This window comes from Curtobacterium sp. MCPF17_047 (assembly GCF_003234045.1).
Taxonomy (GTDB): domain Bacteria; phylum Actinomycetota; class Actinomycetes; order Actinomycetales; family Microbacteriaceae; genus Curtobacterium.
Genome location: NZ_QKSF01000002.1, coordinates 112,881 through 170,551 on the forward strand (window position 1 = coordinate 112,881; position 57,671 = coordinate 170,551).

The 57,671-nt window shown below is 71.0% G+C and carries 47 protein-coding genes and 1 tRNA gene (2 of these 48 cut by a window edge); 5 read left to right on the forward strand and 43 right to left on the reverse strand.

Translation table 11 applies throughout. From position 1 onward, the window contains the following. From tpiA to uvrB, 9 genes are all read right to left on the reverse strand, one after another. Positions 1-226, reverse strand: partial view of a triose-phosphate isomerase gene (gene tpiA, locus DEJ33_RS02955; protein ID WP_111077199.1) — the beginning only. It extends 554 nt beyond the left edge of the window; only the first 226 of its 780 coding nucleotides appear in the window; the start codon lies at positions 224-226; its stop codon lies beyond the left edge, outside the window. Positions 227-269: 43 nt separating this feature from the next. After that, positions 270-1,487 carry a phosphoglycerate kinase gene (locus DEJ33_RS02960; protein WP_111077200.1) on the reverse strand — a complete coding sequence of 406 codons (1,218 nt, stop codon included), beginning with the start codon at positions 1,485-1,487 and terminating at the stop codon, positions 270-272. Positions 1,488-1,491: 4 nt separating this feature from the next. Further along, positions 1,492-2,496, reverse strand: coding sequence for a type I glyceraldehyde-3-phosphate dehydrogenase (gap, locus tag DEJ33_RS02965; RefSeq protein WP_110902224.1), 1,005 nt, complete (start codon positions 2,494-2,496; stop codon positions 1,492-1,494). A 237-nt stretch (positions 2,497-2,733) separates the two neighbouring features. Beyond that, positions 2,734-3,714, reverse strand: coding sequence for a DNA-binding protein WhiA (whiA, locus tag DEJ33_RS02970; protein ID WP_110902223.1), 981 nt, complete (start codon positions 3,712-3,714; stop codon positions 2,734-2,736). 78 nt (positions 3,715-3,792) lie between these two features. Next, the gene (gene rapZ, locus DEJ33_RS02975) at positions 3,793-4,683 is read right to left on the reverse strand and encodes an RNase adapter RapZ (protein WP_111077201.1); all 891 of its coding nucleotides are present in this window, start codon (positions 4,681-4,683) and stop codon (positions 3,793-3,795) included. A 149-nt stretch (positions 4,684-4,832) separates the two neighbouring features. Continuing rightward, on the reverse strand, positions 4,833-7,007 hold the full coding sequence (gene uvrC, locus DEJ33_RS02980; protein ID WP_111077202.1) for an excinuclease ABC subunit UvrC: 2,175 nt from the start codon (positions 7,005-7,007) through the stop codon (positions 4,833-4,835). After that, positions 7,008-10,016: an excinuclease ABC subunit UvrA gene (gene uvrA / locus DEJ33_RS02985; protein ID WP_258374531.1), complete on the reverse strand. Its 3,009-nt coding sequence runs from the start codon at positions 10,014-10,016 to the stop codon at positions 7,008-7,010. 48 nt (positions 10,017-10,064) lie between these two features. Next, positions 10,065-11,003: an SDR family NAD(P)-dependent oxidoreductase gene (locus DEJ33_RS02990; protein WP_111077203.1), complete on the reverse strand. Its 939-nt coding sequence runs from the start codon at positions 11,001-11,003 to the stop codon at positions 10,065-10,067. Beyond that, entirely contained in the window at positions 10,993-13,083 is a 2,091-nt protein-coding gene (gene uvrB / locus DEJ33_RS02995; protein WP_181432806.1) for an excinuclease ABC subunit UvrB, read from the reverse strand. The genes DEJ33_RS02990 and uvrB overlap by 11 nt, the downstream gene beginning before the upstream one ends. Before the next feature lie 143 nt (positions 13,084-13,226). On the opposite strand from uvrB, the gene DEJ33_RS03000 reads away from it, so the two are divergent. Next, positions 13,227-14,558, forward strand: coding sequence for an MFS transporter (locus tag DEJ33_RS03000; protein WP_111077204.1), 1,332 nt, complete (start codon positions 13,227-13,229; stop codon positions 14,556-14,558). 113 nt (positions 14,559-14,671) lie between these two features. Here the strand turns inward: DEJ33_RS03000 and DEJ33_RS03005 are convergent, their stop codons facing one another. From DEJ33_RS03005 to polA, 7 genes are all read right to left on the reverse strand, one after another. After that, entirely contained in the window at positions 14,672-15,832 is a 1,161-nt protein-coding gene (locus tag DEJ33_RS03005; RefSeq protein ID WP_111077205.1) for an acyltransferase, read from the reverse strand. Then, positions 15,829-17,418, reverse strand: coding sequence for a class I adenylate-forming enzyme family protein (locus DEJ33_RS03010; RefSeq protein WP_146242508.1), 1,590 nt, complete (start codon positions 17,416-17,418; stop codon positions 15,829-15,831). Before DEJ33_RS03010 ends, DEJ33_RS03005 begins: the two co-directional genes overlap by 4 nt. A gap of 22 nt (positions 17,419-17,440) precedes the next feature. Beyond that, positions 17,441-18,517, reverse strand: a complete 1,077-nt coding sequence (locus DEJ33_RS16820) for a hypothetical protein (RefSeq protein ID WP_146242509.1) — start codon at positions 18,515-18,517, stop codon at positions 17,441-17,443. Continuing rightward, positions 18,514-19,116, reverse strand: coding sequence for a dephospho-CoA kinase (coaE, locus tag DEJ33_RS03015; protein ID WP_111077207.1), 603 nt, complete (start codon positions 19,114-19,116; stop codon positions 18,514-18,516). The genes DEJ33_RS16820 and coaE overlap by 4 nt, the downstream gene beginning before the upstream one ends. A 163-nt stretch (positions 19,117-19,279) precedes the next feature. Next, complete coding sequence (gene rpsA / locus DEJ33_RS03020; RefSeq protein WP_110902487.1) at positions 19,280-20,731, reverse strand: 30S ribosomal protein S1; 1,452 nt, start codon at positions 20,729-20,731, stop codon at positions 19,280-19,282. A gap of 175 nt (positions 20,732-20,906) precedes the next feature. After that, positions 20,907-22,586: a DUF885 domain-containing protein gene (locus DEJ33_RS03025; protein WP_111077208.1), complete on the reverse strand. Its 1,680-nt coding sequence runs from the start codon at positions 22,584-22,586 to the stop codon at positions 20,907-20,909. Between the two features lie 149 nt (positions 22,587-22,735). After that, positions 22,736-25,408, reverse strand: a complete 2,673-nt coding sequence (polA, locus tag DEJ33_RS03030; protein WP_111077209.1) for a DNA polymerase I — start codon at positions 25,406-25,408, stop codon at positions 22,736-22,738. 162 nt (positions 25,409-25,570) lie between these two features. Between polA and DEJ33_RS03035 the strand changes: the two genes are divergently transcribed. Continuing rightward, positions 25,571-25,918 carry a PaaI family thioesterase gene (locus DEJ33_RS03035; protein ID WP_111077356.1) on the forward strand — a complete coding sequence of 116 codons (348 nt, stop codon included), beginning with the start codon at positions 25,571-25,573 and terminating at the stop codon, positions 25,916-25,918. A 56-nt stretch (positions 25,919-25,974) separates the two neighbouring features. Here the strand turns inward: DEJ33_RS03035 and DEJ33_RS03040 are convergent, their stop codons facing one another. From DEJ33_RS03040 to DEJ33_RS03050, 3 genes are all read right to left on the reverse strand, one after another. Further along, positions 25,975-26,445, reverse strand: coding sequence for a GNAT family N-acetyltransferase (locus DEJ33_RS03040; RefSeq protein WP_111077210.1), 471 nt, complete (start codon positions 26,443-26,445; stop codon positions 25,975-25,977). 51 nt (positions 26,446-26,496) lie between these two features. Then, positions 26,497-27,102: an ANTAR domain-containing response regulator gene (locus DEJ33_RS03045; RefSeq protein WP_110902212.1), complete on the reverse strand. Its 606-nt coding sequence runs from the start codon at positions 27,100-27,102 to the stop codon at positions 26,497-26,499. A gap of 81 nt (positions 27,103-27,183) precedes the next feature. Beyond that, positions 27,184-27,263, reverse strand: a tRNA-Leu gene (locus DEJ33_RS03050). A 126-nt stretch (positions 27,264-27,389) separates the two neighbouring features. Here DEJ33_RS03050 and DEJ33_RS03055 point away from each other — a divergent pair. Next, complete coding sequence (locus DEJ33_RS03055) at positions 27,390-27,929, forward strand: HdeD family acid-resistance protein (RefSeq protein ID WP_111077211.1); 540 nt, start codon at positions 27,390-27,392, stop codon at positions 27,927-27,929. 28 nt (positions 27,930-27,957) lie between these two features. Here DEJ33_RS03055 and DEJ33_RS03060 read toward each other — a convergent pair whose 3' ends face one another. The 18 genes from DEJ33_RS03060 to DEJ33_RS03145 form a co-directional block, all read right to left on the reverse strand. Beyond that, positions 27,958-29,127 carry a VIT1/CCC1 transporter family protein gene (locus DEJ33_RS03060; protein WP_111077212.1) on the reverse strand — a complete coding sequence of 390 codons (1,170 nt, stop codon included), beginning with the start codon at positions 29,125-29,127 and terminating at the stop codon, positions 27,958-27,960. A gap of 165 nt (positions 29,128-29,292) precedes the next feature. Then, on the reverse strand, positions 29,293-30,738 hold the full coding sequence (gene pyk, locus DEJ33_RS03065; RefSeq protein WP_110902209.1) for a pyruvate kinase: 1,446 nt from the start codon (positions 30,736-30,738) through the stop codon (positions 29,293-29,295). Positions 30,739-30,835: 97 nt separating this feature from the next. Then, on the reverse strand, positions 30,836-32,293 hold the full coding sequence (locus DEJ33_RS03070; protein ID WP_111077213.1) for a glutamate synthase subunit beta: 1,458 nt from the start codon (positions 32,291-32,293) through the stop codon (positions 30,836-30,838). A 77-nt stretch (positions 32,294-32,370) separates the two neighbouring features. Further along, entirely contained in the window at positions 32,371-36,888 is a 4,518-nt protein-coding gene (gene gltB, locus DEJ33_RS03075; protein WP_111194295.1) for a glutamate synthase large subunit, read from the reverse strand. Between the two features lie 305 nt (positions 36,889-37,193). After that, entirely contained in the window at positions 37,194-38,183 is a 990-nt protein-coding gene (lgt, locus tag DEJ33_RS03080) for a prolipoprotein diacylglyceryl transferase (protein ID WP_111077214.1), read from the reverse strand. A gap of 94 nt (positions 38,184-38,277) precedes the next feature. Continuing rightward, positions 38,278-39,072 carry a tryptophan synthase subunit alpha gene (gene trpA, locus DEJ33_RS03085; protein ID WP_111077215.1) on the reverse strand — a complete coding sequence of 265 codons (795 nt, stop codon included), beginning with the start codon at positions 39,070-39,072 and terminating at the stop codon, positions 38,278-38,280. Then, a complete protein-coding gene (trpB, locus tag DEJ33_RS03090; RefSeq protein WP_111194251.1) occupies positions 39,069-40,283 on the reverse strand; it encodes a tryptophan synthase subunit beta in 1,215 nt (404 codons plus the stop codon). Before trpB ends, trpA begins: the two co-directional genes overlap by 4 nt. Positions 40,284-40,323: 40 nt before the next feature. Continuing rightward, positions 40,324-41,097, reverse strand: a complete 774-nt coding sequence (gene trpC, locus DEJ33_RS03095) for an indole-3-glycerol phosphate synthase TrpC (protein ID WP_111194296.1) — start codon at positions 41,095-41,097, stop codon at positions 40,324-40,326. 46 nt (positions 41,098-41,143) lie between these two features. Then, positions 41,144-41,383, reverse strand: a complete 240-nt coding sequence (locus DEJ33_RS03100) for a DUF6704 family protein (RefSeq protein WP_110902204.1) — start codon at positions 41,381-41,383, stop codon at positions 41,144-41,146. Further along, entirely contained in the window at positions 41,370-42,113 is a 744-nt protein-coding gene (locus DEJ33_RS03105; protein ID WP_111194252.1) for a Trp biosynthesis-associated membrane protein, read from the reverse strand. The genes DEJ33_RS03100 and DEJ33_RS03105 overlap by 14 nt, the downstream gene beginning before the upstream one ends. After that, positions 42,110-43,642 (reverse strand): anthranilate synthase component I, encoded by a 1,533-nt coding sequence (locus tag DEJ33_RS03110; protein WP_111194253.1) that lies wholly within the window; start codon positions 43,640-43,642, stop codon positions 42,110-42,112. The genes DEJ33_RS03105 and DEJ33_RS03110 overlap by 4 nt, the downstream gene beginning before the upstream one ends. Beyond that, the gene (hisI, locus tag DEJ33_RS03115; RefSeq protein ID WP_111194254.1) at positions 43,639-44,040 is read right to left on the reverse strand and encodes a phosphoribosyl-AMP cyclohydrolase; all 402 of its coding nucleotides are present in this window, start codon (positions 44,038-44,040) and stop codon (positions 43,639-43,641) included. Before hisI ends, DEJ33_RS03110 begins: the two co-directional genes overlap by 4 nt. A gap of 87 nt (positions 44,041-44,127) precedes the next feature. Beyond that, the gene (hisF, locus tag DEJ33_RS03120; RefSeq protein WP_111194255.1) at positions 44,128-44,931 is read right to left on the reverse strand and encodes an imidazole glycerol phosphate synthase subunit HisF; all 804 of its coding nucleotides are present in this window, start codon (positions 44,929-44,931) and stop codon (positions 44,128-44,130) included. Then, positions 44,928-45,767, reverse strand: a complete 840-nt coding sequence (hisG, locus tag DEJ33_RS03125) for an ATP phosphoribosyltransferase (RefSeq protein WP_111077221.1) — start codon at positions 45,765-45,767, stop codon at positions 44,928-44,930. The genes hisF and hisG overlap by 4 nt, the downstream gene beginning before the upstream one ends. 63 nt (positions 45,768-45,830) lie before the next feature. Beyond that, positions 45,831-46,094 carry a phosphoribosyl-ATP diphosphatase gene (locus DEJ33_RS03130; RefSeq protein WP_110902198.1) on the reverse strand — a complete coding sequence of 88 codons (264 nt, stop codon included), beginning with the start codon at positions 46,092-46,094 and terminating at the stop codon, positions 45,831-45,833. Positions 46,095-46,103: 9 nt separating this feature from the next. Next, positions 46,104-46,769: a ribulose-phosphate 3-epimerase gene (gene rpe / locus DEJ33_RS03135; protein WP_111077222.1), complete on the reverse strand. Its 666-nt coding sequence runs from the start codon at positions 46,767-46,769 to the stop codon at positions 46,104-46,106. A 50-nt stretch (positions 46,770-46,819) separates the two neighbouring features. After that, positions 46,820-48,421, reverse strand: a complete 1,602-nt coding sequence (locus DEJ33_RS03140) for an RsmB/NOP family class I SAM-dependent RNA methyltransferase (protein WP_111077223.1) — start codon at positions 48,419-48,421, stop codon at positions 46,820-46,822. Beyond that, positions 48,418-49,371, reverse strand: a complete 954-nt coding sequence (locus tag DEJ33_RS03145; RefSeq protein ID WP_111077224.1) for a methionyl-tRNA formyltransferase — start codon at positions 49,369-49,371, stop codon at positions 48,418-48,420. The genes DEJ33_RS03140 and DEJ33_RS03145 overlap by 4 nt, the downstream gene beginning before the upstream one ends. Before the next feature lie 117 nt (positions 49,372-49,488). Between DEJ33_RS03145 and DEJ33_RS03150 the strand changes: the two genes are divergently transcribed. Beyond that, a complete protein-coding gene (locus DEJ33_RS03150; protein ID WP_110902194.1) occupies positions 49,489-49,818 on the forward strand; it encodes a hypothetical protein in 330 nt (109 codons plus the stop codon). 109 nt (positions 49,819-49,927) lie between these two features. Further along, positions 49,928-50,404 carry a DUF4383 domain-containing protein gene (locus DEJ33_RS03155; RefSeq protein ID WP_111077225.1) on the forward strand — a complete coding sequence of 159 codons (477 nt, stop codon included), beginning with the start codon at positions 49,928-49,930 and terminating at the stop codon, positions 50,402-50,404. 125 nt (positions 50,405-50,529) lie between these two features. On the opposite strand, the gene DEJ33_RS03160 is transcribed toward DEJ33_RS03155, so the two are convergent. The 6 genes in view from DEJ33_RS03160 to carB are tightly spaced (at most 53 nt apart) and all read right to left on the reverse strand, a layout consistent with a single transcriptional unit that may run on beyond the window. Beyond that, positions 50,530-52,560: a primosomal protein N' gene (locus DEJ33_RS03160; protein ID WP_111194256.1), complete on the reverse strand. Its 2,031-nt coding sequence runs from the start codon at positions 52,558-52,560 to the stop codon at positions 50,530-50,532. A 7-nt stretch (positions 52,561-52,567) separates the two neighbouring features. Continuing rightward, positions 52,568-53,776, reverse strand: coding sequence for a methionine adenosyltransferase (metK, locus tag DEJ33_RS03165; protein ID WP_111194257.1), 1,209 nt, complete (start codon positions 53,774-53,776; stop codon positions 52,568-52,570). A gap of 5 nt (positions 53,777-53,781) precedes the next feature. Continuing rightward, positions 53,782-54,045 (reverse strand): DNA-directed RNA polymerase subunit omega, encoded by a 264-nt coding sequence (gene rpoZ / locus DEJ33_RS03170; protein WP_110902190.1) that lies wholly within the window; start codon positions 54,043-54,045, stop codon positions 53,782-53,784. 29 nt (positions 54,046-54,074) lie between these two features. Beyond that, on the reverse strand, positions 54,075-54,983 hold the full coding sequence (gmk, locus tag DEJ33_RS03175) for a guanylate kinase (RefSeq protein WP_111194297.1): 909 nt from the start codon (positions 54,981-54,983) through the stop codon (positions 54,075-54,077). 53 nt (positions 54,984-55,036) lie between these two features. Beyond that, the gene (pyrF, locus tag DEJ33_RS03180; RefSeq protein ID WP_258378074.1) at positions 55,037-55,921 is read right to left on the reverse strand and encodes an orotidine-5'-phosphate decarboxylase; all 885 of its coding nucleotides are present in this window, start codon (positions 55,919-55,921) and stop codon (positions 55,037-55,039) included. After that, positions 55,918-57,671, reverse strand: the 3' portion of a protein-coding gene (gene carB / locus DEJ33_RS03185) for a carbamoyl-phosphate synthase large subunit (protein ID WP_111194258.1). The gene runs 1,525 nt beyond the window's last position; the window shows 1,754 of its 3,279 coding nt (coding positions 1,526-3,279); its start codon lies beyond the right edge, outside the window — the gene reads right to left on this strand; its stop codon occupies positions 55,918-55,920. The genes pyrF and carB overlap by 4 nt, the downstream gene beginning before the upstream one ends.

Consider the following 57,671-nt stretch of genomic DNA (forward strand, 5'->3'; position numbering starts at 1 on the left):
ACTGCGAGAGGTCCTGGGCACCGAACGCCAGCGGCAGCTTGTCCGCCGAGATCAGCGTCTGCACGCTTCGCAGGTCGGTGAACGGCGGGAACACCGCGACCTCGACGTCCGCGTGGTCGTGGCGCGCGTCCTTCAGGGTCCACGCGAGCTTCTGGACGGTCGCGATGGCCTGGAGATGATCGAGGTTCATCTTCCAGTTGCCCGCGATCAAGGGGGTGCGGTTCATGCTGCGTCCTCCCGAGCGTTCCCGGCGATCAGCGGCGTGCAGCTCATGCGGACCAGCCCAGTGCTTCGAGACCCGGCAGCGACTTGCCCTCGAGGAACTCGAGGCTCGCTCCACCACCGGTGGAGATGTGGCCGAACTGGTCGTCCGTGAACCCGAGCGCCCGGACCGCGGCGGCGGAGTCGCCACCGCCGACCACGCCGAGACCGTCGACCTCGGTCAGCGCCTGGGCGACCGTCTTCGTGCCTGCGGCGAAGGCCGGGAACTCGAACACGCCCATCGGGCCGTTCCAGAAGACCGTCTTCGACGCGGAGACCGCTGCCGCGAACCGCTCCGCCGTCTCCGGTCCGATGTCCAGGCCGATGCCGTCCGTGCCGAACGACGACGACTCGATGGCGTCCGCGGCGACCGTCACGTGCTCGGCGTCCGCGGCGAACCCGGAGGCCACCACGACGTCGGTCGGCAGGTCGATGGTCACGCCGAGCTCGGTCGCCCGCGAGAGGTACTCGCGGACCGTGTCGAGCTGGTCCTGCTCGAGCAGCGACTTCGCCACGCCGTGGCCCTGGGCCGCGAGGAAGGTGAAGAGCATCCCGCCACCGATGCAGATCGTGTCGACCCGAGGCAGGAGGTGGTCGATGACACCGAGCTTGTCGCTGACCTTCGAACCACCGAGCACGACGGTGTACGGCCGCTCCGGGTCCTTCGTCAGCCGCTCGAGCACGGTCAGTTCCTGCTCGATGAGCTGACCGGCAGCGCTGGGGAGCGCCGATGCCAGCTCGTAGACGGAGGCCTGCTTGCGGTGCACGACACCGAAGCCGTCGGAGACGAAGGCGTCCCCGAGTGCAGCGATGCGCTCCGCGAAGGCGGTCCGCTCGGCGGCGTCCTTCGAGGTCTCCTCCGGGTTGAAGCGGAGGTTCTCGAGCAGCAGGACGTCACCGTCCTCGAGGGCCTCGGCAGCCGCGGTCGCGTCGTCGCCGACCGTCTCGTCGACGAAGGCGACCGGCTTGCCGAGCAGCTCGGACAGGCGCTGGGCGACGGGCGCGAGAGAGTACTCGGGCTTCCGTTCGCCGTCGGGCCGACCGAGGTGGGACACCACGACCACGCGCGCACCGGCGGCGATCAGGGTGTTCAGGGTGGTGAGCGACGCCCGCACGCGGCCGTCGTCCGTGATCGTGCCGTCCTTGAGCGGGACGTTCAGGTCACAGCGGACGACGACACGCTTGCCGGCGAGGTCGCCGAGGTCCTCGAGGGTGCGGAGAGCCATCAGGTCAGAGCTTCTCGCCCACGAACTCGGTCAGGTCGACCAGGCGGTTCGAGTAGCCCCACTCGTTGTCGTACCACGAGGTGATCTTGACGAGGTTGCCCATGACCTTGGTCAGGCCGGAGTCGTAGATCGAGGAGTGCGGGTCCGTGGTGATGTCGGTCGACACCAGCGGGTCCTCGCTGTAGAGCAGGATGCCCTTCAGCGGACCCTCGGCGGCGGCCTTGTACGCGGCGTTGATCTCGTCGACGGTGACGTCGGCCTTGGTCTCGAGCGTGAGGTCCGTGATCGATCCGGTCGGGACCGGGACGCGGAGCGCGAAGCCGTCGAGCTTGCCGGCGAGCTCCGGCAGGACCAGGCCGATGGCCTTCGCTGCACCGGTGGAGGTCGGGACGATGTTCAGCGCCGCCGCACGGGCACGACGCGGGTCCTTGTGCGGGCCGTCCTGCAGGTTCTGGTCCGCGGTGTACGCGTGCACGGTGGTCATGAGACCACGCTCGATGCCGAACGCGTCGTGGAACACCTTGGCGAGCGGCGCGAGGCTGTTCGTGGTGCACGAGGCGTTCGAGATGATGTGGTGGTTCGCGGCGTCGTAGGTGTCCTCGTTCACGCCGAGGACGATCGTGACGTCGTCACCGGTCGCCGGAGCGGAGATGATGACCTTCTTGGCACCGGCGTCGATGTGCTTCTGCGCATCGGCGGCCTTCGTGAAGAAGCCGGTCGACTCGATGACGATGTCGACACCCAGCTCGCCCCAGGGCAGGTTGGCGGGGTCGCGCTCGGCGAGGACCTTGATGGCCTTGCCGTCGACGACGATGTTGTCGCCGTCGAGCTCGACGGAGACGCCGAGCTTGCCGGTGATCGAGTCGTACTTGAGCAGGTTCGCGAGGGACGCGTTGTCGGTGAGGTCGTTCACCGCCACGATCTCGAGGTCGCTGCCCTTGGCCAGAGCGGCGCGGAAGAAGTTACGGCCGATCCGGCCGAAGCCGTTGATGCCGATCTTGACGGTCAATGGATCTCCTGTTGGGTGTGGAGCGCCTCGGGAGACGCTGCTTTTTCGGAGTGTGGAGGCGTCGTCGTGGACGACGGCCGACCCACGCACGGGACGATGGGCCCCGTGACGTCGCCGTACCGACCCTAGCAGTCGGACCCCCGCGGACCGCCTGCATGACGCCGTCCTGGGGACGGGTCGGGTGCGGCGGCCACGGGGGTCCGACGGTGGGTCAGATGACTGCCCGGCGGGCTGCGGTCAGGCGCCCTCGAGCTCTTCCGGGACGCTCGCCTCGGTGCCCGGGATGCCGAGGTCGCTGGCACGCTTGTCAGCCATCGCGAGCAGTCGGCGGATGCGCCCGGCGATGGCGTCCTTCGTCATGGGCGGGTCCGCGTGCTGGCCGAGCTCGTCGAGCGAGGCGTCGCGGTGTTCGAGGCGCAGGGCGCCCGCGTACTGCAGGTGGTCGGGCACCTCGTCGCCGAGGATCTCCAACGCGCGCTCGACCCGGGCGCACGCGGCCACGGCGGCCTGCGCAGAACGGCGGAGGTTCGCGTCGTCGAAGTTGACCAGGCGGTTGGCGGTGGCCCGGACCTCCCGGCGCTGGCGCATCTCCTCCCAGTCGGCGGTGGTGCGGGCGGCGCCCATGGCCGTGAGCATCTGCCCGATCGCCTCGCCGTCACGGATCACGACGCGGTGCACCCCGCGGACCTCACGGCCCTTCGCGGCGATCCCGAGGCGGGAGGCTGCACCGACGAGCGCCATCGCGGCCTCGTTGCCCGGGCAGGTGACCTCGAGCGCCGCGGCACGGCCCGGGTCGGTCAGGGTGCCGGAGGCCAGGAACGCTCCGCGCCAGATGGCGGCGAGGTCCTCGCGGTTGCCGGTGGTCAGTCGGTTCGGGAGGCCCCGCACCGGACGACGACGGGCGTCCATCAGGCCGGTCTGGCGGGCGAGCGTCTCGCCGGCCTCGAGCACACGCACCAGGTAGCGGGTGCCGCGACGTGACGACGCGGTCGAGCCGACGGAGGCCTCACTGCGGACGCCGTAGAGCTCGGCCAGGTCCTTGCGGACCCGGTGCACGATGATCCGGGTGTCGAGCTCGACCTCGACCGCGATGCGGCCGGAGATGACGTGCAGGCCCCCGGCGAAGCGCAGGACGGTCGCGAGTTCGGCGGCGCGGACCGTGTTCCGGTTGACGACGACCCTGGCCAGCTCGTCCTTCACCTCGGCAGTCAACGGCACGGCATCATTCCTTACGTTCTTCGGGGTGGGGTTCTGCGGTCCCGGGGCGCACACGTGTGGAGGCGGCCGGTGGGACGGTCACTCCCGGCCGAGATCTCGGTTCTTCACACGCACGGCGACGTTGGGCATCCCGCGGAGGAGGCTCGCCAACTCGGCGACGATGGCGACCGAACGGTGCTTGCCGCCGGTACAGCCGATGGCGATCGTAGCGTGTCTTTTGTTCTCGCGCTGGTACCCCTCGAACACGGGCTCGAGGACGGAGGCGTAGCGGTCGACGAACGGACGGGCTCCGGACTGTTCCATGACGTAGTCGGAGACGGGCTTGTCGAGCCCCGTGTGCGGGCGCAGTTCCGGCACCCAGTAGGGGTTCGGGATGAAGCGCACGTCGGCCACCATGTCGGCGTCGGCGGGCAGGCCGTACTTGAACCCGAAGCTCATCAGCGTCACCTGGACACCGACGAACCGGTCCTCGGCGAACTTCTCGGTCACCGAGTTCGCGAGTTGGTGGATGTTCAGGTCGGACGTGTCGATGATCAGGTCGGATGCTTCGCGGAGGCCGAGCAACCGGGTGCGCTCCCGTGCGATGCCGTCGAGCAGCGTGTCCTCGCCCTGCAGCGGGTGCGGCCGGCGCACCTGCTCGAAGCGCCGTACCAGCACCTGGTCGGTGGCCTCGAGGAACAGCACCCGGACGCGGGCGCTCGTGCTCTCGCGGAGCGACTGCACGGCACGCTCGGGGTCGGTGAAGAACCGGCCGCCGCGGACGTCGACGACGGTGGCGATCTTCGGGATCGACTCCCCCGCGCGGTCCGCCAGGTCGGTGAGCGGCCCGAGCATCTGCGTCGGCAGGTTGTCGACGACGTACCAGCCGAGGTCCTCCAGCGCCTTGCCGACCGTCGACCGCCCCGCGCCGGACATGCCCGTCACGATGAGGACGTCGTGCTGTTGCTGCGAGGTGGTGGTGTCGGTCATCTGCGAAGGGGCTCCATCGTGGTGTGGCCGGGCGGGTCGCCCGGCGTCGCCGTGCGCGTGCGCTCGGCAGGGGTCGGCCCGCGGACCCTCGGGCTGCACGCCCCGGGTCCGCGTCCAGGCTACCGTCCGGCCGGGAGGCCCGTGCCGGGTCACACAGGCCGGTGCGGACCGTCTGCAGTCGGCTCGGGGACACGCACCGGGCCTGCTGGCGCCAGAGCGCTGACGGGCTCGGTCGGCTCGGGTGCGCTGCTCGGTCCAGGTGCACTGGTCGGTCCAGGTGCACTGCTCGGTTCAGGTGCACTGCTCGGTCCAGGCGCGCTGCTCGGCTCGGGCGCGCTGGCCGACTCCGGCGCGCTGGTCGGCACCGTCGTGAGCTTCCGCACCACCGCGGCCGCGGTCGCCGGTCCGACGCCCGGGACCTCGGCGACCTCCTCCGGCGTCGCCTGCCGGAGCCGGGCGACGGACCCGAAGTGCTTGAGCAGCGCCGAGACGCGGTTCGGTCCGAGCCCGGGGATCTCGGACAGCTGCGAGCGGACGTCACGCTTCCGACGGGTGCGCTGGTGCGTGATCGCGAACCGGTGTGCCTCGTCGCGGAGGCGCTGGATGAGGAAGAGCGCCTCGGAGTTGCGCGGCAGGATCACCGGGAAGTCGTCGTCCGGCAGCCAGAGCTCCTCGAGGCGCTTCGCGATCCCGACCAGGGCGATGTCCCGGACCCCGGCCTCGTCGAGCGCACGCTTCGCCGCCGCCACCTGGGGCTGCCCGCCGTCCACGACGAGCAGCTGCGGCCGGTACGCGAACCGCTTCGAGGGCTTCGACCCCTCGACCACGCCGTCCCCCGTCACGTCCGGGACGTCGGGTACCGCCGCGTCCTCGTCGAGCCGCGCCAGGCGCCGTGTGAGCACCTGGTACATGCTGTCGGTGTCGTCGGTGGTCTCGGCGATCGTGTACCGGCGGTACTGGTCCTTGCGGGGCAGGCCGTCCTCGAACACGACCATCGAGGCGACGACGTTCGTGCCCTGCAGGTGCGAGATGTCGTAGCACTCCATCCGCAGTGGTGCCTCGGTCATGCCGAGGGCCTCCTGGATGTCGGCCAGGGCCGCCGCCCGCGTCGTGTAGTCGGCCGAGCGCTTGGTCTTGTAGAGCATCAGCGCCTGCTGGGCGTTCTGCGACGCCGTGCGGGCCAGTCCCGCCCGGTCACCGCGCTGCGCCGTGCTGAGCTTCGTGCCACGACCCCCACGGCGGTCGCTCAGCCACTGCTGCAGCGCGTCGGCGTCGTCCGGCAGCACCGGCACGACGACCTCTCGTGGCGGGCCGTCGTTCGCGACGCCCGGGGTGGGGTCTGCGCTCGCCTGCGTGAGCAGGGCACCGTCGGCACCGGTCGAGAGCCCGTCGTCGGCGTACACGCCCTGCACGATCTGCTCGACGAGGTCGCCGGTGCTGATGTCGAGCTCCTTGTCGACCACCCAGCCGCGCACACCCCGGATGCGGCCACCTCGGACCGAGAACAGCTGCACGGCGGCGGCCAGTTCGTCCTCGGCGATGCCGAAGAGGTCGAGGTCGACCGAGTCCTTGAGCACCACGGCGGACTTCTCGAGGACCGCTTCGAGCGCCTCGACCTGGTCACGGAAGCGCGCGGCCTGCTCGTACTGCATGGCGTCCGCCGACGCGGCCATCCGCTGCCGGAGCTGCGTGATGACGCGGCGGTCGTAGCTGCCCATGAAGCGGACGAACTCCTCGACGAGCGCGCGGTGCTCCTCGATGGTCACGCGCTGGGAGCACGGTCCGCCGCACTTGCCGATCTGCCCCGGGAAGCAGGGCTTGCCGGTCTGCATGGCCCGCTTGTACGAGGACTCCGAGCACGTGCGGATCGGGAAGACCTTGATCATCAGGTCGATCGTGTCGTGCACCGCCCAGATCTTCGGGTACGGCCCGAAGTACTTGGCGCCCTTGATCTTGCGGTTCCGGGTCACCATCACGCGGGGCGCCTCGTCCGCCATCGTGATCGCCATGTACGGGTACGACTTGTCATCCCGGAACTTGACGTTGAACGGCGGATCGAACTCCTTGATCCACGTGTACTCGAGCTGCAGCGCCTCGATCTCGGATCCGACGGTGGTCCACTCGACGCTCTTGGCCGTCAGGACCATCCGCCGGGTGCGCTCGTGCAGGGTCGGCAGCGGCGCGAAGTAGTTGCTCAGGCGGGCGCGGAGGTTCTTCGCCTTGCCGACGTAGAGCACCCGACCGTTGCCGTCGCGCCATCGGTAGACGCCCGGGTCGGTCGGGATCTCACCCGCCTTCGGCCGCCAGGGGACGGTGTCGGCCACCTAGCGAGCACCTGCCTTCTGTGCACCTGCTCGACGCGCGCCGACCGACCGCTCCTTGCCCACACGGGCGTCCTGCGCCTCGAGGATCTCGCGGAGGAAGACACCGGTGTGGCTCTCCGGGACGTCGGCGACGTGCTCCGGGGTGCCGGTCGCGAGGACCGTGCCACCGCCCGAACCGCCTTCGGGACCCATGTCGATGAGCCAATCGGCGGACTTGATGACGTCGAGGTTGTGCTCGATCGTGATGACGGTGTTGCCTTTGTCGACCAGCGACTGCAGTACGAGCAGCAGCTTCCGGACGTCCTCGAAGTGCAGACCCGTGGTCGGCTCGTCGAGCACGTACACGGTGCGGCCGTTCGAGCGACGCTGCAGCTCGGTCGCGAGCTTGACGCGCTGCGCCTCGCCACCCGACAGGGTCGTCGCGCTCTGGCCGAGTCGGACATAGCCGAGGCCGACGTCGACCAGGGTCGCCATGTACCGGTGGATCGCGGAGATCGGCTCGAAGAACTCGGCCGCTTCGCTGATCGGCATGTCCAGGACCTCGGAGATGCTCTTGCCCTTGTAGTGGACCTGCAGCGTCTCGCGGTTGTACCGGGCACCGCCACAGACCTCGCACGCGACGTAGACGTCGGGCAGGAAGTTCATCTCGATCTTGATCGTGCCGTCGCCGGAGCAGTTCTCGCAGCGCCCGCCCTTGACGTTGAAGCTGAAGCGACCGGGCTGGTAACCGCGGGTCTTGGCCTCCTGCGTCTCGGCGAAGAGCTGACGGATCCGGTCGAAGACGCCGGTGTACGTCGCCGGGTTCGAGCGCGGGGTGCGGCCGATGGGTGCCTGGTCGACGTGCACGACCTTGTCGAGCTGGTCGAGGCCCTTCACGCGCGTGTGCTTGCCGGCGATGTGCCGGGCGCCGTTGAGCTGGTTGGCGAGCACCTTGTAGAGGATGTCGTTCACCAGCGTCGACTTGCCCGAGCCGCTGACGCCGGTGACCGCCGTGAACACCCCGAGCGGGAAGTCGACGTCCACGTCCTTGAGGTTGTTCGCCCGGGCGCCCTGCACGCTGATGACCCGCTTGCGGTTCACCGTGCGGCGCTCAGACGGCATCTCGATCGAGCGCCGACCCGCCAGGTAGTCGCCGGTGATCGACTCGCGGTTCTCGATCATGTCGGCGTACGAGCCGGAGTGCACGACGTTGCCGCCGTTGACGCCTGCTCCCGGTCCGATGTCGACGACCCAGTCGGCGGTGCGGATGGTGTCCTCGTCGTGCTCGACGACGATCAGTGTGTTGCCCAGCTCCTTGAGCTTGACCAGGGTGTCGATCAGGCGGCGGTTGTCGCGCTGGTGCAGGCCGATGCTCGGCTCGTCGAGCACGTAGAGGACGCCGGTCAGGCCGGAACCGATCTGCGTCGCCAGACGGATGCGCTGCGCCTCGCCGCCGGAGAGCCCGCCTGCTCCGCGCGCGAGCGTCAGGTAGTTGAGGCCGACCTCGAGCAGGAACTCGAGACGCGCCCGGATCTCCCGCAGGACGGCCGCGGCGATGTGCGCCTCGCGATCGGTGAGGGCGATGTCCGCCATGAACGCGTAGGCCTGGTCCAGGGCCATGCTCGTGACGTCGGCGATGCTGCGACCGTCGACGGTCACGCCGAGCACCTCGGGCTTCAGGCGGGTGCCGTCGCACACCGGGCAGGGCACCTCGCGCAGGTAGCCCTGGAAGCGCTGGCGCTGCGAGTCGGTCTCGGCCTCGGCGAACTTCCGCTCGATGTAGGGCATGACACCCTCGAACCCACTCGTGTACCGCATCTCGCGGCCGAAGCGGTTCCGCCAGGACACCGAGACCTCGAAGTCCTTGCCCGTCAGGATGGCCGCCTGCACCGACGACGGCAGCTGGCTCCACGGGGTGTCCATGCGGAACCCGAGCTCCTTGCCCAGACCGGCGAGCAGCTTCTCGAAGTACGAGTACAGGCCGCTGGTGCCGGTCCAGGGCAGCAGCACGCCGTCCTTCAGCGAGGCTTCGGGGTCGCCGAGCACCAGGTCCGGGTCGACGGACATCCGGGTACCGAGGCCCGAGCACTCCGGGCAGGCGCCGAACGGGGCGTTGAACGAGAAGGTCCGCGGCTCGATCTCGGTCAGGGCCAGCGGGTGGTTGTTCGGGCACGACAGGTTCTCGGAGTAGGTCCGGACGGCGCCGGGCCCCTCGTGGTCCACGAGGTCGATCGCCACGGTGCCGTTCGTCAGGCGCAGGGCGGTCTCGAGCGAGTCGGTCAGGCGTCCGAGGATGTCGTCGCTGGCCACCAGGCGGTCGACGATGACGGAGATGTCGTGCTTGACCTGCTTCTTCAGCGTCGGCGGGCTGCTCAGCTGGATCCGCTCGCCGTCGACGATGGCGCGCGAGTAGCCGGAGGCCGCGAGCTCCTGGAAGAGGTCGACGAACTCGCCCTTCTTCTTCGACACGATCGGCGCGAGGACCTGGAAACGGGTGCCGCTCTCCTGCGTCATCAGCTGGTCGGCGATCTGCTGCACGCTCTGCTTGCTGATCACTTCACCGCAGACGGGGCAGTGCGGGATGCCGATGCGCGCCCAGAGCAGCCGCATGTAGTCGTAGACCTCGGTGATGGTGCCCACCGTGGAACGCGGGTTGCGGTTCGTCGACTTCTGGTCGATCGACACCGCCGGCGACAGGCCCTCGATGAAGTCGACGTCGGGGCGGTCGACCTGGCCGAGGAACTGACGCGCGTACGCCGACAGGGACTCGACGTAACGCCGCTGGCCCTCGGCGAAGATCGTGTCGAACGCCAGCGAGGACTTCCCCGAGCCGGACAGCCCGGTGAACACGACGAGCGAGTCGCGTGGGATCTCGAGGTCGACGTCCCGGAGGTTGTGCACACGCGCACCACGGACGCTGAGCGTCGACGTGTCGTGCGGGGCCGTCCCGCCGGGCAGGTGCAGGTCCGACGGCTCGTCGAAGTCGTCCGGGCCGGACGTGGCGGTTCCGCGGTCAGAGGTGATGGTCATCGCAGACGATTCTACGAAGCCGGTCCGACAAACGCCCGCCGAGTCGGCTCAGCCGAGTGCGTCGAGAGCGAACGTGACGCCGGAAGCCGCCTCGCTGGCGGCCCAGAGTCGCGCGGCCTCGTGGCGGTCGTGCGCCCGGGGTTCCGCCGGGACGACCGTCGCCCGGCCGCGGAGCTGGAACCACCCGTCCGGTCCCCAGTACTCGCCGGACCGGACGTCGTCGCCGACCGAGGCGTGGACGAGCGGGACCGCGCCCGCGTCCTTCCCCTGCGCGACGAAGCGCTGCCCGGGGCCGATCCACGCGGGTGCGGATCGCGACGAGCCGACTGCCGGGGTCCCGGTGCCGGCCGCCTCCGTCAGGGAGTCGAGGGCGAGTCCCGGGTGCGCCACGACACTGGACACCGCGGACCCGGCGTCCGCCAGACGCTGGGCCAACTCGAACCCGAACAGCATCACCGCGAGCTTGCTGCGCGCGTACTGCCGGTAGCCGTTGTAGTGCCCTGCACCGAGCGCGTCGTGCCGGTCGAGCGTCACCCAGCGGTGCGAGATGGATCCGAGGTGGACGACCCGACCGCCGGTGTCCTGCAGCAGCGGGAGCACCAGGCCCGTCCAGGCGAAGTGCCCGAGGTGGTTCGTCCCCATCTGCAGTTCGTGGCCCTGCGCCGTGGACCGACGCTCGCGTGACCCGACGACCCCGGCGTTGTTGAGCACCGCGTGCACCGGCCCGAGCGTTCCCAGCGCTGCCGCAGCCGTGCGCACCGAGTCGAGGTCCGCCAGGTCGAGGTGCACGTGCTCGAGCTGCGCGTCGGGCACCACCGAGCGGATGCTGCGCTCGGCAGCCGCGGCCTTGCCGGAGTCGCGCGTCGCCAGGACCACCCGGTGTCCACCCACGGCGAGCTGCTCGGCCGCCTGGTACCCGAGCCCCGCACTGGCGCCGGTGACGACGACCGTGCGAGGTCCGGCCGGGGCGCCGGCATCAGACGACATGTCCGGCCGACTCCATCTGACGCAGCGCCTTCTTGAGGTCCTGGACCTCGTCGCGGAGTCGTGCTGCGAGCTCGAACTTCAGCTCAGCGGCCGCCTGCAGCATCTGGTCGTTGAGGTCGGCGATCGTGGCCTCGAGTTGCGTCGCACCCTCGCCGGCGATGCCCTCGCGGCGGAGCGACGGGGTCGGGGCACGACGACCGTCACGGACGCCACCACCGCGGCGCTCCAGGAGTTCGCGGGTGTCGTCGCTCTCGCGGTTGAGGACCTCGGTGATGTCCGCGATCTTCTTGCGCAGCGGCTGCGGGTCGATGCCGTGCTCGAGGTTGTACGCCACCTGCTTCTCGCGGCGGCGGTCGGTCTCCTCGATGGCCTGCTTCATCGAGTCGGTCATCTTGTCGGCGTACATGAGCACCTGGCCCGACACGTTGCGCGCTGCACGACCGATGGTCTGGATGAGCGACGTCGACGAGCGCAGGAAGCCCTCCTTGTCAGCGTCGAGGATCGCGACGAGCGAGACCTCGGGCAGGTCGAGGCCTTCGCGGAGCAGGTTGATGCCGATGAGCACGTCGTAGACGCCCTGGCGCAGCTCGGTGAGGAGCTCCACGCGCTTCAGGGTGTCGACGTCCGAGTGCAGGTAGCGCACCCGGACCCCGGCGTTGCCGAGGAAGTCGGTGAGCTCTTCGGCCATGCGCTTCGTCAGCGTGGTGACGAGCACGCGCTCGTTCTTCTCGGAGCGCTGCTTGATCTCCTCGAGCAGGTCGTCGATCTGGCCGTCGCTCGGCTTGATGATGATCTCGGGGTCGATGAGGCCCGTCGGGCGGATGATCTGCTCGACGACGCTGTCCGTGATGCCGAGCTCGTACTTGCCGGGCGTCGCCGACAGGAAGACCTTCTGCCCGACGCGGTCGAGGAACTCCTCCCACTTCAGCGGGCGGTTGTCCATCGCGCTCGGCAGCCGGAAGCCGTGCTCCACCAGGGTGCGCTTCCGGGAGGCGTCGCCCTCGTACATCGCACCGATCTGCGGCACGGTGACGTGCGACTCGTCGATGACGAGGAGGAAGTCGTCCGGGAAGTAGTCGATGAGGCAGTGCGGTGCTTCGCCCGGCCCACGGCCTTCCATGTGTCGCGAGTAGTTCTCGATACCCGAGCAGAACCCGATCTGCTCCATCATCTCGATGTCGAACGTGGTGCGCATCCGCAGCCGCTGGGCTTCGAGCAGCTTGCCCTGACCTTCGAGCTCGGCGAGCCGTTCGGCCAGTTCTTCCTTGATCGAGCTGATCGCGCGGTGCATCACGTCGGTGTCCGCCACGTAGTGGGACGCCGGGAAGATCGAGACCGCGGGCAGGTCGTCGATCACGTTGCCCGTCAACGGGTGCAGCGAGGAGAGCGCTTCGATCTCGTCGCCGAACATCTCGATGCGGATCGCGTGCTCTTCGTACATCGGGATGATCTCGAGGGTGTCGCCGCGGACCCGGAAGGTGCCGCGCGCGAAGTCGACGTCGTTGCGCTGGTACTGCATGCTGACGAACTTGCGCACGAGCTGGTCACGGGAGATGTTCTGCCCGATGTGGAGCGCGACCGAGGCGTTCATGTACTGCTCCGGCGTGCCGAGGCCGTAGATGCAGGACACGGTCGACACCACGACGGTGTCGCGCCGGCTGAGCAGCGAGTTCGTCGTCGAGTGGCGCAGTCGCTCCACCTCGGCGTTGACGGACGAGTCCTTCTCGATGAAGGTGTCCGTCTGCGGGACGTAGGCCTCTGGCTGGTAGTAGTCGTAGTACGAGACGAAGTACTCGATCGCGTTGTTCGGCATCAGCCCGCGGAACTCGTTCGCGAGCTGCGCCGCCAACGTCTTGTTGTGCGCGAGCACCAGCGTCGGCCGCTGCACCTGCTCGATGAGCCAGGCCGTCGTCGCCGACTTGCCGGTACCGGTCGCGCCGAGCAGCACCACGTCGGTCTCACCCGCGTTGATGCGCCCGGCGAGTTCGGCGATCGCCGCGGGCTGGTCACCGCTCGGCGAGTACTCGCTGATGACCTCGAAGGGTCGGATGGCACGCGTGGGCTCGATGGCAACTCCCATGCGCTCAACAGTAGGCGCGGCCGCTGACATCGACGTGCTCTGCTCGCCCTGGGCGTACTGTCTCCCGATAGCGCACTCAGAGGTCCCTGATCGAATCCGGTCGTAGCCTCCGAAGCGTTCAGCAACCCGACCGAAGAGGCCCCATGACCACGGCCCCCGCTGCAGCACCGGCGAAGGGCACCCCGTTCCGCGGACGCATCCGCGGGCGGGTGCTGCTGCTCCTCTGCTGCATGTACGCCATCTCGTACATCGACCGTACGAACATCTCCACCGCCCTCCCACACATCACCGACGAGTTCGGGCTGACCGAGACGGCCGCCGGCTTCATCGTGTCCGCCTTCTCGTTGCCGTACGCCCTGCTCCAGGTGTTCGGCGGCACGATCAGCGAGAAGTTCGGGCCGAGACGGGCCCTCTTCGTGATCACCGTGGTCTGGGGAGTCGCGACGCTCTGGACCGGGCTGTCGATGGGGTTCTGGACACTGTTCGCGGCACGCCTGCTCCTCGGCCTCAGCGAAGCAGCCGCGTTCCCGTCCGCCACCCAGGCGATGAGCCGGTGGATCCCGCGGGACCGGAACGGCTTCGCCCAGGGCGTGGTGCACTCCGCCGCCCGGCTCGGCAACGCCCTCGCGCCGTTGCTCGTCGCCTACTTCATCGCGATCAGCGGCTGGCGCCTGGCGTTCTTCGCCACCGCCGTGCTGTCCGTGGCCTGGGGCATCGCCTGGTTCTTCCTCTTCCGGGACCGTCCGGAGGACGCCCACGGGATCACGAAGGCCGAACTCGCCGAGCTGCCACCCGTCGAGACCCGGGCCACGCGTCCGCCGGTCCCCTGGCGCGCCCTGGCGAAGCAGATCCTGCCGGTGTCCTTCGTCGACTTCGGGTACGGGTGGACACTCTGGGTGTTCCTCACCTGGATCCCGACGTTCCTCAGTGACCAGTACGACCTCGAGATCAGTGCCTTCGCCTGGTTCACGACCGCGGTCCTCCTGGCCGGTGTGGTCGGTGACACGGTCGGCGGGATGCTCAGCGACCGGATCATCCACCGAGGCGGCGATTCTCGTCAGGCCCGTCGTCTGGTGCTGGTGATCGGCCTCTGTGGGTCCCTGGTCTGCCTGCTGCCGCTCGTCGTGGTCGGGCAGAGCCTGGCGGTGGCGACGGTGTCGCTCGCGCTGTCGTTCTTCTTCCTCGAGCTCTGCAACGCGAACCTGTGGGCCATCCCGATGGACGTGGCACCGCAGTGGTCCGGCACCGCCTCCGGGTTCATGAACACCGGGTTCGGTGTGGCCGGCGTCGTCTCGCCCATCGTGTTCGGGTTCCTCATCGACACCTCCGGCTGGCAGCTGCCGTTCGGGATCTCGTGCGCGCTCCTCGCCGGTGCGGCGGTCGTGGCGTGGGTGATGAAGCCGCAGCGGCTCACCGTGACCGACGGCGTGCTCGAGGTGGGCGTCCCCGCCGTCGAGCGCGACGCGACGCACTAGCGGCCGAGCGGCGGACCCGCCGGCACCGCCGTCGGTCGGTCAGCCTCCCGTCGGACCTGTGGCGGGCCTCCAGGCGGGAGGCCCGCCACGCGTCCCTCCTGACCGGACCGCCGTCAGCCCCTCACCCGTGCCCGGCGCGCCCGCGACGGCCGTCCGGTCAGCGGCACGCTGAGCGGGGTCCACCGGAACGCCTCGGTCACCGCGACCGACAGCACCAGCACGAGCACGTACGTGACGAGCGTCAGCCACGGCTTCGGCACCGCGCTCTCGAGCCAGCTGTCGCCGTGCAGCAGGATCCAGATCATGAACGGGTGGCTGAGGAAGATCCCGAAGGACCGGTCCGATCCGTAGTCGACGACCCGCGCCAGCGCCGAGCCGGCCCGACGGCGGTCCGCCCAGGCCGCGCCGATCGCCAGGAAGCCGACGAAGACCGCCGTGCTCCAGAGGACCTGGACGGGCTGCAGCGGGGTGCCGGCGGCGTACAGGGACTGGCCGAGCCCGACCTGCAGCCACCACACGCCGAGGGTGAGCGCCCCGGTGCCGGCGAAGGCCCAGAGGACGGCGCGCCGGTGCTCCCGGATGAACCGGAGGAACGGGTCCGCGTGGTCGGCCGCCACCGCTCCCGAGACGATGAAGAACACGTACGAGAAGAAGAACTGCTTCTGGTAGCCGTGCAACCAGTCGATGGAGTGCGGCCAGTACTTGTACGCGGCGAAGACGGCGAGCTGCAGCAGGAAGGCGACGACGAGCACGACGACGTGGTGGCGCCGGGTGACCCGGACGAGCCAGATGATCACCGGCAGCAGCAGGTAGACCTGCATCGTCACGAGCAGGAAGTACAGGTGGTACCAGGACGTCCCGGTGACGATCCCCTCGGCGTACGTCGTGACCAGGGCCGGAACGTCACCCCGCGTCGTGGAGCTGAGGAGCCACGACGCGGTGACGTACACGGACGACCAAGCGAGGTACGGGACGCCGACGAGCAGGAACCGGCGCGGCCAGAACTGCGCGAGCGGGCGCGGACGGAGCGACCAGCTGTAGACCAGCACGAACGCGGTGAGCGAGAAGAACACCAGGCGGGTGAAGTGCAGCAGGCCGAGCAGGGCGTTCAGGGGGACGTCATCGGACGCGATGGTGTGGCTCGTGGTGTGCACGCCGATGACGCACGCGAAGGTGAGGATGCGGAGGACGTCGACCTCGTACAGGTGCCGCGGCTTGCCGGAGGCAGTCCGGGTCGGGGTCTGCACGCCCGGCGTGGTGGTGGCGGCGCTCACCGCGACTCGGTCATCGCTCGGACGCGGGCGCGCTGCACCTTGCCCGTGGGGGCCCGCGGCAGGTCGGCGACGACGGAGATCTCGGCCGGACGGCGGAACCGGGTCAGGGCGGACTCGGCGAGGGCCCGCAGGTCCTCGACGAGCCCGTCGGTGTCGGTGTCGGGCTGGGGGATGACGTACGCCACCGGCACCGCCCCGAGGACCTCGTCCGGCCGGCCGACGACGACGGCCTCGAGCACGCGCGGGTCCCGGAGCAGGACGTCCTCGACCTCGGACGGGTAGACCTTCTCACCGCCACGGTTGATGACGTCGTCGGACCGGCCGGCCAGCGAGACCCAGCCGTCGACGGCGACGGAGCCGAGGTCGCCCGTCGCGAGCCAACCGTCGGCGTCGAACCGGTCGGCCGCCCGACCGCCGAGGTAGGAGCGCACGATGCCCGGACCGCGCACCCACAGGGCACCGACCTCACCCGCGGGCAGGAGCGCGCCGTCCTCGCCGCGGACCTGGACCTCGGACCCGACGGGCAGCCCCACGGTGCCCGGCCGGGGCGGCGCGTCGAGCGGCGTGGCGGTGATCTGGCTGGCGCCCTCCGTCATCCCCCAGCTCACCACGAGCGGCAGGTCACCGAGCGCGGCCCGCACCGGGTCGGGCAGCGGCGCGGAGGCGCTGCGCACGAACCGCAGGCTCGCCGGCGGCCGCAGGGGGCCCGTCTTGGCGAGGACCGCCAGGACCGCGGGCACGGCGTTCAGCCACGTCACGCGGCGGGCCTCGAGCAGTTCCCAGAACCCGGTCCGTCGGAACCGGCGGTCGAGCACCAGGGTCGCCCCGGCGACCAGTGTCGCGAGGAGACCGACCACCTCGGCGTTGACGTGGAACAGCGGCAGCGAGTTGAACCCGCGGTCCCGCTCGGTCAGGCCGTTGTGCCGGGCGATCGCGTGCGCCACGAACCGGAGTTGCGACTCCGGCAGCTCGACACCCTTCGGCGTGCCGGTCGAGCCGGAGGTGAACAGCACGACCGAGCCCTCGCCGGGGCCGTCGGTGGGTGCGTCCGGCACGTCGCCGTCGCGGACCCCGACCGGGAGGCCCGTTGCTGCGTCCACCCGGGCCGACGGGGCTCCGGGGACACTCGCCGCTCCGGCCTCCGCATCGGGGTCTCGGTCCGACACGACCATCGCGGCGCCGCCCAGGAGCGCCGCCAGCCGAGCGGGTTCGGAGACCGGCTGCCCGGTGTCGACGGGGACCGACCGACGGCCGGAGGCCACGGCCGCGAGGTGCACGGCGGCGAAGGCGATCGGGTCCCCCACGTCGACGAGGACGCCGCCGGAGGCCGGGACGCCGATGGCGTCGAACGTCCGCGACCAGGCCGTCACGGCGGCGTCGAGACCGCCGTACGTCAGCGTCCGGTCGGAGCGGGCGTCCTCGAGGTAGACGTGGTCCGGGGTGCGCTCGGCGCGCTGCCGGATGAGCGCGGCCAGGGTCGTCGCGTCGCTGTGTCCGTCGCTGGGTCCGTCGCTGGGTCCGTCGCCTGGCTCGTCGATGGTGACCGCCGTGCGGTCGGGGGTGGGGCGTTCGCCGTCGTGCTGCACCGCCTCATCGTATTTCCGCTGGCTATGACCGTCCGGAGGGAACGGCAGGAGTCGGGAACCGGTGCAGCATCCACTGCCAGATCCGGAGCATCCGCGGGTCGCCGTGCTCGTCGAGCGGGGTCGAGTCCTTGATGATCCGCGAGTGCGCCCAACGCGGGTCGCCCACCGGCAGGTCGGTGAGGATCGCGTGCGGGTCGGCGGCGGGCGGCGGCGGCGCGGTGTCGGTCCGCCACGGGCCGTCCGTACCGTCCGGCCCCTCGGTCGCACGAGCGCCGTCGAGTCCCATCGCCGACCACGACCCGGTGATCCGCGGGCCGAACTCGTCGCGGACGTCGTCGAGCGCGTACATCCGGCTCGCCGGGGTCTGGCCGGGGTGGTCCATCCACGCCGCGTGCACCGGGCCGACGGACTCCACCGGCGACGAGAACATCAGTGCACCGAGCACCGGCCGGATGTGGGCGATGTACGCGGCCTCGCCCCCGCCCTGCGAATGCCCGGCGACGACGATGTCCTGCCACCGGATGTCCTCGTCGGCCTGGACGAACCGCCCCCATCCCCCGGCGGGGTCGACGTCGTCGAGGTGCGCGACGGCATCCCGGAACCGCGACACGATCGAGCCCGCCGGGCTGACGTCGCTGAACGTCGAACCGCGGGTGCCGTCGAACCGGTTCCGCTGCACCTGCCCGTAGCACCGCGCGTCGGCCTCGCACGTGCCGGACAGGGTCCTGCCGAGGTTCCAGTAGTCGAGCCCGAGCACGTGGTACCCGTCGTCCAGCGCCGTCGTGAGGAACCGCTGGTAGTCGGCCGGCTTCGCGCGGGTGGCCGGCAGGAAGAGCAGCAGCGGACCGTTCGGTGAGGTCCGGGCCGCGAAGTCGTCGCGGTTCGGGGCCAGGCGCTCCCCGTCGATCGCACCGAGCCGGAAGCGGTGGAAGTCGCCGTGCGGTGCCTCGCCCGGCTCCAGCGTCCGGTGCGGCTGCCCGGGACGACCGCCCTCCGCCACACGCTGACCACCGAGGACGTTCGCCCCGACCAGCGCGGCGAGCCCCATGGCGACGAGGACGAGGACCGCCACGACGAGCAGCCGGTGGTGCGTCCTCATCGGACGAGTCGCGCCCATACCTCGTCGGCCGAGCGGATCGTCTGCTCGAGCGTGCCGGTGGCGTCGACCACGTGGTCGGCCAGGGCGAGTCGGTCCGCGTCGGAGGCCTGTGCCGCCACTCGGCGTTCCGCGTCGTCGCGGCCCATCCCCCGGTGCTCGACGAGGCGCCCGATCCGCACCGCGGCAGGGGCGTCCACGACCACGACGGCGTCGAACCGCAGCGGCCGCGTCCCCTGTGCCTCGGCGAGGAGCGGCACGTCGTAGACGACGACGGCGTCCGGGTCGGCTGCCTCGGCGGCGTCGAATCGCTGCTGCGCCAGCCGCCACACCTCCGGGTGGGTGATGGCCTCCAGGGCCTTGCGCGCCTCCGGGTCGACGAACACGACGGCACCGAGCGCGGGACGGTCGAGGCTGCCGTCGGGCGCGATCACCGCGTCGCCGAAGCGTTCCCGCACCGCCTGCAACCCCGGACTGCCGGGTGCCACGGCGTCCCGTGCGAGCTGGTCGGCGTCGACGACGACCGCGCCGTGTCCGGCGAACCGCCGGGAGACCGTCGACTTGCCCGCGGCGATGCCGCCCGTGAGTCCGATGATGCGCACGGGGACAGCGTCGCACGGCCTGCTCCACGAATGCTCCCAGCCGACGCACCCCGAGCGCTCCGGTACGACGCCGAAGAGCCCGGCCCCGGCCGTCCCTGGGGGACGATCAGGACCGGGCTCCCGGTCGATGCGACGGATGATCAGCTCACCCGGTCACATCCGTTCAGCTGTTGCTGAGCTTCTCGCGCAGCGCGGCGAGGGACGCGTCGTCGGCGAGCGTGCCGGCTCCGGTCGTCTCGCTCGTGAACGTCGAAGCGGCGGCCGGGAGGTCGAAGCCACCCTGCGCCTCCTCGGTGAGGGACTTGGCGACCTGGGCCTTGTGGGCCTCCCAACGCGCCTGGGCGGCCGCGTACTGGCCCTCCCACTCGGTGCGCTGGGTGTCGTAGCCCTCGAGCCACTCGTTGGTCTCCGGGTCGAAGCCCTCGGGGTACTTGTAGTCACCCTTGTCGTCGTACTCGGTCGGCATGCCGTAGAGCGCCGGGTCGAACTCGGTGCTCTCCGGGTCGACGCCCTCGTTGGCCTGCTTGAGGCTGAGCGAGATGCGGCGACGGTCGAGGTCGATGTCGATGATCTTGACGAACACCTCGTCGCCCACGGACACGACCTGCTCGGCGAGCTCGACGTGCTTGTTCGAGAGCTCCGAGATGTGCACCAGGCCCTCGATGCCGTCCGCGACGCGGACGAAGGCACCGAACGGCACGAGCTTCGTGACCTTGCCCGGCGCGATCTGACCGATCGCGTGGGTGCGGGCGAAGACCTGCCACGGGTCTTCCTGGGTGGCCTTGAGCGAGAGCGACACGCGCTCGCGGTCCAGGTCCACCTCGAGGATCTCGACGGTGACTTCCTGACCGACCTCGACGACCTCGCTGGCGTGCTCGATGTGCTTCCAGCTGAGCTCGGAGACGTGGACGAGACCGTCGACACCACCGAGGTCGACGAACGCACCGAAGTTGACGATCGACGAGACGACGCCCTTGCGGACCTGGCCCTTGTGGAGGTTGTTCAGGAAGGTGGTGCGCGACTCGGACTGCGTCTGCTCGAGCAGGGCGCGGCGCGAGAGGACCACGTTGTTGCGGTTCTTGTCGAGTTCGAGGATCTTCGCCTCGAGCTCCTGACCGAGGTACGGCGTCAGGTCGCGGACACGGCGGAGCTCGATGAGCGATGCCGGGAGGAAGCCGCGGAGGCCGATGTCGACGATCAGGCCGCCCTTGACGACCTCGATGACCGTGCCGGTCACGACGCCGTCGGACTCCTTGATCTTCTCGACGTCGCCCCATGCACGCTCGTACTGTGCACGCTTCTTCGACAGGATCAGCCGGCCTTCCTTGTCCTCCTTCTGGAGGACCAGGGCCTCGACCTCGTCACCGACGTTGACGACCTCGTTGGGGTCGACGTCGTGCTTGATCGAGAGCTCGCGCGAGGGGATGACACCCTCGGTCTTGTAACCGACGTCGAGGAGGACCTCGTCGCGGTCGATCTTCACGACGGTGCCGGAGATGAGGTCTCCGTCGTTGAAGAACTTCAGGGTCTTCTCGACCTCGGCCAGGAAGTCATCAGCCGAGCCGATGTCGTTGATGGCGACCTGCTTGGGAGCCTTGGTCGTGGTGGTTGTCATGTAGAGATTGCTCCGAACGGACATGAGTCGGGCCGTGGCGGCGAGGGAGCGACCCCCGGTCCGCGTGCCGGTCGAGCGACCGGTGCGAGCCACCATGGCGATGAGTGTTGTTGGCGCGGATTGCGCCGCACAAGTCTATCCAGCAGGCGGGACGCCCACAACCGGGCGTGTCCGCTCAGCCGACCAGCGCACTCCGCAGGGTGTCGAGGCCGACACCGCCGAGCGCGAGGGCGCGGTGGTGGAAGGCCTTGAGGTCGAACGACGAACCCTCACGGGCCGCCACGTCGTCGCGGATCGACTCCCAGACGCGCTGCCCGACCTTGTACGACGGCGCCTGTCCCGGCCACCCGAAGTACCGCGCCACCTCGAACTGCACGAACGCCGGGTCCATGTTGACGTTCCGCCCCATGAAGTCGAGGGCGTACTCCCACGTCCAACCGCCGCCGTCCGGGTTGGTCTTCTGCAGGTGCACGCCGATGTCGAGCACCACGCGGGCGGCCCGCATCCGCTGCCCGTCGAGCATGCCCAGGCGGTCGCCGTCGTCGTCCAGGAACCCGAGCTGCTCCATGAGTCGCTCGGCGTACAGCGCCCAGCCCTCCACGTGGCCGGACGGCCCGGCGAGCTGCCGACGCCAGGTGTTGAGCTCGCCGCGGTTGTAGACCGCCTGGCTGATCTGCAGGTGGTGGCCCGGGACGCCCTCGTGGTAGACGGTGGTCTTCTCGCGCCAGGTGCCGAACTCGGTGACACCCTGCGGGACGGACCACCACATGCGGCCGGCACGCGAGAAGTCGTCGGACGGGCCGGTGTAGTAGATCCCGCCCTCCTGCGTCGGGGCGATCCGGCACTCCAGGCGCTTGATCGGGTCCGCGATGTCGAAGTAGCGACCGTCCATCGCCCGGATCGACTCGTCGCTGGTCTCCTGCATCCAGGCCCGGAGCGCATCGGTGCCCTGCAGCACCCGCGCCGGGTCGGCGTCCAGGACCTCGATCGCCCGGGCGACACTCGCTCCGGACTCGATGCGGTCGGCGATCCGCTCCTGCTCGTCGCGCATCCGGCCGAGCTCCTCGATGCCCCACTCGTACGTCTCGTCGAGGTCGACGACGGCACCGAGGAAGCGGCGGGAGTGCAGCGTGTAGTCGTCCCGGCCGACGGCGTCCACCGGGGTCGAGAGCGGCAGCACGTCGTGCTCCAGGAAGGCACCGAAGGACCGGTAGGCGGCCGCGGCGACCTCGGCTCCCCGGGTCAACTCGGCGCGCAACTGGTCGGGGACGGGAGCGCCGCCCTCGAGCGCGGCACCGTCGGCGAGCTGCCGGAAGAACCCGTCGGGCGCGCCGTTGCGTGCGGCCTGCTCCGCGATGAGCTCGACCTGGCGCTTCGCCGCGGTGACGCCCTCGCGCGTGCCCTCCAGCAGGGTCTCGCGGTAGCCCTCCAGCGCGTCGGGCAGCGACTGCAGGCGGCCGGCGACGTCCTGCCAGTCCTCCGCCGTCGCGGTCGGCATCAGGTCGAAGACGTCACGGAGCGACTGCGCCGGGCTCTGGATGACGTTGAGGTCGCGCAGGTGCAACTTCCGCTCGTACGACTCGACGGTCAGGTCGAGCTCGGCACCGAGGTCGGTCTTCGTCACACGGTCGACGTCATCGCGAGCGTCGGCGGCATCGAGCGCGCGGCGTGCCGAGCGAGCGGCGTCGGCGAGGGCCGCAGCACCGGCCGGCGAGGTGTCGCCGTACCCGTCGGTGCGACCCGGCACGCCGATGTACGTGGCGACGGTCGGATCGAGGTCCACGAGCGTGGTGACCCACTGCTCGGCGACCTGGTCGACGGCGGACGGCTGACGGACGGGACGGTCATCGCTCATGTCCCCGACCCTACCCACCAGCACGACACTACCCACCGGCACGACACCACCCACCGGCACGACACCACCCACCAGCACGGAGCGAGCGGCGGGACGGTCGGGAGGCGCGCCTCCCGTCCGTCCCGCCGCTCACGCGGGTGCGACCGCGCTCAGTGCGCCGCCGCCTCCCAGTTCGTGCCGAGCCCGACCGACACGTCGAGCGGGACGGTCAGTTCGGCTGCGCCGCCCATGCGGGTGCGGAGGATCTCCTCGACCCGGTCCTGCTCCCCCGGCGCGATCTCGAGGATCAGTTCGTCGTGCACCTGCAGCAGCAGTCTCGAACCGAGGCCACCGTCGCGCAGGTCTGCGTCGACACCGAGCATCGCGATCTTCATGATGTCCGCCGCGGACCCCTGGATCGGAGCGTTCAGTGCGGCGCGCTCGGCGTTCTCGCGGAGCACCCGGTTCGGGCTCTTCAGGTCCGGGAACGGACGACGGCGACCGAAGATCGTCTCGGTGTAGCCGTCCTCACGCGCCTGCTCGACCACGTTCCGGAGGTAGTCGCGCACCGCGCCGAAGCGGGCGAAGTACTCCGTCATCAGCGTGCGGGCCTCACTCTGCTCGATGCGGAGCTGCTTCGACAGGCCGAAGGCACTGAGGCCGTACGCCAGGCCGTAGGACATCGCCTTGACCTTGGTGCGCATCTCCGGGCTGACGTCGGACGGCTCCACGCCGAAGACCCGGGCGCCGACGAAGCGGTGCAGGTCCTCGCCCTCGTTGAACGCCTGGATGAGCCCCGCGTCTCCCGACAGGTGGGCCATGATCCGCATCTCGATCTGCGAGTAGTCCGCGGTGAGGAGCGTCGTGTACGGCTCGGCGACCGCGAAGGCTGACCGGATCCGGCGACCGACGGCGGTCTTCACCGGGATGTTCTGCAGGTTCGGGTCGGTGGAGGACACGCGCCCGGTGCTCGTGCCGGTCTGCTCGTACCGGGTGTGGATGCGGCCGTCGACCACGGCGGCGTCGAGGGTGTCCACGATCTGGCGGAGCTTCGTCGCGTCGCGGTGCTGCAGCAGCAGGCCGAGGAACGGGTGCGGGTGCTGCTCCTGCAGGTCGGTGAGGCTCGCGGCGTCGGTCGAGAAGCCCGTCTTGGTCTTGCGGGTCTTCGGCATCGCGAGCTCGGTGAACAGGACCTCCTGCAGCTGCTTCGGCGACCCGAGGTTGACCTCGTGCCCGATCTCGGCGAAGGCCTGCTGGGCGAGGTCCGCGGCGCGCTCCCCGAGCTCGTGCGAGAGCCCGGTGAGCACCGGGCGGTCGATGCCGACACCGGTGGTCTCCATGCGCGCGAGCACGGACGTCAGCGGCAGCTCGATGTCGTCGAGCACCGTGAGCGAACCCGGGTCGACGCGGGCGCGGAGTGCCGTGGTGACCCGGAGGACGTACCAGGCGTGCACCCCGACGTTCACCGGGTCGGTCTCCGGCACGAGCTGGTTCGGGTCCGCCGTCGGCAGTTCCTCACCGAGCTCCTGGTAGACGAGGTCGGCCAGGGGCTGACCCTGCTTGCCCGGGTTCGCCAGCCAGCCGGTGATGCGGGCGTCGCCGGCGATGCCCGCGACGGTGAAGCCCGCGGTCCCGAGCGCCTTGATCGCGGCCTTGGCGTCGTGGAAGTGCTTCGGGGCGTCCGAGGCGAACCACGCGGCGAGCTGTTCGTAGTCCTGCGCCCCGCTGCCGCCGGGGACCAGGACGGCGTCGTCGTGGGTGGCGATGCCGATCGCGCTGAGACGACCGTCGATGACCTCCACCGCGACGCCGAAACCGTTCTCGGCGTCCGCGGCGTTCTTCCGCTCGAGCCAGTAGCCGAGTTCCTCGTCGATCAGGGTCTTGACCGGGGGCGGTGTCGGCCCGGCGTCCTCGACGCTGCCGTCGGTCGTCGACGGTTCGGTCGGTTCGCCGCTGCCGACGACCTTGAACACCCGGTCGAGCAGGGTCCGGAACTGCAGTGTGGCGAAGAGCTCACGCACCGCGGCTTCGTCGAGCGGGCGGAGGGCGACGTCCGCCGGGCCGACCGGCAGTTCGACGTCGGTGACGAGGCGGTTCAACCGGCGGTTCCGGATCGCCCGATCACGCTGCTCGCGGAGGTTGTTGCCGACGACCCCCTTGATCTCGTCGGCGTGTTCGAGCACCCCGTCGAGCGAGCCGTACTGCGTGACCCACTTCACCGCGGTCTTCTCGCCGACCTTGTCGATGCCGATCAGGTTGTCGCTGGTCTCCCCCACCAGGGCCGCGATGTCCGGGTACTGGTGCGGCTCGATGCCGTACCGCTCGTAGACCTTGTCGCGGTCGTAGCGCGTGAGCTCGGACACACCGCGGACCGACGGGTACAGCAGTGTGACGTCGTCGTTCACGAGCTGGATCGAGTCGCGGTCGCCGGACACCACGTAGACCTTGAAACCCTGGTCAGCGCCCTGCTTGGAGAGGGTCGCGAGGATGTCGTCCGCCTCGAAGTCCTCCTTCGTGACGGTCGTGATGCCCATCGCCTCGAGCGCCTGCTGCAGGAGCGGGATCTGGCCCTTGAACTCGGCCGGGGTCTCCGACCGGGTGCCCTTGTACTCGGCGTACTCGCGCGTGCGGAACGAGAACCGGGAGATGTCGAACGCGACCGCCAGGTGCGTCGGCTTCTCGCGCTGCAGCAGCATGAGCAGCATCGAGATGAACCCGTGGATGGCGTTCGTGTGCTGCCCCTCGCGGTTCACGAAGCTGTCGACCGGCAGGGCGTAGAAGGCCCGGAAGGCGAGCGAGTGGCCGTCGATGACCATGAGGGTAGGCTTTGCGGAGTCCGACACCCGGACAGCCTACCGACGGCCCCCGACAGGGTGCGGCCGCGGTCCGGGCGGAACGACCACGCGGAAGGCCGACGCGACGTGACCGACGAACAGACCGTCCGGGGATCCGACGAGGGCGTCGCGGAGTACCTCGCGCGCGGCGTCGGGCAGCTCGCCGAGAAGATGGGCATGGAGTTCACCGAGCTCTCCGCCGAGCGGTCGGTCGCCAGCATCCCCGTCGAGGGCAACCGACAACCCGCGGGCCTGCTGCACGGTGGCGCCTACGTCGTCCTGGCCGAGAGCCTCGGGTCGATGGCGGCGAACATCCACGCCGGTGCCGGTCGCTACGCGGTCGGCATCGAGCTCAGCGCGTCGCACACGCGGAGCGCGACGAGCGGCCGGGTCACCGGCACCTGCACCGCGATCCACCTCGGCGGCACGCTCACCACGCACGAGATCGTCCTGACCGACGACGAGGGCCGGCGCTGCTCGACCGTGCGCATCACGAACATCATCCGCGACGCCCGCTGACGCTCGGGTGGGCCTCGGGCGCTGCACCTCGAGCTCCGGGGCTGGTCCGCCAGGGCTCAGGCCTCTGGCGGACGCTGCAGCAGGAGCGGGTTGTCCCCGAACCCGAGCCGCCGGTAGAGCGTCTCGCCGTCGACGCTCGAGTGCACCGACGTCCGCTCCACCCCGGCGTCGTCGGCGAGCTCCAGCAGTGCCGTGACCAGTCGTCTCGCGACACCCCGGCCGCGCAGGTCCGGGTGCACGTAGACGGTCTGCACGTCACCGGTCACCCGACGCTCGGGTCGGTCCGGCGTCGGCGGTCGCTCCGTCAGGGCCAGCCAACCCATCCCGAGCACGACGCCGTCTCGCTCGGCGACGACGCACCGATGGCTGTCCGGGTTCGCGGCCGCGAACGCGGTCGTCGCATCGCGGTACCGCGCGGCGGACACCGCGGGCGTCGCACCGCCCTCGTCGACGCTCCACCGCCAGCGCAGGTCGGCCACCGTCGGCAGGTCGGCCGGTCGGGAGGCCCGGATCACCACGTCGTCCATGCCCTCACCCTGCCACGTGGCAGGGCGGAACCGGTATGTCCGCGCCGACGCCTACTTCTTGGCGCTGAGCTGCTCGATGATCGCCTTGGCGACGTCGTGCATGGTCAGCCGGCGGTCCATGGACGCCTTCTGGATCCAGCGGAACGCCTCGGGCTCGGTCAGGCCCATCTTCTCGTTGAGCAGGCCCTTGGCCCGGTCCACGAGCTTGCGGGTCTCGAAGCGCTCGACGAGGTCCGCGACCTCTGCCTCGAGCGTGATGATCTGCTGGTAGCGCGAGAGGGCGATCTCGATCGCAGGGAGCAGGTCGTTCGGGGTGAAGGGCTTCACGACGTACGCCAGCGCGCCGGCTTCGGTCGCCCGCTCGACGAGCTCCTTCTGGCTGAACGCCGTGAGGAGGACGACCGGGGCGATGTGGTTCTTCGACAGCCGCTCGGCTGCGGAGATGCCGTCGAGCTGCGGCATCTTGACGTCCATGATGACGAGGTCGGGGCGCAGGTCGGTCGCGAGCTGCACCGCGGTCTCGCCGTCACCGGCTTCACCGACCACGTCGAACCCGTTGTCGCGCAGGATCTCGACGATGTCGAGGCGGATGAGCGACTCGTCCTCGGCGACGACGACGCGACGGGGTGCGGCTGCGGTTGCTTCTGTGTCACTCACGACGGAGAGCCTACTAGACGCTCGATCCGACCGCGGCAACCCAACCCGACGGAGCTCCGGTACTCGGAGCTCCGGCACTTGTACGAGTGGCGGGACTCGAACCCGCACGCCAGAGGCAGAGCATTTTGAGTGCCCCGTGTCTACCATTCCACCACACTCGCGAGCCGTGCCAGCGTAGCAGTCGCGCCAGCCGACGCAGGTTCCGGCCAGGCCCCGGCGCACCGCGACGCGGGTGGCCCGGTCACGGTACGGTCGGAGGTCCGGCTGACCTGTCAGGGAGGAGCCCCGTGGACTCTCGTGCCGTCCGCACGTTCCGCGCGTTCGTCGTCGTCACCGCGGTCGTCGCGATGACCGCCGGCGTCGTCGCCGTCGTCTGGCCACGACCGACGCTCGTGCTCGTCGCGCTGCTGTTCGGGGTCTACCTGGTCGTCGCGGGGGCGATGCGGGTGTTCGCCGCGGCGCGCGGGTACGGCACGCCGGCCGTGTGGCGCTGGACCTCGGGCGTGGTCGGCACCCTCGTCGGCATCGCCGGGCTCGTCACGCTCCTCGACCCCGCGGTGCCGCTCGTCGTGTACGCGGTCCTGGCCGGGGCCGGCTTCCTGGTCGAGGGCGTCGCGGCGCTCGTCGGCGCCCTCGTCGGGCACCCCGGCTCCTCGCGGGCGCCGACCGTCGTGAGCGGTGTGCTCTCGGTGCTCTGCGGTGCGGCCGTGTTGCTCGCACCCACGACGGCACTCGAGGTGTTCACCGTACTGGCCGGCATCGCGCTCGTCGGGGTCGGCAGCGCGGCGCTGCTCCTCCTGCCGGCCCGCGCGGCCGCCCGCCGCTGACCGGCCACTGCCGGACGCTCACCGGCCGCTAGCCGGTGCTCGTCCCGAACAGCAGACCGAGCAGGTACGTCACGGCGGCGGCGCCGAAACCGATGCCGAGCTGCCGCAGGGCGCGCCGCAGCGGCGAAGCACCGCTCAGCACACCCACCACCGCGCCGGTGCCGAGCAGGGCGAGGCCGACCAGGGCTGCCGCCAGACCGATGGCCGGCCAGCCCTCGAGCCCGAACAGGTAGGGCAGCACCGGGATCACCGCACCCGACGCGAAGAAGCAGAAGCTCGAGAGCGCCGCGCTCGTCCCGGTGCCGATCGCCTCGTGGTCGTCCCCGTCCTCGGTGACGCCCGGTCGGGGCAGGGCCGACCGCGACCGGACGACCGGCACGCCGCCCGTGGTCGGGGCGACGAGCAGCGAGGCGATGACCTCGTCGGCGTGCGCGGCGGCCTCGTCCTCGCTCATCCCCCGCGCCCGGTACACCAGCGCCAGTTCGTTCACGTCGACATCCAGGTCCGCGACCGCGTGCTGCGCCTCCGGGTGCGGCGCCGAGGCCTCGAGCAGTTCCCGCTGCGACCGCACCGACACGTACTCCCCCGCGCCCATCGACAGCGCCCCGGCGAGCAGACCGGCGATGCCACTGAGCAGGACGAAGTGCCGATCGGCTCCGGAGGCACTGATGCCGATGATGAGCGCCAGGTTCGACACGAGGCCGTCGTTCGCCCCGAAGACCGCGGCGCGGAAGGTCCCCGACAGGCGCATCCGGCCCCGGTTCGCGAGCCCCCGCACCACCTCGCCGTGGATCCGCTCGTCGGCGGCCATCGTCGCGGTGGCGTCGGCGTCGTCCGCGTACGGCGAGCGGTCCTCGGCCCGCTGCATGAGTGCGAGGACGAACACCGACCCGAACCGCTTCGCCAGGGCGGCGAGGACACGGGTCCGCAGGCTGCCTGCGAGCGGACGGCCGACGTCGTCGCCGAGCAGGTCACGCCAGTGCTGTTCGTGTCGCCCCTCGGCCTCGGCGAGGGCCGTCAGGATCTCGCGCTCCTCGCCGCTCCGCCGCGTGGCCAGGTTCCGGTAGACGGCGGCCTCGGCACGCTCGTCCGCCAGGTAGCGGCGCCACCGCTGCACGTCGGCGCGGGAGCGCGTCGCGCCGCCGGACGGTGCACGGTCCGACGGTGGGCGGTCGGGCTGGAGGCTCGGGTCAGCCATGCGACGCTCCTCGCGTGTTCGGTCGATCGGGACGGGACCACGCTACCGACGCGGCCGGCGTCGAGGACGCACCGCGGGCCTCCCGGCCGACTGAGCAGCCGAGCGTCACACGACGAGAGGCCGCCGCCCGGTCCGGGTGACGGCCTCTCGTCGATCGGTCCGGGGTCAGTCGCGGACGTACGCCGGCGCGGCCTCGGCGTGCGCGTCACCGACGCGGTGCACCCGGAGGTCGTTCGTCGAGCCCTCGAGTCCGGGAGGGGAACCCGCCGTGACGATGACACGGTCGCCGGGGATGGCGAGACCGTTGCCGATGAGGACGTCGTCCACCTGCGAGAAGAGCTCGTCGGTGTGCGTCTTCCGGTCGACCAGGAACGAGCGTACGCCCCAGGTCAGCGCCAGGCGGCGACGGGTCGCCTCGTTCGGCGTGAACGCGATGATCGGCAGGCCGTGGCGGAGGCGCGACATACGACGCGCGGAGTCACCCGACTCGGTGAACACGCAGAGGTACGACGCCTCGGTGAACTCGGCGATCTCGACGGCCGCGAGGGTGATCGCACCACCGAGGGTGCGCGGCTTGGTGCCGAGGGGCGCGATGCGCTCCAGGCCGTGGTCCTCGGTCGACTCGACGATGCGGGCCATGGTGCGGACCGTCTCGACCGGGTACTCGCCGACACTGGTCTCGCCCGAGAGCATGACCGCGTCGGCACCGTCGAGGACGGCGTTCGCGACGTCGGAGGTCTCGGCGCGGGTCGGGATCGGGGACGAGATCATCGACTCGAGCATCTGCGTCGCGACGATGACCGGCTTCGCCATCCGGCGGGACAGCTCGACGGCGCGCTTCTGCACGATCGGGACCGCCTCGAGCGGCAGCTCGACGCCGAGGTCACCGCGGGCGACCATGATGCTGTCGAAGGCGTCGATGATCTCCTCGAGCGCGTCGACGGCCTGGGGCTTCTCGACCTTCGCGATCACGGGGAGGCGCTTGCCCTCTTCGTCCATGATCTCGTGGGCGCGCACGACGTCCGAGGCGTTCCGGACGAACGAGAGCGCGATGAGGTCGGCGCCCTGGCGGATGCCCCAGCGCAGGTCGGCCTCGTCCTTCTCGCTCAGTGCGGGGACGTTCACCGCCACCCCGGGCAGGTTGATGCCCTTGTTGTTCGAGACGGTGCCGCCGACGACGACCTCGGTGCGGACGCGCACGCCGTCGGTGTCGAGGACGCGCAGGCGGACCCGACCGTCGTCGATGAGCAGCGGGTCGCCGGGCTTGACGTCCTGCGGCAGGCCCTTGAAGGTCGTGCCGCAGACGTCCTTCGTGCCGGGGACGTCCTCGGTCGTGATGGTGAACTCGTCGCCGACGGCCAGCTCGTGCGGGCCGTCCGCGAACTTCGCGAGACGGATCTTCGGGCCCTGCAGGTCGACGAGGATCGCGACCGGCTTGCCGAGCTCCTCGGCGGCGCGACGGACGTTCTCGTAGTTGGCCTCGTGCACGCTGTAGTCACCGTGGCTGAGGTTCAGGCGGGCCACGTCGACCCCGGCCTGGATGATCTGCTTGACGACCTCGTAGTCGGCGGTTGCAGGTCCGAGCGTCGAAACGATCTTTGCGCGTCTCAATGGATTCCTTCGTGTGGTGGTGTGGCTTCGGGAACGACGAGAGGCCACCAGCACCCTATCGAGTGCGAGTGGCCTCTCGTCTACGGGGAGGGGACCATCAGACCGAGATCGCCCGGTCCGTCGCCTTGACCGGGGACGGCAGGATCGTCGAACCCTCGAGGTACTCGTCGACCTTCGCGGCAGCGGCGCGGCCCTCGGCGATCGCCCAGACGATCAGGGACTGACCGCGACCGGCGTCACCGGCGACGAAGACGCCCGGCTCGTTGGTCGTGTAGTCGGCCTGACGGCTGACACCGCCGGAGACGCTCGTCGGGAGACCGAGCTGCGGCTCGAGCGTGTCGGTCTCGGGACCGGTGAAGCCCAGCGCGATGAGCACCAGGTCCGCCGGGATCTCCCGCTCGGTGCCGGCCTTGGGGACGCGACGTCCGTCGAGGTACTCGGTCTCGGCGACGCGGAGGGCACGCACCTCGCCGGCCTCGTTCGCCAGGAACTCCACCGTCGACGCGAGGAACATGCGCTCCCCGCCCTCCTCGTGGGCGCTCGTGACCTCGTACACGGTCGCGAACATCGGCCAGGGCTGCTCCGAGGGACGCTCGAGCGGCGGCTGCTTGCCGATCGCCAGGTTCGTCACGCTGAGCGCGCCCTGCCGGTGCGCGGTGCCGATGCAGTCCGCGCCGGTGTCACCGCCGCCGATCACGACGACGTGCTTGCCCTCGGCGGTGATCTGGTTGTCGACGACGGTACCGGCGTTCGCGCGGTTCTGCTGGACCAGGTAGTCCATGGCGAAGTGCACGCCGGACAGGTCGCGGCCCGGGATCGACAGGTCGCGCGGCACCGTGGCACCGGTGGCGACGACGACCGCGTCGTAGCGGGACTTCAGGTCGTCCCAGGTGATGTCGCGGCCGATCTCGACGCCGGCACGGAAGCGGGTGCCCTCGGCCTGCATCTGGGCGAGGCGGGCGTCGATCTGCCGCTTCTCCATCTTGAAGTCCGGGATCCCGTAGCGGAGCAGACCACCGATGCGGTCGTCGCGCTCGTACACGGCGACCGTGTGGCCGGCCCGGGTCAGCTGCTGCGCGGCAGCGAGACCCGCGGGGCCGGAGCCGACGACGGCGACGGTCTTGCCCGTCAGGCGCTCCGGCGGGTGCGGGGTGACCCACCCGTTCTGGAACGCGTCGTCGATGATCGCGACCTCGACCTGCTTGATGGTCACCGGCGGCTGGTTGATGCCCAGCACGCAGGACGCCTCACACGGGGCCGGGCAGAGGCGACCGGTGAACTCCGGGAAGTTGTTCGTCGCGTGCAGACGCTCGATCGCCTGACGGCCCTCGCCGCGCCAGGTGAGGTCGTTCCACTCGGGGATGAGGTTGCCGAGCGGGCAGCCCTGGTGGCAGAACGGCACGCCGCAGTCCATGCAGCGGCCGGCCTGACGCTTCAGCGCACCCGACTCCTGCTGCTCGTAGACCTCTTTCCAGTCCATCAGCCGGACGGGGACGGGGCGGCGGGGCGGCAGTTCACGTTCCTGGACCTTCAGGAACCCCTTGGGGTCAGCCACGGGTCACCTCCTGGGTGAGGGTGCGGGTCGAGCGGGTGCGGGTCGAGCGGACGGCGGGGTCGCCGGTGCGGATGTCGTCAACCACCGGTGACCTCCAGGATGCGGTTCCAGACGACGGTGCCGTCCGGGTCGAGGCCCTCGTCGACGGCCTGTCGACGCGTCTCGAGCACGGCCGCGTAGTCACGCGGCAGCACCTTGACGAACTCGGACAAGTCGCCGGAGTCGAGCAGCCCCGCGGCGATCGTCGAGCCGGTCTCGTCGGCATGCCGTCGGAGCAGGTCGGTGACGATCTCGACGTCGGCGCTGTCGAGCGGCTCCAGCCGGAGCTCCCCCGAGGCCAGCGCGTCGGTGTTGACGAGTTCGCGACGGAGGCCGCGGACGTACGCCGTGCCTCCGGACATGCCGGCACCGAGGTTCCGGCCGGTCTCGCCGAGGATGAGCGCGAGGCCGCCGGTCATGTACTCGAGCGCGTGGTCGCCCACACCCTCGACCACCGCGGTCGCACCCGAGTTGCGGACCAGGAAGCGCTCCCCCACGATGCCGCGGATGAACATGCTGCCCTGGGTGGCGCCGTAGCCGATGACGTTGCCCGCGATGACGTTCTCCGCCGGGTCGAACCCGACGTCCTCGGCCGGACGGACGACGATCTCGCCGCCGGACAGCCCCTTGCCGACGTAGTCGTTGCTGTCGCCGACCAGGCGGAGCGTGATGCCGGCCGGCATGAACGCGCCGAGCGACTGCCCGGCCGACCCGCGGAGGGTGATGTCGATCGAGCCGGTCGGCAGCCCGTTCTCGCCGTGTCGCAGCGTGACCTCGTGGCCCAGCATCGTGCCGACCGCGCGCTCCGTGTTGCGGATCGGCAGGTCGAGCGACAGCGTGCCACCGTGCTCGAGCACGTCGGACGCCTCGGCGATGAGCCGGACGTCGAAGTGCTGCTCGAGTTCGTGGTCCTGCGCGCGGCGACGGCTGCGCGGCTCGTCGGGGGCGAACTCCGGTCCCTTGAGCACGGGCCCGAGGTCGAGACCCGACGCCTTCCAGTGCTCGACCGCACGGTCCACGTCGAGGGCGTCGGCATGACCGATCGCCTCGTCGAGGCTCCGGAAACCGAGCTCGGCGAGGAGTTCACGGACCTCCTGCGCGACGAACTCGAAGAAGTTCACGACGAACTCCGGCTTGCCGGAGAAGCGCTTGCGGAGCTCCGGGTTCTGCGTGGCGACGCCCACCGGGCAGGTGTCGAGGTGGCAGACGCGCATCAAGATGCACCCCTCGACCACCAGCGGAGCGGTCGCGAAGCCGTACTCCTCGGCGCCGAGCAGCGCGGCCACGACGACGTCGCGACCGGTCTTCATCTGTCCGTCGACCTGCACCGTGACACGGTCGCGCATGCCGTTGAGCATGAGCGTCTGCTGCGTCTCGGCGAGGCCGATCTCCCACGGGGTGCCGGCGTGCTTCAGCGAGTTCAACGGGCTGGCGCCGGTGCCGCCGTCGTGGCCCGAGACGAGCACGACGTCGGCCAGGGCCTTCGTCACGCCGGCCGCGACCGCACCGATGCCGGACTGGCTGACGAGCTTGACGTGCACGCGTGCCGAGGGGTTGGCCCGCTTCACGTCGAAGATCAGCTGCTTGAGGTCCTCGATCGAGTAGATGTCGTGGTGCGGCGGCGGCGAGATGAGGCCGACACCGGCGGTCGCGTGCCGGGTCCGGGCCACCCACGGGTACACCTTCTGCGGGGGCAGCTGGCCGCCCTCGCCGGGCTTGGCACCCTGCGCCATCTTCAGCTGGATGTCGGTGGCGTGCGTGAGGTACATGCTCGTCACGCCGAACCGACCGGAGGCGACCTGCTTGATCGCGCTGCGGCGCTCCGGGTCGAGCAGGCGCTCGACGTCCTCGCCGCCCTCACCGGTGTTCGACCGTGCGCCGAGACGGTTCATCGCGATCGCGAGCGTTTCGTGCGCCTCCTGCGAGATGGACCCGTAGGACATCGCGCCGGTGTTGAACCGCTTGACGATCTCGGCGATCGGCTCGACCTCGTCGAGGGGCACCGGGGTCCGGTCCCCGGCGCTGAAGCCGAACAGGCCGCGCAGCGTCATCAGCTGCTCGGACTGGTCGTCGACCGCCTTCGAGTACTCGCGGAACACGTCGTACCGGCGGGCACGGGTCGCGTGCTGCAGGCGGAAGACGGTGTCCGGGTTGAACAGGTGCGGCGGTCCTTCGCGGCGCCACTGGTACTCGCCGCCGGTCTGCAGGCGCTCGTGGGAGAGCACCGCGCCGTCCTGCGGGTACGCCTGCGCGTGCCGCTCGGCGTTCTCCGCCGCGATCACGTCGACGTCGACACCGCCGAGGATCGACGAGGTCCCGGTGAAGTACCGGTCGACGAACTCCTGGCTGAGCCCGACCGCCTCGAACGCCTGGGCACCGGCGTAGCTGGACACCGTCGAGATGCCCATCTTCGACATGATCTTCAGGACGCCCTTGCCGAGCGCCTTGATGACGTTCTTGACGGCCTGCTCCGGCGTGAGCCCGGTGATCATGCCCGACCGCACGAGGTTCTCGCAGGTCTCCATGGCGAGGTACGGGTTGATCGCCGAGGCGCCGTACCCGATCAGGGTCGCCACGTGGTGCACCTCGCGCACGTCGCCGGCCTCGACGATCAGGCCGACCTTCATGCGCTGCTCGGTGCGGATCAGGTGGTGGTGCACCGCGGCCAGCAGCAGGAGGCTCGGGATCGGCGCACTCTCGGCGTTGCCGTCGCGGTCCGAGAGCACGATGAACTGCTTGCCCGACTCGATGGCCGCGTCGACCTCGTCACAGACGGCCTGGAGGCGCTGCTCCATCGCCGTCTCGCCGGCGTCGACCCGGTAGAGCCCACGGATCGTCACGGTGAGGTGCCGACCCGAGACCGTCTCGAAGTGCTGGATCTTCGCCAACTCGTCGTTGTCGATCACCGGGAAGTCGAGCACGATCTGCTTCGCGTGCTCCGGCCCGGCACTCAGCAGGTTGCGCTCCGGGCCGAGCCCGAGTCCCATCGACGTGATGACCTGCTCGCGGATCGAGTCGAGCGGCGGGTTCGTGACCTGTGCGAACTGCTGCGTGAAGTAGTCGAAGAGCAGGCGCGGACGTTGCGACAGCACCGCGATCGGCGTGTCGGAGCCCATCGCGCCGAGCGGCTCGGCCCCGGTCTGCGCCATCGGACGCAGCAGGATGCGGACCTCTTCCTCGGTGTAGCCGAAGGCACGCTGACGTCGGGTCACCGACGCCGGGGTGTGCACGATGTGCTCGCGGTCCGGCAGGTCGTTGAGGTTGATGCGCCCGGACTCGAGCCACTCGGCCCAGGGGCCGGACGTCGCCAGGTCGTGCTTGACCTCGTCGTCCTCGATGATCCGGCCGTTCTCGGTGTCGACCAGGAACATCCGGCCCGGACGCAGACGGCCCTTCCGGACGACCTTCGAGGCGGGCACGTCGATGACGCCGGTCTCGCTGCCCATCACGATGAGGCCGTCGTCGGTGACCAGGAACCGTCCGGGACGCAGCCCGTTGCGGTCGAGCGTGGCGCCGACGAGCGTGCCGTCGGTGAACGTGATCGCCGCCGGGCCGTCCCACGGCTCCATGAGCATCGAGTGGTACTCGTAGAACGCCCGGAGCTCGGGGTCCATGTCGGTCTGGTTCTCCCAGGCCTCCGGCACCATCATCGACATCGCGTGCGGCAGGGACCGGCCGGTCAGCGTGAGGAGTTCGAGGACCTCGTCGAACGAGGCCGAGTCACTCGCCCCCGGGCTGACGATCGGCAGCAGCGGGCCCATGTCGCCGAGCAGTTCGCTCTCGAGCTGCGACTGGCGGGCGCGCATCCAGTTGCGGTTGCCGCGCACGGTGTTGATCTCGCCGTTGTGCGCGAGCGAACGGAACGGCTGGGCGAGCGGCCACGACGGGAAGGTGTTCGTGGAGTACCGCGAGTGCACGATCGCGAGACGGGACGCGAAGCGCTCGTCGCTGAGGTCGGGGTAGAACGGCTCGAGCTGGAGCGTCGTGACCATGCCCTTGTAGACCATGGTGCGGCTCGACAGCGACATGAAGTAGAGCTCGCTGCCCTGCTCCGCACGCTTGCGCAGGCGGAACGCCTGGCGGTCGAGTTCGATGCCGGAGCGCAGTGCGCCCTGCTCGTCGTGGTGGGTGGACGCGACGAAGACCTGCTCGAAGGCGGGCATGGCAGCGCGGGCGAGGGTGCCGAGCACCTCGGGCCGGACCGGCACCTCGCGCCAGCCGAGCACGCGGAGCCCCTCGGCGGTGGCGAGCTGCTCGACCGTGGCCTTCACGTCAGCGCGGGCGTCGGCGTCGAGCGGCAGGTAGGCCGTGCCGACGGCGTACTGACCGGCGTCCGGCAGGTCGAAGTCGACGACGTCCCGGAGGAAGGCGTCGGGGACCTGGCAGAGGATGCCCGCGCCGTCACCGGTGCCGGCGTCCGACCCCACGGCACCGCGGTGCTCGAGGTTGCGGAGCGCACCGAGGGCGGCGTCGACGATGTCGTGTCCGGCCGTCCCGCGGAGCGTCGCGACCATGGCCAGGCCACAGGCGTCCTTCTCGTTCGCCGGGTCGTACATGCCGGCAGGGTCGGGGATCGCGGAGAACCGTCGGTGCGGCGAGCGGAGCCCGGTCCGTGTCGACGGGTCGTTCGCGCCGTTCGGGACTGCAGAGGGCTGGGGTGGCAGGAGCGCCATGGGGAACCGTCCTCACGAGGAAGTGGAACAGGGACAGCGATGGCCCGGTGGTGCGTTCCGCCCGAGCGGGCGGGACTGGTGCCCGTGCTCGCCGTCAGGCTGTGCCCTGACGGCGTGCGAGGAGTGGAGTCCGCTTGTGGCGGACGGCAAGCGCGGTGTGGTGCTGCGTTCGGGAGAGGCTGGGGACCTCAGTGTCGGTCGGCGACGACGGCGACCGGCTCCGGATCGGCGACACCGGTCGTGGTGTCGTGCTCCGAGTAGGTGTCGTCCGAGTCTACATCGGACTTCGAGCGCGGCTCGCGACCCGGCAGGTACGGGCTCGGTTCCTTGCCGACGTGTCGTCGGGACTGGATCGCGAAGATGATGATGCCGAGCAGGATCGCGGCGAAGGACATCCAGACGTTGGTGCGGATGCCGGCGAAGGTCTCGCTCGTGTCGACGCGGATGGACTCGAGCACCGACCGGCCGACGCCGTACCAGATCAGGTAGAGCGCCATGACGCGACCCCACTGCAGGCGGAGACGGCGGTCGATGAGCAGGATCAGCACGGCGCCCACGACGTTCCAGATGATCTCGTAGAGGAACGTGGGGTGGAACAGCACGCCCTCCGGCAGCCCCTTCGGGTAGGCCGGGTTCGTCGCTTCGATCTGCAGACCCCACGGGAGGTTCGTCGGCATGCCGAAGAGCTCGTGGTTGAAGTAGTTGCCGAGACGACCCGCGGCCTGGGCGAGCAGCACACCGGGGGCGGCGGCGTCGATGAAGGCCGAGAAGCGGAGGCCCGCCATGCGGCAGCCGATCCAGGCGCCGACCGACCCGAGGATCAGCGCGCCGAAGATGGCGAGGCCGCCCTCCCAGATGTAGAAGATCGAGAACGGGTCGATGCCGGGACCGAAGTAGTCGCTGACGTGGGTGAAGACGTGGAACAGGCGACCGCCGATGATGCCGGCCGGCACCGCCCAGATCGCGATGTCGATGATGATCCACCGCTCGGCACCACGGGCGTTGAGTCGGCTGTTCGTGAGCAGCACGCAGATGACGATCCCGACGAGGATGCAGATCGCGTACGCGTGGATCCGGAAGTCGAGCGGCAGCGTGAAGCCGGCCACACGCTGCAGCCAGGCGGTCAGGTCGAAGTACTGCCAGGCCGTGCTCGGGCTCGGGATGCTCAGGAGGGGCATGTGCGACTGTCGCCTTTCACGTGTGGAGCTGGGCAGTCGATGGGGCTGGCCCCTTGCCCTGCGGGCTGGTCGGCCCGGATCACTGTAGCGCGGGTCAGCGCCGCGCTGCGCCGGACGACAGGTCGGCGGCGCGGTCCGCGACCCCGGTCACGCCGAGGTCGGCGAGTGCACGGACGAACGCTGAACCGATGATGGCGCCGTCCGCGTACTCGAGCACCTCGGCGACCTGGTCGGCGGTGGAGATGCCGAGACCGACGCAGGTGCGCTGGACACCGGCGTCCCGCAGTCGGGAGACCACCGTGCGGGCGGCGGTGTCGACGCCCAGCCGGGCGCCGGTGACGCCCATGGTCGAGACGGCGTAGACGAACCCACGGCTGCGGTCCACGGCCTGGCGCATCCGGACGTCCGTCGAGGACGGTGCCGCGAGGAACACCCGGTCGAGACCGGTGCGCTCGGACGCGTCGATCCACTGCTGGCCCTCGTCCGGGATCAGGTCCGGCGTGATCAGGCCGGCGGCACCCGCTGCGACCAGGTCGTCGGCGAAGCGGTCGACGCCGTAGCGCAGGACCGGGTTCCAGTAGGTCATCACCAGGACCGGCACGTCGACCCGCTCGGTGATCGCGTTGACGGCGTCGAACACCTGCGCGACCTTGAAGCCGTTGGCCAGGCTCTCCTCCGCAGCGCGCTGGATCACCGGTCCGTCCATCACCGGGTCGGAGTACGGCAGGCCGAGCTCGATGACGTCGACGCCGTTCTCGGCGAGGGCGACGGCCGCGTCCACGCTGGTCTGTAGGTCGGGGTAGCCGGCCGGCAGGTAGCCGACGACTGCCCCGGCGCGCTCGACGTTGGCGCGGTCGATGGTGTCGGCAACGGTCTTGTTCGTGCTCACGACTGCTCCGCCGTCTCGTCGAGGATGCCGAAGTAGCGGCTGGCCGAGGCCACGTCCTTGTCACCGCGGCCGGAGAGGTTCACGAGGATGACACCCTCGGGCCCGAGCTCCTTGCCGAGCTTGATCGCCCCGGCGAGGGCGTGCGAGGACTCGATCGCGGGGATGATGCCCTCGGTCCGGCTCATCAGCCGGAAGGCCTCCATCGCCTCGGTGTCGGTGATCGGCTCGTACTGCGCGCGGCCGATCGACGCCAGGTACGCGTGCTCCGGACCGACGCTCGGGTAGTCGAGCCCGGCCGAGATGCTGTGGCTCTCGATGGTCTGGCCGTCCTCGTCCTGCATCAGGTACGACTTCGCGCCCTGCAGCACGCCTTCCCGCCCCAGGGTGATGCTGGCGGCATGGCGCCCGGTCTCGACACCGTCGCCACCCGCTTCGAACCCGTGCAGCCGGACCGACTCGTCGTCGAGGAACGCCTCGAAGATGCCCATCGCGTTCGACCCGCCGCCGACGCACGCGGCGACGGCGTCGGGCAGTCGACCGACGCGGTCCAGGACCTGCTGCCGAGCCTCTTCGCCGATCACCTTGTGGAACTGGCGCACCATCTCCGGGAAGGGGTGCGGGCCGGCGACCGTGCCGAGGAGGTAGTGCGTGGAGTCGACGTTGGCGACCCAGTCGCGGAGGGCGTCGTTGATGGCGTCCTTCAGCGTGCGCGATCCGGTCTCCACCGGGATGACCTCGGCGCCGAGCAGGCGCATCCGGGCGACGTTGAGGGCCTGTCGTTCGGTGTCGACGGCGCCCATGTACACAACGCAGTCCATCCCGAACAGGGCCGCTGCCGTCGCGGTGGCGACACCGTGCTGGCCGGCACCGGTCTCCGCGATCAGCCGTGTCTTGCCGAGCCGACGGGCCACGAGCGCCTGACCGAGCACGTTGTTGATCTTGTGCGAGCCGGTGTGGTTGAGGTCCTCGCGCTTGAGGATGATCCGGGCGCCACCGGCGTGCTTGGCGAACCGCGGCACCTCGGTGATGATCGACGGGCGTCCGGTGTAGTCGCGCTGGAGGGTGTCCAGCTCGTCCCGGAAGGACGGGTCCGCCCAGGCCGAACGGAACGCGGTCTCGAGTTCGTCGAGCGCCAGCACGAGCGACTCGGGGACGAACCGCCCGCCGAAGTCGCCGAAGTAGGGGCCTTGCAGGTCACGGAGTGAGGTCACGGTGGTGCTCCTGGGTGTCCGGCGTGCACCGGACGGGTTGTCAGCCGTCGATGAACGACGCGAGCGTGGCGGCGGGGTCGGCGCCGGTGACCAGCGCCTCCCCGACGAGGACGACGTCGGCGCCGGCGGACCGGTAGTGGGCCACGTCGGCGGGGGTCTTCACTGCGGACTCGGCGACGCGGACGACCCCGTCCGGGATCCGGTCGGCCAATGACCCGAAGAGGTCGCGGTCGAGCGAGAAGTCGGTCAGGTCGCGGGCGTTCACACCCAGGATCCGTGCGCCGGCGTCGAGGCCGCGCGAGACCTCGTCCGCGGAGTGCGCCTCGACCAGGACGCGCATGCCGAGCTCTTCGGCGAGGCCGTGGAGCTGCACGAGCGTGGGCTGGTCGAGGGCCGCGACGATGAGCAGGACGATGTCCGCTCCGGCCGCACGCGCTTCGACGACCTGGTAGGGGTCGGCGATGAAGTCCTTGCGGAGCACGGGGATGCCGACGCGGGCCTTGACCGCTTCGAGGTCGGCGAGCGTGCCGAGGAACTTCCGGCCCTCCGTCAGCACGCTGATCGCAGAGGCTCCGCCGCGCTCGTACTCGGCGGCGAGGGCAGCCGGGTCCGCGATCGGGGCCATCGACCCACGGGACGGACTCGCACGCTTGACCTCGGCGAGGACCTTCACCCGGTCACCCGGGGCCAGGAACTGCAGCGCGTCGAGCGGCGAGGCGACCCGGTCGAGGTCACGCTCGACGTCCGCGTACGGACGGTCGAGACGTCGGAGGGCGGCGTCCTCGAGGGCACCGGCGACCAGGCTCTGCAGCAGGTTGGTGCCGGGCGTGGGCATGCCGTTGACGGGCGCCGACACGGGCTCAGCCGCCGTGGTGCTTGGTGACGTACTTCGGACCGTTGACGCCGTAGCCGGCCTTGCCCATCGCGAAGCCGACGATGAGACCGATCACGACGACGGCAGCGGACGCCCACACGCCCCAGGCGATGTCGAACCAGAAGCAGAGCGTCCCGGCCGCGAAGCCGATCAGCATGATGACGACGGCCGTCCAGGCCGCCGGCGAGTGGCCTTCGCCGAGTTCTGCGGGCTCAGTGTTGCTCACGGTGCTCCTCGTGGTCGCTGGCGCCACCGGTCGGGCGGCGCTCCGTCGATCCTACCGTGTCCGGGGTGTCGGACTGCCCGGCGGCGGCGTCCCCCACGGTCGGGTCGACGCCCGCGCTGAGGTCGTCCCAGTCGACGACCGCGTCGCGGACGACGGGTCGGCGCGGAGCGCCGTCGGCGGACGCGGGACCGCCGCCGGCCCCGGCCGCGGAGGCCGCTCCGGGCGTGGCGGCATCGCCGTACCTCCGGCTCGGGCCGGGCCAGGACCGCTGCAGGAAGAGCACCGCGACGCCGAGCAGCGACGCGAGGACCCCGCCGATGATCCCGATGACCGGCCAGACACCGACGTCGACTCCGGTGACGACCTGCCGGACGGCGCCGATGTCGCTGACGCCGGCGACCGATCCGATGGCGCTCCGCGCGGCGGCGACCGGATCGGACAGTGCCGTGACGCCGGTGACGACGACGGCCACCCCGAGCAGGACCTGCACCACGGCGAGCACGACGCGGACGAAACGGCCGGCGATCGTCATCGCCAGGAACAGGGCGAGGCTGGCGATCGCGACTGCGGTGTACTGCGGCACGACGGTGGCTCCGTCCGCGTCCACGGTCTTCACGACGGCCGCCGTGTGGTCGAGGTGCACGGTGAACCAGGTCTGCGTCCACGACAACATCACGAGTCCGGCGACCAGGAGTCCGAGGACGACGACGAGCGGTCGGGAGCGCTTCACGGGGCGACCCCGGTCATCCGGTTGGCGGTCGCGACGGCACGCAGCGGGGCGGCGGCCTTGTTGACCGATTCGAGGTGTTCGCTCATCGGGTCCGAGTCGGCGACGAGCCCGGCACCGGCCTGCACCCGTGCGACGCCGTCCTGGATGAGGGCGGTGCGGATCGCGATGGCGACGTCGGCGTCCCCGGCGAAGTCGAAGTACCCGACGACCCCCGCGTACGCCCCGCGCTTCGCGGGTTCGAGCTCGTCGATGATCTGCAGCGCGCGCGGCTTCGGCGCACCCGAGAGCGTGCCGGCCGGGAAGGTCGCCCGGAACACGTCGATGGCCGACATCCCCGGGCGGATCGCCCCCTCGACGCTGGAGACCAGGTGCATGATGTGGCTGAACCGCTCGACCGTCATGAACTCCGTCACGGCGACCGTCCCCGGCTCGCACACCTTCTGCAGGTCGTTGCGGGCGAGGTCCACCAGCATCAGGTGCTCGGCGCGCTCCTTCGGGTCCTGCAGCAGCTCGTCGCCGAGGCGCACGTCCTCTTCCGTCGTGGCACCGCGCGGCCGTGAGCCGGCGATCGGGTGCGTCATCGCGCGACCGTCCTGCACCTTCACCAGGGCCTCGGGTGACGCTCCCACGATCCAGAACGGCCGGCCGTCGGTGCCCGCGAGCGACAGGAAGTACATGTACGGGCTGGGGTTCAACGTGCGGAGGACTCGGTAGACGTCGAGGGGGTCTGCCGTGACCTCGTGGTCGAACCGCTGCGAGATGACGACCTGGAAGACGTCGCCGTCGCGGATGAACTGTTTCGACCGCTCGATGGCGGCCGCGTACTCCTCCGGGGTGGACCGGGAGCGTGCGGTCGGTTCGGCGATGTCGAACGCCTCGGCGACGGTCGCGATGCTCGGCTGCACGAGGTCGGCCTGCATCCGGTCGAGCCGGGCCTGCGCGTCCGACCACAGGGTGTCGGCATCGTCCGTGCCGTCGTTGAGCGCCGTCGCGACCAGGAGCACCAGTCCGCTGCGGTGGTCGAGGGCGGCGAGTTCGGCGACGAACGACAGCGCCTGTCCGGGCACGTCGAAGTCGGCGGGCGGCGCGTCGGGCAGGTGTTCGAGCTGACGGACCGCTTCCCAGCCGATGAAACCGACGGTGCCGCCGACGAGGGGCGGCATGCCCGGCACGCGGGGCGTCGCCCAGCGCTCGTGCAGCCGCGCGAGGACCTCCAGCGGCTGCCCGTTGAGCGAGCCGACGGCCCGGTCGGCCGACATCCCGGTGTCGATCCAGGCGGCGCGGTCGCCCTCCTGCGTGAGGACGCCGAAGCTGCGGACACCGACGAACGACCAGCGCGACCAGAGGCCGCCCTGTCCGGCGGACTCCAGCAGGAACGACCCGGCGCGACCGTCGGCGAGCTTCCGGTAGACCCCGACCGGCGTCTCGCTGTCGGCGAAGAGCGCGCGGACGACGGGCACGACGCGGTGGCCGTCGCGGACGAGTCCGTCGAAGTCGTCGCGGAGCGTGGTGCGGGGCGAGTCGCTCATCGCGCCGTCCCGTCCGCAGCCGCGGTGTCGGGCGCCGAGGCGGTCACCGGCTCGAGCGGGTCGACGTCGAAGCACCGGTGGGCACCCGTGTGGCACGCGGCTCCGACCTGCTGCACCGTGACGAGGAGCGTGTCGTCGTCGCAGTCCAGGGCGGCGGCACGGACGTACTGGGCGTGGCCCGACGTGTCCCCCTTGCGCCAGTACTCGCTCCGGGACCGCGACCAGAAGGTCACCCGGCCCTCGGTCAGGGTACGGCGGAGGGCTTCACGGTCCATGTAGCCGAGCATGAGGACGTCCTTCGACGATTCCTCCTGCACGATGGCGGGGAGCAGTCCGTCCGTACCGAAGCGCGCGCGGTCGAGGACCGCTTCGGTGCTGGTGCTGGTGCTGTCGGTCATGAGGGCACCAGCCTACGGCCCTGTCCGGCGCGCTGGCTGCGGACGGACATGCCGGACGGCAGGCCCGACCCGGCCGCCGGGACCGCGTCAGCGGACGACGTGGCCGGCCTGGCGGAGCGCGTCCTTGACGTCGCCGACGGTCATCTCGCCGCGGTGGAACACGCTCGCCGCGAGGACCGCGTCCGCACCGGCGTCGACGGCGGGGGCGAAGTGCTCGACGCGCCCCGCGCCTCCCGAGGCGATGACCGGCACCGTGGAGACCGGACGGACCGCGGCGACGAGCTCGAGGTCGAAGCCGTTCTTCGTGCCGTCGGCGTCGATGGAGTTGACGAGAAGTTCCCCCGCGCCGCGCTCGACGGCCTCGCGCGCCCAGGCGATCGCGTCGATGTCGGTTTCGGTGCGACCGCCGTGCGTGGTGACCACGAAACCGGACGGCATCCGGGCGGAACGCTTGACGTCGAGCGACAGGACGACCGCCTGGGCACCGAAACGATCAGCGATCTCGGACACCAGCTCCGGGCGGGCGATCGCGGCGCTGTTGACGCCGATCTTGTCCGCGCCGCACTGCTGCAGGCGGGAGACGTCGTCGACGGTGCGGACCCCACCGCCGACGGTGAGCGGGATGAAGACCTGCTCGGCGGTGCGGGTGACGGTGTCCCACATCGTGGCGCGGTTCTCGACCGTCGCACCGACGTCGAGGAACGTCAGCTCGTCGGCGCCCTGCTCGTAGTACCGCGCGGCGAGCTCGACGGGGTCCCCGGCGTCCTGCAGGTCGAGGAAGTTGACGCCCTTGACGACCCGACCACCGGAGACGTCGAGGCACGGGATGACACGGACCGAGACCCCGCCGAGTGCGGCGGCCGGTGCGGTCGCGTCGGGTGCGTCGGTCACAGGCGTGCGGCGTGGATCGGGCTGACGAGGATCGCCCGGGCGCCGAGGTCGTACAGCGCGTCCATGATGAGGTTGGCGTCGTCGCGCGGGATCATCACGCGGACGGCCGACCAGGCGCGGTCGTGCAACGGCGAGACCGTCGGCGACTCGATGCCCGAGGCGATCGCGGTCGCCTGCTCGAGCAGGTCGGACGGGATGTCGTAGTCGAGCATGACGTAGCCGCGGGCCACCAGGACGCCCTGCAGCCGGCGCCGGAGCACGTCGATGCCGGAGATGGTCTCGTCGGTGGTGATGAGCACCGCGGTGGACTCGAGGATGACCGGCCCGAAGATCTCGAGTCCGGCGGCGCGCAGTGTGCTGCCGGTCGAGACGACGTCCGCCACGGCGTCGGCGACCCCGAGCCGGACGGCGCTCTCGACAGCGCCGTCGAGCTTCACGAGGGTCGCGGTGACGCCGTGCTGGGCGAGGAACTCGCCGACGAGGCCGGGGTAGCTCGTGGCGACGCGGACGCCCTCGAGGTCCTGCAGCTCGCTGTACCGGCCCGGGGCGCCGGCGAAGCGGAAGGTGGAGTCCGCGAACCCGAGCGCATCGACCTCGTGCGCGGTCGACCCCGAGTCGAGCAGCAGGTCGCGGCCGGTGATCCCGACGTCGAGTGCGCCCGAGCCGACGTAGGTGGCGATGTCGCGCGGACGGAGGAAGAAGAACTCCACCCCGTTGCGCTCGTCGATGAGGTGCAGCGCCTTCGGGTCACGGCGGCCGGCGTACCCGGCCTCCCGCAGCATCTCGGAGGCGGTCTCGGACAGTGAGCCCTTGTTGGGCACGGCGATGCGGAGCATCAGGTCTGCTTCCTGGAGGAGGGGGTCGGTGACGGTTCTGCGGTGCGCGGGGTGACGCGCTCCCTACAGATGTCGCCAGACGTCCGCCGGGGTCAGGCCCTTCGCGATCATGAGGACCTGCAGGTGGTACACGAGCTGCGAGATCTCTTCCGAGGTGCGCTCGTCGCCCTCGTACTCGGCCGCCATCCAGACCTCGGCGGCTTCCTCCACGATCTTCTTGCCGATCTGGTGCACGCCGGCATCCAGTTCGGCGACGGTGCCGGAGCCGTCCGGGCGCGTGCGCGCCTTCTCGGTCAGCTCCGCGAACAGGTCGTCGAACGTCTTCACGTTCCCAGGCTACCGGTCTGCGAGCGCACGCTGTGCCGCCGCCCGGAGATCGGTGATGCGGGCGGCCGGCTCGCCGCCGTAGACCGCGGAGCCGGCGACCAGCGTGTCCGCGCCGCTCCGGACCGCCTCCGGCACGGTGTCGACCGCGATGCCACCGTCGACCTCCAGCCAGACGTCGAGCCCCGACGCGTCGACCGCGGCGCGTGCGTCGGCGAGCTTCGGCATCACCGAGGTCATGAACGCCTGGCCACCGAACCCGGGCTCGACGGTCATCAGCAGGATCATGTCGTAGGCGTCGAGGTGGTGCAACACCCGGGTGATCGGGGTGCCGGGCTTCACGGCGACCGCGGCGCGGGCCCCGTTCGACCTGATGGCGGCAGCGGTGGCGACGGGGTCGGTCGCGGCCTCGAAGTGGAAGGTGACGCTGGACGCGCCGGTCTCGGCGTACTTCGGCGCCTCGGTGTCGGCGTCGGTGATCATGAGGTGCACGTCGAGGGGCACGGGCGAGACCTGCTGCAGGCGCTGAACGATCGGCAGACCGAGGGTCAGGTTCGGCACGAAGTGGTTGTCCATCACGTCGACGTGCACCATGTCGGCGGTCTCGATGCGCTGCAGCTCGCGCTCGAGGTTCGCGAAGTCGGCGGACAGGATGCTCGGCGAGATGCGGATCGTCACCCGTCGAGCCTACCGGCCCGGACCCGGCCGGCCACCGAACCGACAGCCCGTCAGGCGGTCCGGCGGAACAGTGCGATGAACATCGCGTCGGTCCCGATCCGGTGCGGCCAGAGCTGCACGGTCCGGCCGGCCGCGACCTGCGGGTCACGCGCGGCGACCGAGCGGACCACCGATGCGGTGTCGAGCTGCTCGAGCAGGTCCCCGTGCCGACGCATCAGGGCGTCGACCTGGCCGCGGGTCTCGGCCAGGTGCGGCGAGCACGTCACGTACGCCAGGGTGCCGCCCGGTGCGAGCACGCGGACCGCGGCCTCGAGCAGTTCCTCCTGCAGGACGGCCAGTTCGGCGACGTCCTCCGGCTGCTTGCGCCAGCGGGCCTCCGGACGGCGACGCAGCGCGCCGAGGCCGGTGCACGGGGCGTCGAGCAGGACGCGGTCGTACGTGACACCGGAGCCGTCGTGCCCGTAGCGGCGACCGTCACCCTCGACCACGGTGACGGTGTCACGGAAGTCGCGGAGGGCCTCCCGGACGAGTCCCACCCGGGCCGGGACGAGTTCGTTGGCGACGAGGGTCGCGCCGGCCTGTGCGGCCTCGGCGGCCAGGAGCGCGGCCTTGCCTCCGGGGCCCGCGCAGAGGTCGAGCCAGCGTTCGCCGGCCCGCACCTCGGACGAACGGGACAGCGCGAGGGCCGCGAGTTGCGATCCCTCGTCCTGGACGCGGAGCCGGCCGGCGGCGACGCCGGGGACGCGCGCCGGGTCACCGGTGACGCCGCGGATCCCGACGGGCGAGACCGGCAGGTCGGGAGCGGTCGGGGCGGGCTCGGGCGCCGCGTCGGCCTGGTCGGCCTCGGCCACCTCGGCGGCGTCGGCGTCGTCTTCCGGACCGACGGGAGGCACCTCCCCCGTCTCGTCGTCGTCCGCCGCCACGCGGGCGGTCGCCTGCTCGACGTCCTCCGCCGACGCGACACCGGGCAACGCCGCGAGCTGGACCCGCGGTGCCTCGTTGTCCGCGGCGAGGAGCGCGACGAGTTCGTCACGAGACCGTTCCGCGGCCAGGGCGTCCCGGAGTGCCGACACGACCCACACCGGGTGCGACCAGCGCGTCGCGAGGAGTGCGTCCCCGCCGAGGCCCGCCGTCACCAGGGCGTCCCACTCCTCCGGGGTCTTGCCGGCGACCTTCCGCATCACGGCGTTGACGAAGCCTGTGGCGCGGGCGACGCCGACCTCGCGGGCGAGCTCGACCGTCGCGGAGACCGCCGCGTGGGTCGGGGTCCGCATGCCGAGCAGCTGGTGCACACCGAGGCGCATGACGTCGAGCACGTCGGCTTCGATGAGGTCCGCCCGACGTCCGGACGCCACCGCGACCACCACGTCGTAGCGGCCGATCATCCGGATCGTGCCGTAGGTGAGTTCGGTGGCGAAACCGGCGTCCCGGGCGCTGAGCCCGGCTCGTCGGATGCGCGTCGGCAGGAGCAGGTTCGCGTACGCGTCGTCGACCTGGACGGCACGGAGGACGTCGAAGGCGACCCGCCGGGCGCTCACCTGCCGGGGCTCCCGGGGTCGGCCGCCGGGGCGCCCGCCGGTCCGCCCGACACCGTTGCCGCCGCTGCGGCCGCCACGCTGCGATCCGCGTGACCGCGCCTGTTCCGCGCTCATGCGAGCACCTTCCCGTCGAGCGGTCCGAGCCCTCGGGCCCAGGCCGCAGCGTCCATCGCCTTCTTGCCGGCCGGCTGCACCTCGGTCAGCACGAGCGGTTCGTCCGCCGTCCCGACCAGCAGGGCACCGTCGACGAGTCGGAGCGCACCCGGCGCGAGGTGCGGGGCGGAGTCCTCCGGGCCTCCCGGCCGACCGTCGGGTGCACCGTACCGGCGGGCCCGCAGCAGCTTCACCCGGGTCTCGCCGAGGTGTGCGAACGCACCGGGCTCCGGGGTGACGCCGCGGAGCCTGGCGTGCACCGCGGCGGCCGGGGCGGCGAAGTCGGTCCGGCCGTCGTCGAGCGTGAGCTTCGGGGCCGACGACGGAGCGCCGACCTGCTCGGTGGCGACGGCGGTGCCGGCGGCGATGGCGTCGACGACCCGCACGACGACGTCGGCACCGGTCACCGCCATCGCGCCGAGGACCTCGCCGGAGGTGGCCTCCGGGTCGATCGTGAACGGCTCGGCCGCGAAGACCGGGCCCGCGTCCAGGGCCTCGACCAGCTGGAACACCGTCGCGGCCGTGGTCGTCGCACCGGCCATCACGGCACGCTGCACGGGGGCGGCACCGCGGTACGCCGGCAGGTCGGAGAAGTGCAGGTTGACCCAGCCGAGCCGCGGGGCGTCGAGGGCCGGGCGGCGGAGCAGCGCCCCGTACGCGACGATCACACCGAGGTCGACGTCGAGCGCCGCGATCCGGGCCGTCACCTCGTCGTCCACGCGGGAGGCCTCGATCACCGGCAGTCCGAGCTCCGCCGCGGCCTGCGCGACCGGCGTGGGCGTCAGCACGCGCTTCCGGCCCTGCGGTGTCGGCGGGCGGGTCAGCACCGCCGCGATCTCGTGGTCGGACGCCGCCAGAGCACGGAGGGTGGGGACCGCGGCAGCGGGACTGCCGGCGACGACGAGACGCATCGGACCAGTCTCCCACGAGCCGCGGCCGCGTCCGGGCGGCCGCCCTCCACGCGGGGCCTGGGGATGCGCTGAGGCACGTCTGCCTACGGTCGCTGGCATCTCGACGGAAGGAGCACCATGACCACCGACGCACTGCCGCTGCCGGACTTCGACCACCTGCCGCTCGGCAACCTCGCCGAGCACGTCCGCCCGCTCGACCGCGACCAACTGCAGACCCTGCTCGAGCACGAGCGGGCCCACGGGAACCGGCTGCCGGTCGTGGAGGTGCTGACCTCCCGGATCGCCGCACTCGAGGCCGGGGCCGAACCGACCGGCTCGGTGCCCGAGCACCTCCCCGAAGTCCAGCAGGGCACCGGCGGCTCCCCGGCCGTCACCCCGGCCACGTCGGGTCCGGTCATCAACCCGCCGTCACACGGGGACCCGACCAACCCGGCCCAGCCACGCTGATCCGTGGACCCGGCTCGCCGGCCTCGTGCCGGACGAGCTGTGCCCTCGCCTCCGGACAGCGCGGAGACGGACGGGTACCTTCACAGGCGATTCCCTGAAAGGAACGAACATGTCAGACCGACTCTCCACCCCCGCCCCCACCAGCTTCGCCGAGACGCCCGTCCAGAAGGGCGCTCTCGTCGTCGGCATCGTCTTCCTGCTCGTCGGCCTCGCGGGCTTCATCCCCGGCCTCACCACCGGTGACCTCGGTGGTGCCGGCAACGACTCGATGGGCATGCTGCTCGGCATCTTCCAGGTGTCGGTCCTGCACAACATCGTCCACCTGCTCTTCGGCATCGTCGGCGTCCTCGCGGCCCGACGCGCCAGTGGTTCCCGGCTCTACCTGGTCATCGGCGGCGTCGTCTACTTCGTGCTCTGGATCTACGGCCTGTTCACCGCGAACAGCGACAGCGCCGCGAACTTCGTGCCGCTGAACTCGGCGGACAACTGGCTGCACCTGGTCCTCGCGATCGGCATGGTCGCCCTCGGCGTCGTGCTCTCGCGCGGCCGCCGTGCACCGGTCGGCGCGGAGCGGACCGCGCGCTGACCCGGATCGGTGGCCTCGGCCGGTGACGCCGGCCGGTGACCTCGGTCGATGCGATGACGGGAGGCCCGTGGCGGGATCGCCACGGGCCTCCCGTCATGTCCGGGCTCGGCTCTGCAGCGACCGGGTCAGACCTCTGAGAACGGCTCGGCGTCGTCCATCCGGACGCGGAGGGCCGGAGCCGCACGACGCTTCGCCCCGCCCTTGACCACCCGGCGCGTCGACGACCGGCGGATCACCTCGGCCTTGAGGGTCGCCGCCACCTCTGTCCCGTGGCCGTAGGGGAAGCGCACGATCGCGCGGACCGTCCCCGGCGTCGGGTCGTCAACGGGGACCGGTCCGAGGACCGGGCCCACCGGCGCGTCGCCGAGCGCCTCGATCGCGCCGGTCACCGCCTCGTCCGTCCCGGTCAGGGTGGCGACCCGCACCGCCGGCGGGAAGAACAGCTCACGACGGTCGGTGAGTTCGTCGTGGGCGGGCACGTCGAGCCGCCAGAGTGCCATCGCGTTCGCGAGCTTGCCGCCGATGCCGACGAGGTACACCGGCGCTCCGGGAGCGCCCTTCGCCGCGGCGTTCGCCCAGATCCGGAGGACGTCCTCCTGGACCCGCAGTCCCTCGCGCGCCAGCATCCGTTCGCCGTCCAGGAGCAGCACGCAGGCGTAACCGCCGGCGACGTCCGGTTCGGCGCCGCGGGTCGCGACGACGACCGCGGGACGGGCCGGTACCTCGTCGATCGGGCGCGATCCGTCGGCCACCACGATCCGGGTGTTCGGGAAGGCGCGTCCGAGTTCGTCGGCGGTGCGCTGGGCACCCTGGCCGACGGGTTTGAGCTTCCCGTTGCCACAGGTCGGGCAGCGGTACCCGGCCGCCAGCGCGCCACAGAAGCGACACTGCGGGGTGGACCCGGCGTGCGGACTGCCGAGCGGACCACCGCACACCCGGCAGTGGGCGCGCTCCCCGCACTCGGTGCAGACCAGGCCGGTCCCGAAGCCGGGGTTCGACACCTGCACGAGCACGGGCCCGTCGTGACTGGCCTCGCGGGCGGCCCGCCAGGCACTGCTCGGGATGCGGGCCTGTGCGGCGTACCCGTCGGCATTGGTCTGGTGGGCGGTCGGGACGACCTTCGGCACACGGGCGCGGTGCGGACCGACCTCCTGCAGCCATCCGAGCTCGACGAGCCGCTGCACGTCGGTGCTCCGCGCGTGCGACACCATCAGGAGCGCGGCCCCGGACTGGGCGGTCCGGACCAGCGCGACGTCACGGGTGTGCACGTACGGTGCGCGCTGCTCGGCGAAGGACGGGTCGCCGTCGTCCCAGAGCGCGATGAGCCCGAGGTCCGACGCCGGTGCGTACACGGCGGCACGACTCCCGATCGCGACGACCGGGTGCGTCCGGGCGGTGAGGAGTGCCCGGGCGCGCTGCCCGTTCGTCTGCTTCGCGTCGAACCGCACCACCCGCTCGGCGGGCACGAGGACGAGCAGGGCGCGCTCGAGGTCCGTGACGTCGCGGAAGTCGGGCACGGCGATGACGGCCGACCGCTCCCCCGCCAGGGTGTGTGCGGCGGCCTGCGCCAGGGTCGCGGCCCAGCCGGGCACCCAGGCGGGAGCAGGCCCGTCGGTGTCGTCGGCCGGGATCGCTCGGGCCGGGGCGGCGAGCAGGACCGGGTGCGGGATCGCACCGACGGCCGCGCGTCCGCCGGCGTCGATCACCGCCTCGATGACCGCGTCGCCGTACCCGTCGACCGGGACTGCCGTCACGCGGGGCGGCACGTGGTCCGGGTCACGAGCGAGCCAGGCCTTCTCCGGCCGGACCTGCCGCGTCGGCACCGCGAGGCGCAGCACGTCGCTCGCGACCCCGGCTGCACGGTCGGCCACGGCGCGGGCCAACTCCCAGACCTCCGGCGCGAGCACCGGTACCGGGCTGACGAGCTCCTCGACGGCACTCAGCTCGCCCGGGAAGTCGTTCTCCGGCGACAGGGCGTCGTCGGCCACGACCTCCACCACGTAGGCGTCGGTCATCCGGGCGCCGGAGCGCAACGGCACCCGGACCCGGACCCCCGGCATGCAGTCGTCCTCGATCTCGGCCGGGACCCGGTAGTCGAACAGACGGTCGAGCTGCGGGAGCGGTGAGTCGAGGACGACACGCGCGACGGTGGCCACGAAGGCCTCAGGCGGTGGCGGAGACGAGTCCTGCCGCGGTGCGGAGCTCCTCGACACGGTCGAGCTGCTCCCAGGTGAAGCCCGGCAGTTCGCGACCGAAGTGCCCGTAGGTCGCGGTCTGCGCGTACTTCGGAGTCAGCAGGTCGAGGTCACGGATGATCGCGGCCGGTCGGAGGTCGAACACCTTCGTGATCGCGGCTTCGATCGTCGCGTCGTCGACGTGGCCGGTGCCGAAGGACTCGACGTACAGGCCGACGGGCTTGGCCCGACCGATCGCGTAGGCGACCTGGACCTCGAGGCGGTCGGCGAGACCCGCCGCGACGGCGTTCTTCGCGACCCAGCGCAGGGCGTAGGCGGCCGAGCGGTCGACCTTGGACGGGTCCTTGCCGCTGAACGCGCCGCCACCGTGCCGGGAGGCCCCGCCGTAGGTGTCGACGATGACCTTGCGCCCCGTGAGTCCGGCGTCACCCTGCGGGCCGCCGATCTCGAAGCGTCCGGTCGGGTTCACGATCACGTCGACGTGCGAGGAATCGAGCTCCACCAGGTCGAGCACCGGGCGGATGACGTGCTCGGTGATGTCCGCGGTCAGCTGCTCGAGCGAGACGCTCGGCGCGTGCTGGGTCGACAGGACCACGGTCTCGACGGTCTTCGGCGTGACGCCGTCGTACCCGACCGTGACCTGGGTCTTGCCGTCCGGGCGCAGGTACGTCAGCTCGCCGGACTTGCGGACCGCGGCGAGCTTCTCGGCCAGGCGGTGCGCGAGCCAGATGGCGACGGGCATGTACTCCGGCGTCTCGTTCGTCGCGAAGCCGAACATGATGCCCTGGTCACCGGCGCCCTGGCGGTCGAGCGGGTCGGTGCCGGCACCCGAGCGGGTGTCGAGGGACTCGTCGACACCCTGGGCGATGTCCGGGGACTGCGCGCCGATCGAGATCTCGACGCCGCAGGTGCGACCGTCGAAGCTCACGTCGGACGAGTTGTACCCGATGCCGGTGATGACGTCGCGGACGAGCTGCGGGATCTCGACGTAGCCAGAGGTCGTGACCTCTCCCGCGACGTGCACGAGCCCGGTCGTCACCATCGTCTCGACGGCGACCCGTGCGTTCGGGTCGACCGTGAGCAGGGCGTCCAGGATCGCGTCCGAGATCTGGTCGCAGATCTTGTCGGGGTGGCCTTCGGTCACCGATTCCGACGTGAACAGGCGGAGCGCACTCACCGGGATCAGGCGGAGGGCTGCTGCTGCTTGGTGACGGTCAGCTTGTCCTCGTTGATCTCGTGGAGCGCGACCGAGAGCGGCTTGTCGTCGATCGTCGAGTCGACGAGCGGGCCGACGTTGTCGAAGAGCGAGCCTTCGTGCAGGTCGGCGTAGTAGTCGTTGATCTGGCGAGCGCGCTTCGAAGCGAAGATCACGAGCGCGTACTTCGACTCGACCTTGCTGAGCAGGTCGTCGATGGGCGGGTCGATGATGCCCTGGGGGTTGGCCATGGGGTTGCTCCTCGTCGTCGGTGCACCGGTCAGGGCGCAGAGAACAAGTCTACGACCTCGCGTGCCGCCGTGCTGACATCGGAGTTCACGATCCGCACGTCGAACTCGTCCTGGGCCGCGAGCTCCACCTTCGCGGTCTCGAGTCGGCGGGTCTGCTCCTCGGGCGTCTCGGTGCCGCGGCCGATGAGCCGACGGACGAGTTCGTCCCACGTCGGCGGCAGCAGGAACACCAGGACGGCCTCGGGCATCGCGTCCCGCACCTGGCGGGCGCCCTGCAGGTCGATCTCGAGCATGACCTTCTCGCCGGCGTCGAGCGCGCGGTCGATCGGCGGCCGCGGGGTGCCGTACCGGTAGGAGTTGTGCACGGTCGCGTACTCGAGCAGCTCACGGTCGCGGATCATCCGGTCGAACTCGGCGTCGTCCACGAAGTAGTAGTGCACGCCGTCGACCTCGCCCGGACGGGGCTTCCGGGTCGTGGCGGAGACGCTGAGGTTCACCTCGGGGTACTGCTCACGGATGTACGCGCTGACCGTGCCCTTGCCGACCGCGGTGGGTCCGGCGAGCACGACGAGCTTCGACGCCGCGCGCTTGCGTCCGCGCTGGGCGAGCCAGTCCGCCAGTTCGGCCCGCTGCCGGCTGCCGAGTCCCCCGAGGCGCTTCGACGGAGCGATCCGCAGCGCACCCATCACGGCCTCCGCCCGGGCCGGTCCGACACCGGGCAGGCTCGTGAGCAGGTCACGGACGCGGAGCGAGCGTTCGGCCGCGGTTGCCGCGACGACGGACTCGTCGTCGGACCAGGCGGAGCGGGCGACCTCGAGCGGCGACCGTTCGCCGGTGGCGATGGACGACTTGACCGCGGCGCGGGCACGTCGTGCGGCGACCGCGGCCTTCGCGGCCGCGACCCGGTCGACCTCCGGCGGGTTGCGGTGCGCCGGCAGGGCCGAGCGGTCGGGAGCGGTGTCGTCGGACCGGACGTCCGACTGCTCGTCGCTCACGCCGCCGTCCCCAGCGCGCGTGCGATCCGGTCGGCACGGTCGGCCACGAGTGCGGCGACACCGTCCGGCCCGTCGCCGAGCAGCCCGCGGGACTCGCTCACGAGGACCTGCTCCGCCCGGCTGCCGTACAGCGCCTGGAGGTCCTCGATCCGGGCCCCCTGCGCACCGAAGCCGGGTGCGAGGACCGGGGCGGTGCCGATCTCGTCGGCCGTGATGCCGAAGTCGTCGAGGTCGAGGGTCGCGCCGAGGACCAGCCCGACGTCCCCCAGGGGCTGGTCGGCGCTCGTCCGGTTGTCGTCTGCCACGTCCACGACGATACCGGCCGCCACGGTCCGGCCGGCACGCGGGCCCTCGGCGAGCACCGCTGTCTGCAGCACACGCGCCTCCGGGTTGCTCGTCGCGGCGAGGACGAACACGCCCGCCCCGTTCTCGCGGGCGACGGCGACGGTCCCGGACAGCGAGCCGTACCCGAGGTAGGGCGACACGGTCATCGCGTCCGCCGCGAACGGGCCGTCACGGTCCAGCCACGCCAGGGCGTAGTCGTCGCCGGTCGAACCGATGTCACCGCGTTTGACGTCCGCGACGACCAGGAGGCCCGCATCACGCGCGCGACGGATCGTCGCCTCGAGCGCTCGGTACCCGGGCACCCCCGCCGCCTCGAAGAACGCGACCTGCGGCTTCACGACCGCCGCTCGCCCCGCGGCGGCGTCAACCAGGGTCGCGCCGAAGGCGGTGAGTCCGGCCTCGTCGCGGCCGAGCCCCCACGCCGCCAGGGTGGCGGCGTGGGGGTCGATCCCGACGCAGAGTGCGGACCGCGACCCGATGGCGGCCGCGAGCCGGACGCCGAACGGGGTCGGGCCTCCGTGCAGACCTGGGGTCACCAGCCCGCCCGCTCGAGCGCGTAGTCCTGCAGGCTCCGGACACTGTGCGGCGTCCCGATCGTCTCGATCGCCGCGACCGCTGCGCCGAGCTGCGAGATCGTCGTGAACAGCGGCTTGTCCGCCGCCACGGTGGCCGCACGGATCTCGTACCCGTCCGCGCGACCGGCGGCACCGCTCGGGGTGTTGATGACGATGTCGACCTCGTTGCGAGCGAGCAGGTCGACGACGCTCTCCTGCCCCTGGCTGTACTTGCCGACGGTGCCGACCAGGATGCCGTTGCGGCGGAGCACCTCGGCGGTGCCCTCGGTCGCGATGATCGTGAAGCCCAGCTGCTGCAGGCGGTGCACCGGCAGGACGATGGCGCGCTTGTCGGTGTCCGCGACGCTCACGAACACGGTGCCGCTGGTGGGCAGACCACCGTAGGCGGCCTCCTGGCTCTTGAGGAACGCCCGCGGGAAGTCGCGGTCGATGCCCATGACCTCTCCGGTGGAGCGCATCTCGGGGCTGAGCACCGAGTCGACGACCTGACCCTCGCGGGTGCGGAAGCGACGGAAGGGCAGCACGGCCTCCTTCACGGCGATCGGGGCCTCCATCGGGACGAAGGCGCCGTCGCGTGCCGGCAGCAGGCCCTCGGCGACCAGGCCGTCGACACTCGTGCCGGTCATGATGCGTGCCGCTGCCTTGGCCAGTGCGATGCCGAGCGCCTTCGAGACGAACGGGACCGTGCGGCTGGCGCGGGGGTTCGCCTCGAGGACGTAGAGCACCCCGGCGGCGATGGCGAACTGCACGTTGAGGAGTCCGCGGACGCCGACCCCGCGCGCGATCTTCTCGGTCGCGTCCACGACGGCCTGGATCTCGGCGCGGCCGAGGCCGACCGGGGGCAGGGTGCAGGACGAGTCGCCGGAGTGGATGCCCGCTTCTTCGATGTGCTCCATGATGCCGCCGACGTACAGCCGCTCGCCGTCGTACAGCGCGTCGATGTCGATCTCCACCGCGTCGTCGAGGAACCGGTCCACGAGCAGCGGCAGGTCCGGGCCGATGATCGCCTGGTCGGCCATCCGGTCGAAGTAGTCGGCGAGGGTGGCGGAGTCGTAGACGATCTCCATGCCGCGGCCGCCGAGCACGAAGGACGGACGGACGAGCACCGGGTAGCCGATGCCCTCGGCGACCGCGGTGGCGCTGGCCAGGTCGTGGGCGGTGCCGTTCTTCGGCGCGAGCAGGCCCGCTTCGTCGAGGATGCGCGAGAACGCCCCACGCTCCTCCGCCAGGTCGATCGCCTCCGGTGTGGTGCCGAGGATCGGGATCCCCGCGGCCTCGAGGGGCTTCGCCAGCCCCAGTGCGGTCTGGCCGCCGAGCTGCACGACGACGCCCACCACCTGGCCGGACGCCTGCTCGGCCTCGATGACCTCGAGCACGTCCTCCACCGTGAGCGGCTCGAAGTAGAGCCGGTCCGAGGTGTCGTAGTCGGTCGAGACCGTCTCCGGGTTGCAGTTGATCATGATCGTCTCGAACCCGGCGTCGCTCAGCGCGAAGGACGCGTGCACGCAGGAGTAGTCGAACTCGACGCCCTGGCCGATGCGGTTCGGGCCGGAGCCCAGGATGACGACCTTCTTGCGGTCGCTCGGGGCGACCTCGGTCTCGGTGTCGTAGGACGAGTAGTGGTACGGCGTCAGGGCGGGGAACTCGCCGGCACAGGTGTCGACCGTCTTGAACACCGGGCGGATGCCGAGCGCGTGGCGCTGGTCACGCG

What these genes read in the sequence shown, in the direction of transcription:
- DEJ33_RS02960 (WP_111077200.1), bottom strand. Translation starts at nt 1,487, where the DNA reads ATGGCTCTCCGCACCCTCGAGGACCTCGGCGACCTCGCCGGCAAGCGT.
- rapZ (WP_111077201.1), bottom strand. Translation starts at nt 4,683, where the DNA reads ATGACCGACACCACCACCTCGCAGCAACAGCACGACGTCCTCATCGTG.
- uvrA (WP_258374531.1), bottom strand. Translation starts at nt 10,016, where the DNA reads ATGACCATCACCTCTGACCGCGGAACCGCCACGTCCGGCCCGGACGAC.
- DEJ33_RS02990 (WP_111077203.1), bottom strand. Translation starts at nt 11,003, where the DNA reads ATGTCGTCTGATGCCGGCGCCCCGGCCGGACCTCGCACGGTCGTCGTC.
- uvrB (WP_181432806.1), bottom strand. Translation starts at nt 13,083, where the DNA reads ATGGGAGTTGCCATCGAGCCCACGCGTGCCATCCGACCCTTCGAGGTC.
- DEJ33_RS03000 (WP_111077204.1), top strand. Translation starts at nt 13,227, where the DNA reads ATGACCACGGCCCCCGCTGCAGCACCGGCGAAGGGCACCCCGTTCCGC.
- DEJ33_RS16820 (WP_146242509.1), bottom strand. Translation starts at nt 18,517, where the DNA reads ATGAGGACGCACCACCGGCTGCTCGTCGTGGCGGTCCTCGTCCTCGTC.
- rpsA (WP_110902487.1), bottom strand. Translation starts at nt 20,731, where the DNA reads ATGACAACCACCACGACCAAGGCTCCCAAGCAGGTCGCCATCAACGAC.
- DEJ33_RS03025 (WP_111077208.1), bottom strand. Translation starts at nt 22,586, where the DNA reads ATGAGCGATGACCGTCCCGTCCGTCAGCCGTCCGCCGTCGACCAGGTC.
- DEJ33_RS03035 (WP_111077356.1), top strand. Translation starts at nt 25,571, where the DNA reads ATGGGCATGGAGTTCACCGAGCTCTCCGCCGAGCGGTCGGTCGCCAGC.
- DEJ33_RS03040 (WP_111077210.1), bottom strand. Translation starts at nt 26,445, where the DNA reads ATGGACGACGTGGTGATCCGGGCCTCCCGACCGGCCGACCTGCCGACG.
- DEJ33_RS03060 (WP_111077212.1), bottom strand. Translation starts at nt 29,127, where the DNA reads ATGGCTGACCCGAGCCTCCAGCCCGACCGCCCACCGTCGGACCGTGCA.
- gltB (WP_111194295.1), bottom strand. Translation starts at nt 36,888, where the DNA reads ATGTACGACCCGGCGAACGAGAAGGACGCCTGTGGCCTGGCCATGGTC.
- lgt (WP_111077214.1), bottom strand. Translation starts at nt 38,183, where the DNA reads ATGCCCCTCCTGAGCATCCCGAGCCCGAGCACGGCCTGGCAGTACTTC.
- DEJ33_RS03110 (WP_111194253.1), bottom strand. Translation starts at nt 43,642, where the DNA reads ATGAGCGACTCGCCCCGCACCACGCTCCGCGACGACTTCGACGGACTC.
- hisI (WP_111194254.1), bottom strand. Translation starts at nt 44,040, where the DNA reads ATGACCGACAGCACCAGCACCAGCACCGAAGCGGTCCTCGACCGCGCG.
- hisG (WP_111077221.1), bottom strand. Translation starts at nt 45,767, where the DNA reads ATGCTCCGCATCGCCGTGCCCAACAAGGGCTCACTGTCCGAGACCGCC.
- DEJ33_RS03140 (WP_111077223.1), bottom strand. Translation starts at nt 48,421, where the DNA reads ATGAGCGCGGAACAGGCGCGGTCACGCGGATCGCAGCGTGGCGGCCGC.
- DEJ33_RS03145 (WP_111077224.1), bottom strand. Translation starts at nt 49,371, where the DNA reads ATGCGTCTCGTCGTCGCCGGCAGTCCCGCTGCCGCGGTCCCCACCCTC.
- DEJ33_RS03150 (WP_110902194.1), top strand. Translation starts at nt 49,489, where the DNA reads ATGACCACCGACGCACTGCCGCTGCCGGACTTCGACCACCTGCCGCTC.
- DEJ33_RS03155 (WP_111077225.1), top strand. Translation starts at nt 49,928, where the DNA reads ATGTCAGACCGACTCTCCACCCCCGCCCCCACCAGCTTCGCCGAGACG.
- rpoZ (WP_110902190.1), bottom strand. Translation starts at nt 54,045, where the DNA reads ATGGCCAACCCCCAGGGCATCATCGACCCGCCCATCGACGACCTGCTC.